This is a genomic window from Arenibacter arenosicollis (genome assembly GCF_014397245.1).
GTDB classification, from domain to species: Bacteria; Bacteroidota; Bacteroidia; order Flavobacteriales; family Flavobacteriaceae; genus Arenibacter; species Arenibacter arenosicollis.
Genome location: NZ_JACLHY010000025.1, coordinates 1 through 57,671 on the forward strand (window position 1 = coordinate 1; position 57,671 = coordinate 57,671).

Annotated in this window: 48 protein-coding genes (1 of these 48 running past the window's edge); 24 read left to right on the forward strand and 24 right to left on the reverse strand. The window is 38.6% G+C overall.

Annotated features, from left to right (window positions below; translation table 11 throughout):
* Positions 1–210: 210 nt before the first annotated feature.
* From H4O18_RS18280 to H4O18_RS18315, 8 genes are all read right to left on the reverse strand, one after another.
* Positions 211–966, reverse strand: a complete 756-nt coding sequence (locus tag H4O18_RS18280; protein WP_187587327.1) for a LytR/AlgR family response regulator transcription factor — start codon at positions 964–966, stop codon at positions 211–213.
* A gap of 33 nt (positions 967–999) precedes the next feature.
* Positions 1,000–1,908, reverse strand: coding sequence for a 1,4-dihydroxy-2-naphthoate octaprenyltransferase (gene menA / locus H4O18_RS18285; RefSeq protein WP_187587329.1), 909 nt, complete (start codon positions 1,906–1,908; stop codon positions 1,000–1,002).
* Between the two features lies 1 nt (position 1,909).
* A complete protein-coding gene (locus H4O18_RS18290; RefSeq protein ID WP_187587331.1) occupies positions 1,910–2,521 on the reverse strand; it encodes an SPOR domain-containing protein in 612 nt (203 codons plus the stop codon).
* Positions 2,522–2,704: 183 nt separating this feature from the next.
* On the reverse strand, positions 2,705–3,535 hold the full coding sequence (locus tag H4O18_RS18295) for a CvfB family protein (RefSeq protein WP_187587333.1): 831 nt from the start codon (positions 3,533–3,535) through the stop codon (positions 2,705–2,707).
* A gap of 88 nt (positions 3,536–3,623) precedes the next feature.
* Positions 3,624–3,968, reverse strand: a complete 345-nt coding sequence (locus tag H4O18_RS18300; protein ID WP_187587335.1) for a DUF2853 family protein — start codon at positions 3,966–3,968, stop codon at positions 3,624–3,626.
* 37 nt (positions 3,969–4,005) lie between these two features.
* Positions 4,006–5,760, reverse strand: coding sequence for a 2-succinyl-5-enolpyruvyl-6-hydroxy-3-cyclohexene-1-carboxylate synthase (gene menD / locus H4O18_RS18305; RefSeq protein WP_187587337.1), 1,755 nt, complete (start codon positions 5,758–5,760; stop codon positions 4,006–4,008).
* Between the two features lie 56 nt (positions 5,761–5,816).
* The gene (locus tag H4O18_RS18310; RefSeq protein WP_187587339.1) at positions 5,817–6,926 is read right to left on the reverse strand and encodes a chorismate-binding protein; all 1,110 of its coding nucleotides are present in this window, start codon (positions 6,924–6,926) and stop codon (positions 5,817–5,819) included.
* Position 6,927: 1 nt separating this feature from the next.
* Positions 6,928–7,350: a PaaI family thioesterase gene (locus H4O18_RS18315; RefSeq protein WP_187587341.1), complete on the reverse strand. Its 423-nt coding sequence runs from the start codon at positions 7,348–7,350 to the stop codon at positions 6,928–6,930.
* 70 nt (positions 7,351–7,420) lie between these two features.
* Here H4O18_RS18315 and H4O18_RS18320 point away from each other — a divergent pair, with 70 nt between their 5' ends.
* The 5 genes from H4O18_RS18320 to H4O18_RS18340 all read left to right on the forward strand — a co-directional run bounded on the left by H4O18_RS18320 (position 7,421) and on the right by H4O18_RS18340 (position 14,803).
* Positions 7,421–8,068 (forward strand): alpha/beta hydrolase, encoded by a 648-nt coding sequence (locus tag H4O18_RS18320; protein ID WP_187587343.1) that lies wholly within the window; start codon positions 7,421–7,423, stop codon positions 8,066–8,068.
* On the forward strand, positions 8,065–8,616 hold the full coding sequence (locus tag H4O18_RS18325) for a GNAT family N-acetyltransferase (RefSeq protein ID WP_187587345.1): 552 nt from the start codon (positions 8,065–8,067) through the stop codon (positions 8,614–8,616). Before H4O18_RS18320 ends, H4O18_RS18325 begins: the two co-directional genes overlap by 4 nt.
* Positions 8,617–9,129: 513 nt before the next feature.
* Positions 9,130–10,992, forward strand: coding sequence for a DNA topoisomerase IV subunit B (locus H4O18_RS18330; protein WP_187587347.1), 1,863 nt, complete (start codon positions 9,130–9,132; stop codon positions 10,990–10,992).
* Positions 10,993–11,037: 45 nt separating this feature from the next.
* Complete coding sequence (locus H4O18_RS18335; RefSeq protein ID WP_187587349.1) at positions 11,038–13,713, forward strand: DNA gyrase/topoisomerase IV subunit A; 2,676 nt, start codon at positions 11,038–11,040, stop codon at positions 13,711–13,713.
* Positions 13,714–13,846: 133 nt separating this feature from the next.
* Positions 13,847–14,803 (forward strand): sterol desaturase family protein, encoded by a 957-nt coding sequence (locus tag H4O18_RS18340; protein WP_187587351.1) that lies wholly within the window; start codon positions 13,847–13,849, stop codon positions 14,801–14,803.
* Positions 14,804–15,003: 200 nt separating this feature from the next.
* Here H4O18_RS18340 and capB read toward each other — a convergent pair whose 3' ends face one another.
* The 3 genes from capB to H4O18_RS18355 all read right to left on the reverse strand — a co-directional run bounded on the left by capB (position 15,004) and on the right by H4O18_RS18355 (position 19,570).
* The gene (gene capB / locus H4O18_RS18345) at positions 15,004–16,263 is read right to left on the reverse strand and encodes a cysteate-C-fatty acyltransferase (protein ID WP_187587353.1); all 1,260 of its coding nucleotides are present in this window, start codon (positions 16,261–16,263) and stop codon (positions 15,004–15,006) included.
* 124 nt (positions 16,264–16,387) lie between these two features.
* Positions 16,388–17,428, reverse strand: coding sequence for a cysteate synthase (capA, locus tag H4O18_RS18350; RefSeq protein ID WP_187587355.1), 1,041 nt, complete (start codon positions 17,426–17,428; stop codon positions 16,388–16,390).
* Positions 17,429–17,509: 81 nt separating this feature from the next.
* Entirely contained in the window at positions 17,510–19,570 is a 2,061-nt protein-coding gene (locus tag H4O18_RS18355) for a S9 family peptidase (protein WP_187587357.1), read from the reverse strand.
* 192 nt (positions 19,571–19,762) lie between these two features.
* On the opposite strand from H4O18_RS18355, the gene H4O18_RS18360 reads away from it, so the two are divergent.
* The 3 genes from H4O18_RS18360 (at position 19,763) to trpB (ending at position 22,046) form a co-directional block, all read left to right on the forward strand.
* Positions 19,763–20,089 (forward strand): YbaB/EbfC family nucleoid-associated protein, encoded by a 327-nt coding sequence (locus H4O18_RS18360; protein ID WP_187587359.1) that lies wholly within the window; start codon positions 19,763–19,765, stop codon positions 20,087–20,089.
* Between the two features lie 44 nt (positions 20,090–20,133).
* Positions 20,134–20,592, forward strand: a complete 459-nt coding sequence (locus H4O18_RS18365; RefSeq protein ID WP_187587361.1) for a thioredoxin family protein — start codon at positions 20,134–20,136, stop codon at positions 20,590–20,592.
* A gap of 242 nt (positions 20,593–20,834) precedes the next feature.
* Complete coding sequence (trpB, locus tag H4O18_RS18370) at positions 20,835–22,046, forward strand: tryptophan synthase subunit beta (RefSeq protein WP_187587363.1); 1,212 nt, start codon at positions 20,835–20,837, stop codon at positions 22,044–22,046.
* 217 nt (positions 22,047–22,263) lie between these two features.
* Here trpB and pdeM read toward each other — a convergent pair whose 3' ends face one another.
* Genes pdeM through H4O18_RS18390 form a run of 4 tightly spaced genes read right to left on the reverse strand, consistent with a single transcriptional unit; the run spans position 22,264 to position 28,078 of the window.
* Complete coding sequence (gene pdeM, locus H4O18_RS18375) at positions 22,264–22,890, reverse strand: ligase-associated DNA damage response endonuclease PdeM (RefSeq protein ID WP_187587365.1); 627 nt, start codon at positions 22,888–22,890, stop codon at positions 22,264–22,266.
* A 27-nt stretch (positions 22,891–22,917) separates the two neighbouring features.
* Positions 22,918–25,452, reverse strand: coding sequence for a ligase-associated DNA damage response DEXH box helicase (locus tag H4O18_RS18380; RefSeq protein WP_187587367.1), 2,535 nt, complete (start codon positions 25,450–25,452; stop codon positions 22,918–22,920).
* Entirely contained in the window at positions 25,449–27,056 is a 1,608-nt protein-coding gene (locus H4O18_RS18385; protein ID WP_187587369.1) for an ATP-dependent DNA ligase, read from the reverse strand. The genes H4O18_RS18380 and H4O18_RS18385 overlap by 4 nt, the downstream gene beginning before the upstream one ends.
* Entirely contained in the window at positions 27,053–28,078 is a 1,026-nt protein-coding gene (locus tag H4O18_RS18390) for a ligase-associated DNA damage response exonuclease (RefSeq protein WP_187587371.1), read from the reverse strand. Before H4O18_RS18390 ends, H4O18_RS18385 begins: the two co-directional genes overlap by 4 nt.
* Before the next feature lie 191 nt (positions 28,079–28,269).
* On the opposite strand from H4O18_RS18390, the gene H4O18_RS18395 reads away from it, so the two are divergent.
* Positions 28,270–28,593 (forward strand): YegP family protein, encoded by a 324-nt coding sequence (locus H4O18_RS18395; RefSeq protein ID WP_187587373.1) that lies wholly within the window; start codon positions 28,270–28,272, stop codon positions 28,591–28,593.
* On the opposite strand, the gene H4O18_RS18400 is transcribed toward H4O18_RS18395, so the two are convergent.
* The gene (locus H4O18_RS18400; protein ID WP_187587375.1) at positions 28,588–29,610 is read right to left on the reverse strand and encodes a threonine aldolase family protein; all 1,023 of its coding nucleotides are present in this window, start codon (positions 29,608–29,610) and stop codon (positions 28,588–28,590) included. The genes H4O18_RS18395 and H4O18_RS18400 overlap by 6 nt on opposite strands.
* A gap of 236 nt (positions 29,611–29,846) precedes the next feature.
* Here H4O18_RS18400 and H4O18_RS18405 point away from each other — a divergent pair, with 236 nt between their 5' ends.
* The 7 genes from H4O18_RS18405 to H4O18_RS18435 all read left to right on the forward strand — a co-directional run bounded on the left by H4O18_RS18405 (position 29,847) and on the right by H4O18_RS18435 (position 37,991).
* A complete protein-coding gene (locus tag H4O18_RS18405) occupies positions 29,847–31,313 on the forward strand; it encodes a circularly permuted type 2 ATP-grasp protein (protein ID WP_187587377.1) in 1,467 nt (488 codons plus the stop codon).
* A 9-nt stretch (positions 31,314–31,322) separates the two neighbouring features.
* Positions 31,323–32,270 carry an alpha-E domain-containing protein gene (locus tag H4O18_RS18410; protein ID WP_187587379.1) on the forward strand — a complete coding sequence of 316 codons (948 nt, stop codon included), beginning with the start codon at positions 31,323–31,325 and terminating at the stop codon, positions 32,268–32,270.
* Between the two features lie 46 nt (positions 32,271–32,316).
* Positions 32,317–33,168 (forward strand): transglutaminase-like domain-containing protein, encoded by an 852-nt coding sequence (locus tag H4O18_RS18415; protein WP_187587381.1) that lies wholly within the window; start codon positions 32,317–32,319, stop codon positions 33,166–33,168.
* A 67-nt stretch (positions 33,169–33,235) separates the two neighbouring features.
* Positions 33,236–34,334, forward strand: a protein-coding gene (gene prfB / locus H4O18_RS18420; RefSeq protein WP_187587383.1) for a peptide chain release factor 2 whose coding sequence is annotated in 2 segments (ribosomal slippage) — positions 33,236–33,298 and positions 33,300–34,334 — 1,098 coding nt in all. Because the reading frame shifts where the segments join, the coding sequence is not laid out codon by codon here.
* A 128-nt stretch (positions 34,335–34,462) separates the two neighbouring features.
* Entirely contained in the window at positions 34,463–34,807 is a 345-nt protein-coding gene (arsC, locus tag H4O18_RS18425) for an arsenate reductase (glutaredoxin) (RefSeq protein ID WP_187587385.1), read from the forward strand.
* Between the two features lie 181 nt (positions 34,808–34,988).
* Positions 34,989–35,477 carry a hypothetical protein gene (locus tag H4O18_RS18430; protein WP_187587387.1) on the forward strand — a complete coding sequence of 163 codons (489 nt, stop codon included), beginning with the start codon at positions 34,989–34,991 and terminating at the stop codon, positions 35,475–35,477.
* 3 nt (positions 35,478–35,480) lie between these two features.
* Positions 35,481–37,991, forward strand: a complete 2,511-nt coding sequence (locus H4O18_RS18435) for a TonB-dependent receptor (protein ID WP_187587389.1) — start codon at positions 35,481–35,483, stop codon at positions 37,989–37,991.
* Between the two features lie 752 nt (positions 37,992–38,743).
* Here H4O18_RS18435 and H4O18_RS18440 read toward each other — a convergent pair.
* The 4 genes from H4O18_RS18440 to aroC form a co-directional block, all read right to left on the reverse strand.
* A complete protein-coding gene (locus H4O18_RS18440; RefSeq protein ID WP_187587391.1) occupies positions 38,744–38,917 on the reverse strand; it encodes a hypothetical protein in 174 nt (57 codons plus the stop codon).
* A gap of 181 nt (positions 38,918–39,098) precedes the next feature.
* A complete protein-coding gene (locus H4O18_RS18445) occupies positions 39,099–40,271 on the reverse strand; it encodes a peptidase MATCAP family protein (protein WP_187587393.1) in 1,173 nt (390 codons plus the stop codon).
* A gap of 114 nt (positions 40,272–40,385) precedes the next feature.
* Positions 40,386–41,693, reverse strand: coding sequence for a dicarboxylate/amino acid:cation symporter (locus tag H4O18_RS18450; protein WP_187587395.1), 1,308 nt, complete (start codon positions 41,691–41,693; stop codon positions 40,386–40,388).
* A 63-nt stretch (positions 41,694–41,756) separates the two neighbouring features.
* Positions 41,757–42,821: a chorismate synthase gene (gene aroC, locus H4O18_RS18455; protein ID WP_187587397.1), complete on the reverse strand. Its 1,065-nt coding sequence runs from the start codon at positions 42,819–42,821 to the stop codon at positions 41,757–41,759.
* 328 nt (positions 42,822–43,149) lie between these two features.
* Between aroC and H4O18_RS18460 the strand changes: the two genes are divergently transcribed.
* Positions 43,150–43,998, forward strand: a complete 849-nt coding sequence (locus tag H4O18_RS18460) for a metallophosphoesterase (RefSeq protein ID WP_187587399.1) — start codon at positions 43,150–43,152, stop codon at positions 43,996–43,998.
* A 176-nt stretch (positions 43,999–44,174) separates the two neighbouring features.
* Here the strand turns inward: H4O18_RS18460 and H4O18_RS18465 are convergent, their stop codons facing one another.
* On the reverse strand, positions 44,175–47,087 hold the full coding sequence (locus H4O18_RS18465) for an FAD-binding and (Fe-S)-binding domain-containing protein (protein WP_187587401.1): 2,913 nt from the start codon (positions 47,085–47,087) through the stop codon (positions 44,175–44,177).
* Between the two features lie 91 nt (positions 47,088–47,178).
* On the opposite strand from H4O18_RS18465, the gene H4O18_RS18470 reads away from it, so the two are divergent.
* Positions 47,179–47,688 (forward strand): hypothetical protein, encoded by a 510-nt coding sequence (locus H4O18_RS18470; protein WP_187587403.1) that lies wholly within the window; start codon positions 47,179–47,181, stop codon positions 47,686–47,688.
* A gap of 108 nt (positions 47,689–47,796) precedes the next feature.
* Positions 47,797–48,927 carry a TlpA disulfide reductase family protein gene (locus H4O18_RS18475; RefSeq protein WP_187587405.1) on the forward strand — a complete coding sequence of 377 codons (1,131 nt, stop codon included), beginning with the start codon at positions 47,797–47,799 and terminating at the stop codon, positions 48,925–48,927.
* A gap of 157 nt (positions 48,928–49,084) precedes the next feature.
* Here H4O18_RS18475 and H4O18_RS18480 read toward each other — a convergent pair whose 3' ends face one another.
* Positions 49,085–49,735 carry a rhomboid family intramembrane serine protease gene (locus tag H4O18_RS18480; protein WP_187587407.1) on the reverse strand — a complete coding sequence of 217 codons (651 nt, stop codon included), beginning with the start codon at positions 49,733–49,735 and terminating at the stop codon, positions 49,085–49,087.
* Between the two features lie 58 nt (positions 49,736–49,793).
* Between H4O18_RS18480 and H4O18_RS18485 the strand changes: the two genes are divergently transcribed.
* The 5 genes from H4O18_RS18485 (at position 49,794) to H4O18_RS18505 (ending at position 56,143) form a co-directional block, all read left to right on the forward strand.
* A complete protein-coding gene (locus tag H4O18_RS18485) occupies positions 49,794–50,681 on the forward strand; it encodes a lysophospholipid acyltransferase family protein (RefSeq protein WP_187587409.1) in 888 nt (295 codons plus the stop codon).
* A 150-nt stretch (positions 50,682–50,831) separates the two neighbouring features.
* Positions 50,832–52,112 carry a T9SS type B sorting domain-containing protein gene (locus tag H4O18_RS18490; protein WP_187587411.1) on the forward strand — a complete coding sequence of 427 codons (1,281 nt, stop codon included), beginning with the start codon at positions 50,832–50,834 and terminating at the stop codon, positions 52,110–52,112.
* A gap of 25 nt (positions 52,113–52,137) precedes the next feature.
* Positions 52,138–53,067, forward strand: coding sequence for a PorP/SprF family type IX secretion system membrane protein (locus tag H4O18_RS18495; protein WP_187587413.1), 930 nt, complete (start codon positions 52,138–52,140; stop codon positions 53,065–53,067).
* Positions 53,068–53,077: 10 nt separating this feature from the next.
* Positions 53,078–55,000 (forward strand): OmpA family protein, encoded by a 1,923-nt coding sequence (locus tag H4O18_RS18500; protein WP_187587415.1) that lies wholly within the window; start codon positions 53,078–53,080, stop codon positions 54,998–55,000.
* A 147-nt stretch (positions 55,001–55,147) separates the two neighbouring features.
* Positions 55,148–56,143 carry a sterol desaturase family protein gene (locus H4O18_RS18505; RefSeq protein WP_187587417.1) on the forward strand — a complete coding sequence of 332 codons (996 nt, stop codon included), beginning with the start codon at positions 55,148–55,150 and terminating at the stop codon, positions 56,141–56,143.
* Here the strand turns inward: H4O18_RS18505 and H4O18_RS18510 are convergent.
* Both H4O18_RS18510 and glmM read right to left on the reverse strand, forming a co-directional pair.
* Complete coding sequence (locus tag H4O18_RS18510) at positions 56,133–56,921, reverse strand: endonuclease/exonuclease/phosphatase family protein (protein ID WP_246474441.1); 789 nt, start codon at positions 56,919–56,921, stop codon at positions 56,133–56,135. The genes H4O18_RS18505 and H4O18_RS18510 overlap by 11 nt on opposite strands.
* A 59-nt stretch (positions 56,922–56,980) precedes the next feature.
* A protein-coding gene (glmM, locus tag H4O18_RS18515; protein WP_187587421.1) for a phosphoglucosamine mutase crosses the window boundary here: on the reverse strand, positions 56,981–57,671 show its 3' end. It continues 698 nt past the right edge of the window; 691 of the gene's 1,389 nt are visible here — the last part of the coding sequence; the start codon falls outside the window, past its right edge; its stop codon occupies positions 56,981–56,983.

Below are 57,671 nucleotides of genomic sequence, written 5' to 3' on the forward strand. Positions count from 1 at the left end.
GGCGGAATCATTCAATGCAAAAATAAAAGCTTTTAGAGCGCAATTCAGAGGAGTCAAAAACGTAGAATTCTTCCTTTATAGATTGACCACAATATTTGCATAAACACAACAATTGTTCTTGATCCAACATTAGCTGAAATGAAACCATCATACATATAAACGAAAAAAGGTGCTCTAAAGCACCTTAATATCCCTTACGGTATGTATTCATTAAGAATTCATAGCCGAAATAATGAATTCCTTAAATTCTTTCGAAATAGGAATCAAAGTATTGTTAATCAGAATATCCTTGGAGTTAATGGCATCAATATGATCCACATTAACGATATAGGATTTATGTGCCCTATAAAATTTTTGTTGTGGTAATTTCTCTAGATAATCCTTGAGAGGAGAACGTACCAAAAACTTCTTATCTACTGTATTTACTTCCAAATAAACGTTGTCCGCCTTTATGAACTGTATATCACCAAACTGAATTCGATAATACAAATGTTGCTTTTTAACAAAAATTGAATCCTTCAATACTTTGTTGGACATTAACCTATCATCTTCCTGTTCCTGACTTTCCCCTGCCCCGTTATTTTTAACGGAAATAAAGTTAGATAGTGCAATTTCAATGGAAGTATACAAATCCTGTTGTTCAAATGGTTTAACCAAATAACCATTAGGCTTTACGGTCTTGGCATTTTCAACGGTGGCCCGATCTGAATTTGATGTTACAAAAATAAATGGGATGTTATAGTTTTCCCGGATGTGCTTGCCCAGGTCGATACCAGTTTTATCCGAGGCTAAAATTATGTCAATCAGCACTAGATCAACTTCCTTATTTTTTAAAACCTCTACTGCCTGTTCGTAAACAATAACATTGTCCACGATTTCGTATCCAATCTCCTCCAACATCGATTGCATGTCATCTGCAATAATCACGTTGTCCTCTACAATAAGAATTCTAATTGGTTGTTCCAAAGTGTATTTATTTGATTGGTTATTAACTCAAAATTACGAAAAATTATTAAAACTAAAATAAAAGAGAATTGCCAATAAAAAAGTACTTAGTGCCAACTTCTTCAATTCAGGGTCTAGTAGAACTGTATTCTTCAGCTTCCACATTTTATTCAGATGTATAAATATAGGTACAAATGCCAACAAATGAATTGTATTTTTCCAATTATGGAAATTTACGATGGTAAAGGCCAACATGCTAATAAAACTTAATAATATAAGCAGCACATGATATTTTTTTCCGTTTTGTATCCCCATTTTAACGATCAAGGTATTTTTATTGGAAAGCTTATCCGATTCATAATCCCTCAAATTATTAAGATTAAGTACCCCGGTACTTAATAATCCAATGGCTATAGCCGGAAAAACGGGCATTACATATAGTGCTTTAGTATAAAGAAACATTGACCCCAGTACCCCTAGCAATCCAAAAAACAGGAATACAAACAAATCACCCAAGCCTTTATATCCGTAGGCCGAGGATCCAATAGTATATTTTATGGCCGCCCATATACTCAGAATTCCCAAAGCGCCAAAAATTAAACTAAACAAAAGGTTTTTAGTACCAAAAGAGAGGTATAAAAGGGAAATAACCAATATTGCACAAACAGCAATCGAAAATATTATACCCTTTTTAAGTTCCGTTCGGGAAAGTTGTCCGCTTTGAAGTGCGCGCTTAGGTCCTACCCTATTTTCATTATCGGTGCCTTTAATGCCATCGCCATAGTCATTGGCAAAATTTGAAGTAATTTGAAATGCCACCGTAGTTAAAAGTGCGAATACAAAAATGTCCCAATGGAATTGGCCATACAAACTTCCCAGAGCCGAACCAACAACTATTCCGGACAAGGAAAGGGGAAGTGTCCTCAAACGGGCCGCACTAATCCAAGCTTTTATTTTAGGCAATTTAATATGGATCTTCTATTTCTACCCGCTTTCCTTCTTTGTATGAAGCAACGAAAGCATCTTCAAAGCCCATTTTCACCAATTGAAACCTAAATGATCTGGCTTCCTCCAAAGTTTCAAAATTACCTAAAGAATAGGAATAGAAAGGATTGGTTTTTGCGAAAATTGTATTGCTAAGTGACTCGGACGCAAGGGTTATATTGTTGTCTACAAAGGATTTAACCTGTACCGAATAGATCTTTTCTTTATCCAAAAACTTTTTGGCCAGATAAAACTCCTTTACTAGGCTAAGTTCTTCATTCTGTTCCTTGAGATTGTCAATTCTCGATTTAATAACATCCAAACTATCTATGGATACCAAGAGATTATTTCTGAGGTTATTTCTATTTTCAAAATTCGACGACCTAATAAATCCAGCATTGTAGGAGAAAACGGCCAGGGTACCAATTAAAAAAAGTATGGTAACACTGCCAAATAGATTGCGCTGAATCTTACTTCGTTTTAATTCCTTGTTCTTATATTTTATTTGATCCAATAGACGCTCATTTATAATTTGGGCCTTGTCTATGTCCTTATGCAATTCCAATAAATCACTTTCCTCTATGAATGGCATAGTCTTAATTGTTTAGGGGGTGAGTTCTAAAAGTAATAAAAATAAATCGACTAATTAGCTTTTTAAACTTGCTTGTTGTAAAAGTAATAGTTTTTGTTGCAAAACGACAAATAATTAAAGCCAAAAATCCTTAAAATATTGAACTTCATTTATTTAAAGTCCTTTATTTAAACTAAGCCATTTTTATATTAAGCGAATGCTATCGGGCTTAATTTCAATTTTACGCTCCTTGTACAAAGCACCAACACCCTTTTTAAATGTCTTCTTGCTCATCTGCAACATTTTCTTAATATCCTCAGGATCAGATTTGTCGTGTAAATTTAAGACCCCGCCATTGGAAACAAGTTTTTCATAAATTAGATTTGCAGCGGGCTCCAAACTTTCATATCCTATGGGCTGCAAGCTAACATCTATCTTATTATCCGGTCTAATATTTTTGATGTACCCTTTTAATTTATCGCCTATGGCTACTTTTTTAAAAACTTCGTTGGCGTAGACCAAACCTTTGTGTTTATGGTTTATAATTACCTCCCACCCCAGATCGGTGAGTCTGGTAACCACTAAATCAACCTCGTCCAATGCACTCACCGTTAAGTCATCATTGGATAAAAACCTATCCAATTTATTGGAGGCTACCAACCTATCCGTTTTTTCGTCCAAATAACAGTACACAACATACCATTGACCTTCTTGCATTTTATTCCGCTGTTCCCTAAAAGGAACCAGTAAATGCTTTTCCAATCCCCAATCCATAAAGGCTCCGTACTCATTCACTTCGGCTACCTGAAGTAATTGAAACTGATCAACGGTGACAAATGGTATTAGTGTGGTTGCCACAATTCTCTCTTCATGATCCAAATAGCAAAAAACATCTATACGGTCACCAATCTCAAATTCTTCCGGCACATATTTATTGGGCAGCAATACATCATTATCTTCATCATCACCCAAAAAGAGACCTACAGTCGTATCCCTTAATATTTCCAAATTATTATATTTCCCAAGTGCTATCATAGCGCAAAAATACGTTTAAAAAGAATCTCTAAAAAAAAAAGCCGCTCTTTTTAAAAGGACGGCTTGAAGATATAATTATGTATAGATTCTATTTCTTATAAACAGATTCTTTTTTGAAGTGTTTTGCCAACATATAATAGACAACAGCTCGGTGTTTGCTCTTAACTGAACTACCGTATTTATCCGTTACGCTCTTTATGGCATCCATTAATTGAGGACTATCCTTCAAGCCAAGTTTTTTAATCAAAAAGTTATTTTTAACTGTTTGCAATTCTTTGTCATCCGAACCGGAAACTTTTGAGGCATCCATGTTGTAAATAGATGGTCCCAATCCTATGGTGACTTTGGTCAATAAATCCATATTTGGCGTTTCACCAAACTTATCTTTGATGTCTGCGGCATATTTTTCGATTAATTCGTCTCTTTTGCTCATAATTGTGAATATTCTTAAGGATTAGGTTTATATCCTTCTAAGATATAAAATCAAAATAACTAAGCAAAATTTTGTCATTTAATAATCTAGGGGTTTTAATTTCCAATATTTGTGGTTTTTCGGACTCTTTATAAAAATCATCCAAAGCATTTTTTAAGTCCAATTTATTTGAAACAGATTCAAATCCAAACCTATACATTTCAGCAATGGACCGGATATCTATATTATGCGTTGTCTCGAAGAAGGTATTAAAATTATTGCTATCCTCTTTTCCCGGTAAGATTCTAAAAATGCCTCCTCCGTCATTATTGATGACTATTATCCTGAAATTAGGTTTAATATAATTATTCCACAATGCATTACTATCATAGAGAAAACTCAAGTCGCCCGTTACCAACAATGTGGGATCACTGTCATAAACAGAAGCCCCTACAGCAGTCGAAGTACTTCCATCTATACCACTAGTGCCACGATTACAGAAAACACTTATAGAGGGGTCCAGATCGAACAATTGTGCATACCTAACAGTAGAACTGTTGGACAATTGCAATTGATAATTCTTGGGGACGCTGTTCAGCACATTATGGAAGACCCACATATCCGAAAATGCTATTTCATTCAGGTACTCTTTTCTTTTCAACCTGTAATGAACCTTTTTACTGGCCCAGTAGGCATAATAACCACTTTCTATAGAGGGACTATTTGCTAAAAAGTATGTAAAAAAATCATTGGGACTGATCTTAAAATGTTTTTTTAGACAAAAAAATGTGTCGTTCGCCTTTTTGGCACCAACATGCCAATGCTGTAAAGGGGAATACTCCCTTAAAAAGGCTTTTATTTTTTTTGAGACAATTAGCCCCCCAAAAGTTAGAACAATTTCAGGTTGCAACATTTTAAATAATTCATCCCTGTCCCCTGATTTCTCTATAGGAGCTATAATACTATCAATATTGGGGAAAAAGTTGGGATGAAATAGATTGGATGTACTTTCGGTCAATACTATAACCGACGGGTCTTTTGCCAGAATTTCCAAATACCGCTGCTCTACCGTGTTTGGTGGATTTACGCCAACAAGAATCATTTTTCGGGAGGCGTTTTGCCAGGTTTCAAGGTAATCTTGCCATTCCTCTCCGCCACCTTGTTCCTGGACTTGCATAAAATTAACTTCCGGTAAAGGACCAGGCGAGTCAACAGTTACATATAAAGGCTCTTCAAAAGGAATGTTTATATGTACCGGCGTAGAATTGGAAAAGGCCACATCCATAGCCTTGTCCAGTTCTGCATCATTATACTTTTGTACGCTAGCTTGGGATTGATCTGAACTAATATGTGTTAATTGATCTGGATCATATTTCCGTATTTTATCGGTGGCATGACTTACATCCTGTTTAAGATTTGCGGAATAACCAATGTGGTTCTGAAAAACATTCTCCTGCCTAATGGTTTGTCCGTCCCCTATATCCACTTTATAAGGGGGTCTATCCGCAGAAATAACAATTATGGGAATATCACTATAAAAAGCTTCCGCAACAGCAGGATAATAGTTTAACAATGCGCTACCGGAGGTGCACAAAATCACTGTAGGTTCCCTGAGCTGTTGGGCAATACCCAAGGCAAAAAATGCTGCACAACGCTCGTCTACGATACTGAAGCACTTAAAAAAAGGGTCTTCCGAAAAACTTATGGTCAAGGGCGCATTTCTCGACCCCGGAGAAATAATTATATTTCTTATGCCCCTTGCCTTGCAATGATAGACAACTGACTGTGCGGAGGGAATACTGGAATATTTCATTACTGCAAAAATACAACGCAGCCAATTCTAAAACCAGCTGAATTTCTCTTTTAAGATTACTTTAAAACTATATTCAACATGGTGCTACTTTTATCCTGTGTCTCCTGCCATTCCTTTTCTGGGACAGATCCTTTGGTTATGCCACCCCCCACATACACCTTTACCATATTCCCAATAACTTGCATACATCTCAAATTCACGTATAATGAAGTTTTGTTCTTTATGGTCCTATAAGCCCTATTTTCCTGATTTTTCCTAGATAATCGCCTACTAATATCTTCCTTAAAATTTAATTCACCCAAAAATCCGGTATAATACTGTCGGTCATGATTCTCGTTTTTTAGAATAAACTCCTTGGCCACCATTTTTGGTACCCCGCAAACGGCTGGGGTTGGATGTAATACATTTATTATTTCTTTAAGACCTGATGTATTCATCTTACCCGATACAGAAGTTTTAATATGCCAAAGATTTCCTGCCCTAGCGGATATTGCTTTGGATACCAACAAGGAAGAGACCTTATCCTTCAAAGATTCACGGATGAACTGGGTTACCATTTCTTGCTCCACCAGCTCTTTATCTCCCCAATTGGGAACTTTTTCTCCACTATATAATTGAGTTCCCGCCAAGGACATAGTTTTGAATTGATCGTTGCGGGTTTCAAGAAATATTTCAGGGGTGGCCCCAAGCCACAAACCAACTTTAGGATGAAACCAGATATAGCAAAAAGCTGTTGTATATTGATGCACCAATTCCTTGAACAAAGCAAAAGGTGACTTGGAAATTTCCAAATCAATACTTCTGGAAAGAACTACTTTGTTAATTGTGCCAGATTCAATTTTATCAATCGCCTTATTAATTAATTTGAGATAAAAATCTTTATCAGAATCCTTATCTAGCGGGAAGGTTATAGTGCTGTCGGAATACCCTGGTCCCGACTCAAAGGTTTCAACAAAAGTCTCTTCGTTCTTAATTAAAACGGCAGGGCTATGCGCATTGAACGGGGCAAAAACAAAACCACTTTCTGTATAATCGTTCACATAATACAATTCTTGGTCCTTTTGAAAAATCACCTTTACATCAACCTCATTGGGTTTCCTATAAGCAACAAAAGGAAGACCATTATGGAACTGTTTACTAATTTGATCCAAAAAACTTAAAGACATACTATTTTCTAGGTAATGAAACCGTAGTTAATTTACAAATTGAAATTAGATTCCCATCCGCATCCGTTACCTTAATATCCCAAATTTGTGTGGTACGCCCCTTATGCAAAATTACGGCCTTTGCAAAAACATCACCTTCACGAATACTCTTGACATGATTGGCAGAAATTTCCAATCCACGAACGAAAAATTCCTTGGTATTCAGAAAAATAAAACAACCAGCACTTGCTACGCTTTCCGCCAATGCCACAGTTGCACCCCCGTGTAAAATACCGTCCGGTTGATGAACTTTAGGGGTAACAGGCATTTTGGCCAATAAAAAATTTTCACCCACATCTATATACTCGATCTCCAAGGTTTCCATCAAAGTTCCTTTGCTGGACTCATTACAAATTCGGAGTATTTTTTCTTTGTATTCGTTCATGAATTAATTTTTTGTAAAATTAAGCATTAGAAATTCAACTATTGTGTTACTTTATCCCTTATCCAAAATTATGGAACCCAAAGAAAAGCAAATTTCATATACGGCCACCAATACTTATAGCACCTTGAATAAGCTAAGTAAAAACACCAAAAATGTCTGGATAGTTTTTCATGGTATAGGATTTTTAAGCAGATACTTTCTTAAGTATTTTAAAGGATTGCCCAAGGAGGACAACTACATTATAGCTCCTCAGGCACCTTCAAAATACTATTTGAATAAAGATTTTAAACATGTTGGCGCCAGTTGGCTTACCAAAGAAAATAGAATAATGGAAACGGAAAATGTTCTAAGCTATATGGATAATCTGTATGCTATGGAAAAAATTCCGGACCATTGCCAACTCATTATTCTGGGATTTTCCCAAGGGGTATCCATCGCCACGCGATGGGTTGCCAAAAGTAAAATCAGTTTTGACCAGCTGATATTATATGCCGGTGGAATCCCCGAAGAACTTACTCCTGAAGATTTTGAATATCCAGTATCCAAAAATGCCAAGATAAAATTGGTGATCGGAAATAATGACGAATTTATCACCGAAGCCCGACTAAATAAGGAACAGGGAAAAGTTGACACCCTGTTTAGTGGAAGAGCCCAATTGATTACATTTGAGGGTGGACACGAAATAAAAAAGGAAGTTCTTAATAATCTGGTCAAATGAGAACCACTACCCCTACTCTGGAAAACGATTTTGTTAAACTGGCCCCCTTAACTTTAAGAAATTATCATCTGCTGTTACCCATTGCCAGTCAAGAAAAACTTGTGCAATATTCCCCTTCGGATATAGAGTCTGCCGAAGCTCTGAGAAAGTACGTGGAACAAGCCTTGGAAAAGGAACGCGATTTTTCTGCCATGCCTTTTATCATCTATGATAAAAAATGCTCAAAATACGCCGGGAGTACCCGATTCATGAACATCGACCACAAAAACAAAGTTCTTGAAATAGGGTCAACATGGATAGGCCGCGAATTTCATGGTACCGGCCTAAATGGGCAAATGAAATTACTAATGCTCAATTATGTATTTCATGAATTGCTTTTCGAAAAGGTCGAATTTAGAATTGACGAACGCAATGTTCGCTCCCGTAAGGCAGTTGAAAAATTAGGTGCAAAATTGGAAGGCATTCTACACAAAAATGTTTACCTATTGGATGGATATAAAAGAAACACCTGTTGCTATGGGATATTAAAGGAGGAATGGAATAGATAAGTAGATTTGAAATTAGGGAAATGAACCCTATTTATTTTTTTGGTCAAATCACATTGTTATAATTCCGATCGGAATATACATTTTGACTACGATCCAACATTCTATTGTTTCCTAAATTATTGCTTTATACTTGGGTTACTTTTCTTTTATCATTAAATTTAAGGGATGTTACCCAAGTATTTGCTTAAATTCTAGTAATGCCACCACCACTTTAGCAGGAATATGTTCTTGATTAAGAGAGGATAATGCGGCATAACTATCATTTCCAATGGTCTAGATCCAGGATTGAATTAATGTTATTCTTTATGAACAATAACTCCATTGTGTAGTTACAACTAACTTCACAATTAAAAATATGGTTCTATGGTCAAGGTCAAGTATATTTATTTTGATTAAAATCGTAATACTATCAACAAAACAATAGTTTCCTTTGTTAATTACTTTAATGCTTAGGGGTTTCATCTTTTTATAACACTTGCTATATTAGCAACACTTTGGAAAAAGCCCTAGATCATGTCAGATAACGCCCAATATACAGAAGATAACATTCGCTCATTAGACTGGAAAGAACATATCCGGATGCGTCCGGGGATGTACATTGGCAAATTGGGTGATGGATCCTCCGCAGATGATGGCATTTATATCCTCCTAAAAGAGGTTATAGATAACTGTATAGATGAATTTGTAATGGGAGCAGGCAAGACCATAGAAATCGCTATCAAAGATAATGTGGTGAATGTACGGGATTATGGCCGTGGAATACCTTTGGGAAAGGTAGTGGATGTCGTATCCAAAATGAACACGGGTGGTAAATACGATTCAAGAGCCTTTAAAAAATCGGTAGGTCTTAATGGGGTTGGTACAAAAGCTGTAAACGCCTTATCCAGCTTTTTTAAAGTAGAGTCCTCAAGGGATAATATGTTAAAAACCGCTGAATTCCAACAGGGAAACCTTGTTGCCGAATTGGGCCCTGAAGATACCTCAAAGCGAAAAGGAACCAAAGTATCCTTCACCCCGGACGAAATTATATTTAAAAAATACAAGTACAGAAACGAGTATGTGGAACGCATGCTCAAGAACTATGTATACCTCAATCCCGGATTGACGATTATCTTCAATGGCGAGAAATTTTTCTCTGAAAATGGACTTAAAGATTTATTAGAGGACAATAACAGTTTGGAGGATATGACTTACCCCATAATCCACCTAAAGGGCAATGATATTGAAATTGCCATTACGCATAGTAAAACACAATACAGCGAGGAATATCATTCATTCGTAAACGGACAGAATACTACACAAGGTGGAACGCATCAAACGGCATTTAGAGAGGCCATAGTAAAGACGATAAGGGATTTTTACGGCAAGAACTATGACCCATCGGATATAAGAAAGTCCATTATTTCCGCTATAGCAATAAAGGTTATGGAGCCCGTTTTTGAGAGTCAGACCAAAACCAAATTGGGGTCTACGGATATGGGAGGCGATTTACCCACGGTACGAACCTATATCAACGATTTTGTGGGTACCCAACTCAACAACTATCTTCATAAGAATCCTGACACTGCCGAAAAGCTTCAGCGCAAAATAATGCAGGCAGAGCGGGAGCGAAAAGAACTGTCCGGTATTCGAAAACTAGCGAAAGACAGGGCAAAAAAAGCCAGTCTTCACAATAAAAAATTAAGGGATTGTAGAGTGCATTTGGCAGATTCCAAAAATGACCGCTGCTTGGAAAGCACTTTGTTTATCACGGAGGGAGATTCAGCTTCGGGATCTATCACAAAATCGCGGGACGTAAACACCCAAGCCGTATTTAGTTTAAGGGGGAAGCCCTTGAACTCTTACGGCATGTCCAAAAAAATTGTTTACGAAAACGAGGAGTTCAACCTGCTGCAGGCCGCATTGAACATTGAGGAATCCATGGAGGATTTAAGATATAACAAAATTGTAATAGCAACGGATGCCGATGTTGACGGAATGCACATTAGGCTATTGCTGATTACTTTTTTTCTTCAATTTTTCCCGGAACTTATCAAAGAAAACCACCTATATATACTACAGACACCATTGTTTAGGGTCCGTAATAAAAAGGACACCTATTACTGCTACAGTCATGAGGAAAAACTACAGGCCATTGAAAAGTTATCAGGAAAGCCCGAATTGACGAGATTCAAAGGACTGGGCGAAATCTCTCCCGATGAATTTCAGCATTTTATTGGGGAAGACATAAGATTGGAACCTGTGATGTTGGACAAAGCCATGCCTATAGAAACCATGTTGGAGTTTTATATGGGAAAAAACACCCCTGACCGGCAAGAATTTATTATTAAAAATCTCAAAGTAGAGGTTGACTTAGTTGAAGAAAACCAATTATAAACCTGTCTGCCGACAAGCAGGCCAAACTAATACGAATCTTTCTTTATGGAAGAGAATGAAGAACTGAACGAAGTACCACAAGAAAATCAAGAAGAATCCAATGACGCCCTTACGAAAGTAACGGGAATGTACAAAGACTGGTTTTTAGATTATGCTTCCTATGTAATTTTAGAACGTGCAGTTCCCGCAATCGAGGACGGATTTAAACCTGTTCAGCGAAGGATCATGCATGCGCTAAAGGAGTTGGACGATGGTAGATACAACAAGGTAGCCAATGTTGTGGGCCACACCATGCAATACCACCCTCATGGTGACGCAAGTATCGCTGATGCGATGGTTCAAATAGGTCAAAAAGACCTTTTAATAGACACCCAAGGTAACTGGGGAAACATTTTAACCGGGGATAGTGCAGCAGCCTCCCGTTACATTGAAGCCAGGTTGACCAAGTTTGCCCTGGAAGTGGTCTTTAGTCCAAAAATTACTGAATGGCAGCAATCTTATGATGGCAGAAAAAAGGAGCCTGTAAATCTTCCTGTTAAATTCCCGCTCTTGTTGGCACAGGGTGCGGAGGGTATTGCTGTGGGACTCTCCACTAAAGTGCTTCCACATAATTTCATAGAGCTTATAGACGCCTCTATAAAACATCTGAAAGGGCAGCGATTTACGATTTATCCCGACTTTCCAACTTCAGGTATTATAGATGTAAGCAATTACAATGATGGATTGAGGGGTGGAAAAATAAGAGTACGGGCCAAGATACAGCAGTTGGACAAAAACACCTTGGTAATCAAAGAGATACCTTACGGCACCAATACATCTTCTTTAATAGACTCCATCCTAAAAGCAAATGAAAAGGGGAAGATAAAAATCAAGAAAATTGAGGATAACACGGCCGCGGAAGTAGAAATTTTGGTTCACCTGCCATCCGGCCTCTCGCCGGACAAGACTATAGACGCCCTATACGCCTTTACTTCCTGTGAGTCCTCCATATCCCCATTAGGTTGTATTATCGAGGACAATAAACCCCTATTTATAGGGGTTACCGAAATGCTGCAGCGCTCTACAGATTATACCGTGGAATTGCTAAAGGCGGAATTGGAAATACAACTTGGAGAACTGGAAGAGCAATGGCATTTTGCCTCCCTTGAGCGTATTTTCATTGAAAATAGAATCTATAGGGACATTGAAGAAGAAGAAACCTGGGAGGGCGTTATTGCAGCCATAGACAAGGGTCTTGCGCCATTCACCAAACACTTAAAAAGAAAAGTTACCGAAGATGATATTGTTAGGCTTACAGAAATAAGGATCAAAAGAATCTCTAAGTTCGATTTGGACAAGGCCCAACAGTTTTTGGACAGTCTGGAGGAAAAAATTGCTGAAGTAAAACATCATTTAGCCAACCTAATCGAATTTGCCATCAACTACTTTAAATCGCTAAAGGAGAAATACGGCAAGGGTCGGGAGCGTAAATCTGAAATCCGAATTTTTGACGATATTGAAGCTACCAAGGTAGTTATTAGAAATACTAAGTTATATGTAAATCGGGAGGAAGGCTTTGTTGGCACCTCTTTGAAGCGGGATGAATATGTAACCGATTGCAGCGATATAGATGATATCATTGTTTTTACCCGGGATGGCAAAATGATGATTGCCAAAGTAGATTCAAAGATATTTGTAGGTAAAAACATTATTCATGTAGCGGTCTTCAAGAAAAAGGACAAACGAACCATCTACAATATGATATATAAAGATGGTAAGGGCGGACCCAGTTACATCAAAAGGTTTAATGTTACCGGGGTTACCAGAGACAAACCTTACGACCTTACTACCGGAAAGCCACAATCCGAAGTACTATATTTTTCTGCCAATCCCAACGGAGAGGCCGAAGTTATTACCGTTCTATTAAGACAGGTAGGAAGTATTAAGAAATTAAAGTGGGATATTGATTTCGCAGATGTATTGATCAAAGGCAGAGCCTCTAAAGGCAACATTGTTACCAAATACTCTGTGAAGCGAATTGAATTAAAGGAAAAAGGAGTTTCCACCCTGAAACCTAGAAAAATATGGTTCGATGAAATTGTCCGCAGATTGAATGTAGACGGTAGAGGAGAATTGTTAGGAGAATTTAAGGGCGACGATATGTTATTGGTAGTCACTCAAAAAGGAGTGGCCAAAACATTCATCCCCAACCTATCCACCCATTTTGATGAAGATATGGTGGTTTTGGAAAAATGGAACCCAAACAAACCCCTATCGGCAATCTACTATGAAGGGGAAAAGGACCGCTACTATGTGAAGCGTTTCTTGATTGAGAACGAAAACAAAGAAGAATTGTTTATTTCAGAACATTCAAAATCGTTCCTAGAGCTCGTTTCCACAGACTGGCGGCCTGTTGTAGAGATTGAATTCACCAAACCACGAGGGAAAGATGCAAAACCGAATCAGATAGTTGATTTAGAAGAGTTTATATCCATAAAAGGAATAAAAGCTTTAGGCAATCAGCTGACTTCGGATAAGGTTAAAAATATAAACGCACTGGAACCCCTACCTTACGAGGAACCTAAGGAGAGTGAAACAAGTGAAATAGAGGTGGTGGATGAAGAAAATGTAACATCGACCAATAAACCTAAATCCGATACATCAAAGACAACTGAAGAAGAACACAAAAAACCAAAAAATTCGTCCCAAGAAGACGACGAAACACAAACAACACTATTTTAAGACGTTCCTGGGTAATTATTCGATTTGCCAACACTTTGTTTATCTTTTTATTCTCACAATTTAAAGGTTAATTGGCATAATTACTTCAGGATTCGTACAATAATACATTATATTTGCGAAAACTGATTTTTATATGGATTTTACCAACCCCCTGGTATATGGCGTGCCCTGTTTTATTGCTTTCATTCTCTTGGAACTTACCTATAGCAAGACCCATGGAGATGATCATTTGTATGATTGGAAAGATTTGGCAGCCAGTGGTTTTATGGGCGTTGGATCTGCCATTATTGCCCCACTGATCAAGGTTGTATCCGCGATTGTAATATTTGAATTCACCTATGAATTATTCAATCCGGTTACAGACGGGATTAGAACCAACATTCTTGGATATACATCATTCGGATACGCCTGGTACATCTGGCTACTGTGCCAGTTAGCGGACGATTTTACCTACTACTGGTTTCACAGGGCCAATCATGAAGTCCGAATCCTATGGGCTGCCCATATAGTACATCATTCCTCGGACAACTTTAACCTGGGTACAGCGGTGCGCAACGGATGGTTTACCATACTATATAAACCTTTATTTTACATGTGGATGCCAGCAATTGGTTTCCCCCCGGAAATGGTGGTCGTGTGCTTGGGAATCGAAGCTCTATGGCAATTTCAATTACATTCCGTTTATGTCCCTAAAATGGGATTCATAGAAAAAATATTCAACACGCACACCATGCATCAAGTACACCACGCACAAAATGTGGAATATTTGGACAAGAATCATGGTGGTTTTTTAAATATTTTTGACAAAATTTTTGGAACATGGAAAGAGTTGGATGACGATGTTGACGTTAAGTACGGTGTTATTCACGCACCTAATTCACACAATCCGGTAGTTATCCTAACGCATGAATTCAAGGATATATATCAAGATGTAAAGAAGTCGAAAAAACTTTCACACGCCCTTATGTATATTTTCGGCCCTCCTGGATGGAGTCCGGATGGCAGCACACTTACTGTGAAACAGCAACAACGATTGTTTAAGGAGCAAAAGAATGCCAATCCCGAGGTAGCATTTAGCAGACCAAATTAAGAATAGGCTGTTTACAACCTCTATCTACTTAACCACCTCTAAGGCTTTAAATTCCTGTTCTTTGGGTAATTAAACCTAGAGCATAATATTATTGGGAAACAGTCTCAAAAGACTCCTCAGCCACTTCTACCTTATGATATAAAAAGCAAAAGCCAACTTAAATTAATAAGTTGGCTTTTTCTATTATTGTTGAAAAAGTTTTATTCTCCCATTGCTGCTGCAACTGCTGCAGACAACCTTTTATAGGTACCATTCTGCAAGCGCTCACGAATTACAGAGAAGGCCTCCAAGGTTTCGGAAACGTCTTGTAGGGTATGGGTAGCCGTAGGAATCATCCTTAATAGAATCAAGCCTTTAGGGATTACAGGATATACTACAATAGAACAGAATATTCCAAAATTCTCCCTTAAATCTTTTACCAATGCCATGGCTTCCGGAATACTTCCATTAAGATAAACAGGCGTAACACAACTAGTTGTGGTTCCTATATCAAAGCCTCTTTCTTTAAGTCCATTTTGCAACGCGTCAACGTTTTCCCATAGTTTAGCTTTAAGCTCTGGTTGGGTGCGTAACATATCCAACCTCTTTAAAGCTCCTTTTACATAAATCATCGGTAATGATTTTGCAAACATTTGGGAACGCAAGTTATATTTAAGATAATCTATAATCTCTTTATCCGCTGCCAAAAAGGCACCGATACCCGCCATAGATTTTGCAAAAGTTGCAAAATAAACATCTATATCATCTTGTATTCCTTGCTCCTCACCTGCCCCGGCTCCAGTTTTACCCAAAGTTCCAAAACCATGTGCATCATCTACAAACAATCTAAAATTATATTTCTTCTTAAGGGCTACAATTTCCTTAAGCTTGCCCTGTTCTCCACGCATACCAAAAACACCTTCGGATATAACCAATATACCTCCTCCGGTCTGATCGGCCATTTTAACGGCGCGATCCAAGTTTTTCTCAAGACTTTCAATATCGTTGTGCTTAAAGGTAAAACGCTTACCCATATGCAAACGTACTCCATCTATAATACAGGCATGTGCATCAACATCGTATACAATAATATCATCTTTGGAAACCAAAGCATCAATGGCAGAAACCATTCCTTGGTAGCCAAAGTTCAATAAATAAGCAGACTCTTTTTTAACAAATTCGGCCAATTCCTGCTCCAATTGTTCGTGGAAATCCGTATGACCACTCATCATTCTAGCTCCCATAGGAAAAGCCGCACCGTACTCCAATGCCGCTTCGCCATCTACCTTTTTAACTTCCGGCAAATTGGCCAATCCCAAGTAATCATTAATACTCCAAGTAATTACTTCCTTTCCTTGAAACTTCATCCTATTGGATATAGGGCCCTCTAATTTTGGAAATACAAAATACCCCTCTGCTTGGGAAGCCCATTTCCCTAAAGGACCTTTATTTTCGATAATTCTGTCAAATAAATCTCTCATCTAGCCTACATTGATTATTACTGCAAAAGTATATATTTTTAATATGCATATGCAACTTATTTAATACATAAAAAGCAACGACTTATGAACCGCTGCTTTTAATATCATAAGTTTTACATACTCCTTACTTTAAGAATTCTATTTTTTGTGGCTCTTCAACATTCTTACTATCAAAGAAACCTTGATCGGACATCCATTGGTCACTGTATATCTTACTCATATACCTGGAACCGTGATCGGGAAAAATAACTACCACATTGCTATCTTCATTAAACTCTCCCATTTCTTCCAATTGCCTCACCGCTTGCATAACTGCACCGCTAGTATAACCAACAAAAAGTCCCTCGGTTCTGGATATCTCCCTAGCCGTATGAGCGCTTTCTTCATCGGTAACCTTAATAAACTCATCTATTACCTCGAAGTTGGTGGCAGTAGGTATCAAATTTTTACCCAAGCCTTCAATTCTATATGGATAAATCTCCTTAGTATCAAATTCTCCGGTTTCATGGTACTTTTTAAGAACGGAACCAAAAGCATCCACTCCTATGACACGAATATTCGGATTTTGCTCTTTCAGATACTTGGCCGTACCCGAAATAGTACCTCCTGTACCGCTACAGGCAACCAAATGGGTGATATGTCCATTGGTCTGTTGCCATATTTCCGGTCCAGTACTTTTGTAGTGGGCTTCGGAATTTAAAGCATTAAAATATTGATTGATATATATAGATCCCTCAGTTTCCTCGTGCAATCTTTTGGCTACTTCATAATAGGACCTGGGGTCATCGGCACTTACGTGAGCAGGACAAACATAGACTTTTGCCCCCATAGACCTTAACATGTCTATTTTATCTTTGGAAGATTTTGAACTTACTGCCAATATGCAATCGTAACCTTTAATAATACTGATCATGGCAATGCTAAAACCCGTATTCCCCGAAGTGGTTTCTATAATGGTACTCCCCTTCTTCAACAATCCCCTGCGCTCCGCCTCTTCAATAATATAAAGGGCTATACGGTCTTTGGAAGAATGTCCTGGATTAAAGCCTTCTACCTTAGCGTAAAAATTACCTTCAAGGTTGGCAGCTATTTTATTTAGTTTGATTAATGGGGTGTTTCCTACAAGTTCTAGGAGGTTGTTACAAGCGTTTATCTTTTGTTCCATAAACAATTTCTAGGTTTAGAACTTATCGACATTATTGATTTATGCCAATATTGATAGGACAAAATTAGTCTTTTTTTTGGATTAACGAATTTTATGCTCCAAATCTAACAAAAATGCATATTCCTTGGCCACCTCTTTTAGGGACTCAAAACGCCCTGAAGCACCGCCATGACCTGCATCCATGTTAATATTGAACATCAACAAATTATTGTCCGTTTTATACTCTCTAAGTTTGGCTACCCATTTTGCAGGTTCAAAGTATTGCACTTGGGAATCATGCAATCCCGTTATAACCAAAATATTGGGCTGTATTTGTCGTGATACATTGTCATAGGGCGAATAGGATTTCATATAATCATAATATTCCTTTACGTTAGGATTGCCCCATTCGTCATATTCTCCTGTGGTCAAGGGAATAGTATCGTCTAACATAGTGGTCAGTACATCAACAAAGGGAACGGCAGCAATTACGCCGTTATATATTTCTGGGCATAGGTTAACTATAGCCCCCATTAAAAGTCCCCCTGCGGAACCCCCGGAAGCGTAAAGGTGTTCGGGACTTGTATACTTCCTTTCAATTAGAAATTTGGAACAATCTATAAAATCGGTAAACGTATTTATTTTGTTTAGCAATCTCCCTTCTTCATACCAAGTGCGTCCCAGATATTCCCCGCCCCTTACATGGGCAATGGCATATATAAAACCTCGGTCCAACAGGCTTAAGCGTACAGTGGAAAAGTATGGATCTATGGTGTGACCATAAGACCCGTAGGCGTATTGCAATAATGGACTGGTACCGTCCAACTTAGTGTTTTTGTGATAGACCAAAGAGATCGGAACTTTTTTACCATCTTGGGCAGTTGCCCATATCCTTTCGGAAATATAGTTCTCCTTTTTAAATTTTCCACCCAATACCTCCTGTTCCTTTTTAACAACCTTCTCCTTTGTCCTCATATTAAAATCAATGATAGAACTAGGGGTGGTCATGGAGTTATATCCATACCTGAGAATTTCCGTATCAAAATCCGGATTGGTACCCACGTAGGCTGTATAGGTTTCATTGTCAAAGGGCAAATAATAGCTTTCTCCAGTATCCCATCGGACAATTTTCAACTGATTTAAGCCATTTTCACGCTCGGACAACACATAATAATCATTAAACATCTCAATATCCTCAAGCAACACTTCCTCCCTATGTGGAATAAAGTCTACCCAGTTATCGGATTCTGTTTTATCTTCAGGGGTTGTCATCAATTTAAAATTGGTTGCCCCGTCCATATTGGTCAGAATATAAAAATTGTCTTCGTAATGGGATAATGAATACTCCTGCCCTCTTACCCTTTTTGAAAAAACATGAAATTTTCCGTTGGGATCATCCGCCCTCAGTATTTGAAATTCCGATGTTAGTGTACTTGAAGAACCAATAACAATAAATTCCTTGGATTTTGTTTTATAGACAAAGGTGGTGAAGGTTTCGTCCTCCTCATGAAAAACCAGTTCATCCTCCTCGGGAGATGTCCCTAAAATGTGCTTATAGATATTATTGGACCTTAAGGTCTTAGGGTCCTTTTTGGTATAGAACAAAGTCTTATTGTCATTTGCCCAAACCGCACTTCCTGTTGTGTTCTCTATTGTATCCTTATATACTTCCTGGGTGCGTAAATTCTTTATCCGTAGTGTATATTGTCTTCGTGAAACCGTATCTACCCCAAATGCCGCAAGTTCGTTGTTAGGACTAATAGACAGGCCTCCCAAGTTAAAATAGTCGAACCCTTCTGCCAAAATATTGCAATTGAACATTATTTCCTCCGCAGCATCCTCTTTTTCAAACCTTCTCGCAAAAATTGGATATTCCTTTCCCACTTCATAGCGCGTGGCATACCAATACCCATTAAACTTGTAGGGTACGGAAGAATCATCTTCCTTGATCCTGGATTTCATCTCCTGGAACAAACTGTCCTTTAATTCATTGGTATGGGCCGTCAACGCCTCGTAGTATGCATTTTCCTGTTCCAAAAAAGCAATTACCTCTGGATTTTCCCTTTCGTTCAACCAATAGTAATTGTCTATCCTAACATCATCGTGCTTTATTAATTGCTTCTCAATTTTTTTTGCACTTGGTGCTTTCAATTCCCGCTGCATGAGTATAGATGTTTTTAATAAGAATGCGCAAAAATAATATTTAAATGCCACCTACCTGATTAAATATGAGCTTTATCCATAATTAAATTGCATGCCTCTAAAAACAACTATATTTATAAGGATCACCTATTATTTTTATTAATCCCAACCATTTTAGTAATTTTGGGGGAAGAACTTTTTAAATCTATAATTATGTTTGGAGATATGATGGGCATGTTGGGGAAATTGAAAGAAACCCAAGAAAAAGTAAAAGCCACTAAAGAAAGAATGAATACGGTAATACTCGATGAGCAATCTCCGGACGATTTGCTAAAAGTAAGTATTACTGCCAATAGAACCATTAAATCGATTACCATAGATGATAGCCTTTTAGGTGACAAGGAACAATTGGAGGATTATCTGATCCTTACCCTGAACAAGGCAATTGAAAAAGCCACTACTATAAATGAAAACGAATTGGCTGCTGTTGCCAAGGAGGGTATGCCGAATATTCCGGGAATGGATTCGTTTTTGAAATAAATTTAAGTAAGTTTAGCACAGCCATTTAATCAAAACTCTTATTAATGAAGAATTTTTTCATATTACTCTTGTTTCCATTTCTTGTTAATGCACAAAACAACAGTGTAGATACCCAAGAAACCGATTGGTTAACCGATTATAACAGTGCTCAAATAATGGCCAAAAAAACCAATTCCAACATCCTGATGTATTTTACCGGAAGTGATTGGTGCTCTCCATGTAAAGCTTTAAAAAAAGATTTGTTCGAGACCGATCAATTTAAGGAAGTGGCCAAGGACTATGTACTCCTATATGTAGATCTGCCCCGAAAAAAAGACCGCCTTACTCCTGATGAAATGAAACAAAACAAGGAATTGTTATCACAATGGAACAAAAGGGGCATTTTTCCGCTCATAAGTTTGGTAAGTACCGAAGAAAAAGAAGTGGCCACACTTTCGGGATATGGCACTAAAGGGGATGTGGAAAAGTACATGGACTTTCTTAGACGGAATAGAAAAATGTGATTTAGACCCCAACCAATTCTTTTTTTTATTATTACTTCAGATCGTATTTTTACAAAAATTAAATCCTTTTCTATTTAGCCGGCCTTATTTAATTAACGCTTACTACAGGCTAAAAAGAAGCTGGCACAAGCCTTTATTCCCTTCAGGAAAAGTCTATATTTATTTTAGAATTCATTATAATTGTAAGGGCATTTGTTTTTTGCCTTCTAACTTATTTATACATTACAAACTTCACATTTATTATGACGGAAAATTATTTTAAAACCTATCCAGATAAAAATGGTTTTTTTAAAGAGTACGGTGGTGCTTTTATTCCTCCCGTTCTTGAAGCGGAAATGAAAAAAATTACAGACGCCTATTATTCCATCAGCAAATCGCATAATTTTATTTCGGAACTGCGTAGCATTCGCAAGCACTATCAAGGTCGCCCAACGCCTGTTTATAATTGCAATAGGCTGTCCGAAAAATACGGAGGAAGAATATATCTTAAACGAGAAGATCTTAATCATACCGGTGCCCATAAACTAAACCATTGTATGGGAGAGGCCCTTTTGGCAAAACACTTGGGTAAAAAGAAACTAATTGCGGAAACGGGAGCCGGTCAGCACGGTGTTGCCTTGGCCACCGCAGCGGCCTATTTTGGATTGGAATGCGAAATCCATATGGGAGAAGTGGATATTGCCAAAGAACATCCCAATGTGGTTAGGATGAAAATCCTTGGCGCAAAAGTAGTCCCGGTTTCCCATGGCCTAAAAACCTTGAAAGAGGCTGTAGATTCAGCATTTGAAGCCTATTTAAAAGACCCCGTTACAACAATTTATTGCATAGGCTCTGTGGTAGGTCCACATCCATTTCCCATGATGGTCCGCGATTTTCAGCGTGTCGTGGGTATTGAAGCTAAGGAACAATTTTTTGAAATGACCGGAGAATTACCTGACAAGGTGGTAGCCTGTGTTGGAGGCGGCAGTAATGCCATGGGAATATTCTCCTCCTTTCTCGATGAACCTGAATGTACCTTGTACGGAGTGGAACCCGGTGGCCGATCCATGGAATACGGCGAACATGCCGCCACTATGACTCTGGGCACACCAGGAGTAATACATGGGTTTAAATGTTATATGCTAAAAGATGATAAGGGTGAACCGGGAGCCGTACATTCTGTAGCCAGCGGTCTGGATTACCCAGGTGTGGGTCCGGAACACAGTATGTTGAAAGATCTTAAAAAAGTAAACTATGAAGTAGTTTCTGACCAGGAAACTATAGATGCCTTTTACGAATTAAGTCGCTTGGAAGGTATTATCCCTGCCTTGGAAAGCGCACACGCTGTGGCCTACGCCATAAAATTGGCGCAACAAAATCCGCAGTCCTCCATTTTGGTCAACCTAAGTGGTAGGGGCGATAAGGATATTGATTATGTTGTAGATACTTTCGGTCTACCTGAAATTGAAAAATAATATCCAAAAAACTAAAAGAAAGGGAGTCTAAATGCTATAATCTGTAGCTTTAAGACTCCTTTTTTTACCCACAACCCAGCTTTTACATAGGTATTCGAGGAATTGAATTAATTTTAATAATAGTTCTGTCGATAGTTATGATTCACGGTATATTTATAGTTGATGTATTATTTCAATGTTGAAGTAGGAAGTTTTACTATTACCCCAGAACCTAATATTAAATCATTATTACCTCGTCTTTGGTTGTTGCATATATTTTATCTCCACTTCTCGGCTTTACAAGAAATTTTCCTGTAAACGCACCAAACGCAGGAAGAATGATTTGATCGACTTGCCTATGAAAACATGGCACTTTTAAGGATTGACGTCCGGAACCCCGTATATTAATACCAGGATGAATATGGCCTGATATATTAAATAATCCACTTCGATTTTCTGGATGGTGGGTAAGAAGAAATTTATCCATAATCAATTCCTCTACCAATTCAATGTCCAAGTCTAGAAATTTTGTAGGTGAAATAATATCATGATTACCTTTAATGAGTATAATCTTCGCAGTTTGAGATTTGACCCATGATTCAAAATAATTCCATTCTTTGTTTAATGAACTATGAAAAAGGTCTCCTAAAAAACCAATTTTTGCGGGATTAAAACATGAAAGCACCTCATTTAACCTTTCAAAATTTGCATTGATTGCCGATTGGGGAATTGCGCTACCATATTTTCTAAAATGGGTTACTTTACCCAAATGGACATCGGCGATCATGACCATATTTTGATTTTGCCAATAAATGGCCCCGCTGGGATGAAGCGTGAATAGCTGATTACAAATGCTAATTTCCATTGTTGAGGATGGATTAATCATATTAAATTACTTTTTTTCCAAATTTTCCAGCATACGCTTTATTCTATCCGCCAATTTTTCGGAAGAAAGCTTTTCGCGAAGCCTATCGGTAATTATTGGAAATGAAAATGGGGTTGGCTTGATACAGGCTTTCCAGACAATGGTTTGATTGGAAATACGTTCCAATGCCAGTTGTAATCGACCTTCCTCCAATTGATGTTCAAAAGTTTCAGTATAGGCTTGTTGCAATAATAAATTATCCGGTTCATAATCTTTAAAAACGCTAAAAAGCAATTGGGAACTCGACTGCAAATGTTTGCTCTTTATCAACTTGTTAGGATATCCTGTAAAAACCAATCCTGCTATGACCGCAATATCCCTAAATTTACGTCTGGCCATTTCTGTGGCATTTAGACTTTTTTCCAGGTCGCTCTTTAAAAAATTGGTTGATAGCAAATCGTTGTCCAATACTTGTTGCATATCCAGTTCTTGGTCCGATAGGAGCTCAAACCCATAATCATTAAAAGCGATTGAAAAAGTAATGGGAACCAAAAGACTGATACGGTAAGCCAATAAGCTTCCCATTGCTTCATGCACAGACCTCCCTTCAAAGGGGTAAAAAATATTGTGATACCCTTCCCTAGTCTTAAATGTTTCAATTAAAAGTTGTTTCGCATCTGGTACTATACTTTCTTTTACCTGTCTTTTAAAAATTGGCATTAGGGCCCTAAGCTCCCTTGAAACCTTTATTTTAATATCCACTTCCTTTATAACATTCTCCCCTTTCGCTTCCATGGACAATGGTTTGTCATTTGAATTTAGCATTGCTCCAACCCCATATAATTCTTGCCTGAGCAACTGGCTCATCTCAGAAGAAAGGCTCATTCTGCCTCCCATCCAACTGGGAACAATAGAGGAACGTTGATTAGATTTCTTTACGAGTACCTGCATGTTCCTAATTCGGAACAGCTCTAGGTTTCGCCCAGCAAAAGTAAAAACATCTCCCTGTTTAAGCTTTGATATAAACCCTTCTTCTACAGTGCCAATAAAACCTCCTTTTAAATATTTTACGGCCAATACCGCATCACTTACAATGGTTCCAATTTGAAGGCGATGTCTCATAGCGGTGGCCCTATTATTTATTTTAAACCTACCATCTGCTTCAATTTCCACTTTTTGATACTCATCATAGGCCTGCAAACTTTGACTCCCTAATGTAAGGAAATTCAAAATCCATCCAAATTGGTCCAGACTCAGGGCTTGATAACAAAATGTTCCCACAACCTCTTGATAAATTTCATCTGGATAAAATCCGTCAGATACTGCCAATGTGGTCAAATATTGAACCAAGACATCATAACTGTTAAGATAAGGCATCCTATCCTCAACCTTCTGCAATTTAACGGCTTTTTGTAAAGCAGAGGCCTCAATCAACTCCATAGCGTGGGTAGGTAAAAAATAAATGACACTTTCCTTCCCCGGTTGATGTCCGCTACGTCCAGCCCGCTGAAGAAATCTTGCTACCCCTTTGGGGCCCCCAATTTGAACTATGGTCTCTACAGGCGCAAAATCAACACCCAGGTCTAGACTAGAGGTACAGACCACAGCTTTTAAAGTGGCATTTCGAATAGCGTTTTCCACCCACAATCTGGTTTCTTTATTTATGCTTCCATGGTGCATGGCCATATCACCGGCTAGTTCGGGATGTTTATCCAATATTTTCTGAAACCATATTTCACATTGTGAACGCGTATTTGTGAATATTAAAGTAGTCTTACTGTTTTTTATAATGGGAATCACATCCTCTAATAAATGTAGTCCCAAATGACCTCGCCATGGAAAGATTTCCATTTTTTTTGGGATAATGGATTTTACAGTAATTTTCTTATTTATATTGGCCTTGATTAATACGGAATTTTTATGGGCTTCGGAATCTGGTCCCAATAAAACCTCCCTTGCCTGTTCCAAATTTCCAATGGTGGCCGAAATACCCCAAATTCGCAGATTGGGGGCCAGGGTTTTGATCCGTGTTAATGCCAGTTCCATTTGAACCCCCCGTTTACTTCCCAAAAGTTCATGCCATTCATCCGTGACCATTGCTGCCAAAGAATGTAGTTTTTTATCGTATCCCTTGGAAGCTAACAGGAGTTGAAGGCTCTCCGGTGTAGTTATTAATAAATTGGGCAGGGATTTTTTTTGGGAGGCACGTTCCTTTTGAGAGGTATCTCCCGTTCTAATACCAATGGTCAACGGAACCCCAAGTTCTTCCACAAAGCGCTCTGCGGCGTACTTAATTTCTACTGACAAGGCCTTCAGTGGTGTTACCCATATGGCAAGAACACCCTTTTTCGGCTTAGTCTTATAGTCTGGATTATTTCTAATATAGTCCAAAACGATAGGTATCCAAAGTGCATATGTCTTCCCACTGCCGGTAGGTGCATTTAATAAGCCATTCCTTCCTTGCAAAAAGGAATTCCAGACCTGTTTTTGAAATGGAAAAGGTTTCCATGATTGCTGGTGAAACCAGGCATCTGCAATATGAAACAAATCTTTCTTATTCATACCGAGTCAAGAAATGGGATCATCATTTTTAAATCTTCCAATGAATTAGCCTCTTCAATTTTCTTGTCCTGACGCCATTTTAGTATCCTTGGAAACCGTGTGGCGATCCCACTTTTGTGTCGTTTGGAAAGGGCTACTCCTTCAAATGCTATTTCAAAAACCAACTTAGGGGTAACACTGCGTACCGGTCCAAATCGTTCCAATGTATTTTTTTTTATCCAAGAATCGACTTTTCGGAATTCCGCATCTGTAAGTCCCGAATAGGCTTTGGCAAAGGTGACCAACTCGCTTCTATCTTTATCCCAAAGGGCAAAGGTATAATCCGTAAATAAATTTGTTCTCCTGCCGTGACCCCTCATGGCATATGTTAATACGGCATCTATACTCAATGGGTCTACTTTCCATTTCCACCAATCCCCCTTTTTACGACCTACTCTATATGGAGAATCCTTCCTCTTTAACATAAGCCCCTCGCTTCTATGTTCACGTGACTTTGACCGTTCCTTGGCCACCTCCTCCCAACTATTTAATAATTTATTTTCAGATAGATAGAGAGGTAATTTCCCGACGTTTGGATTCTTTAACAAAAGCTCCAATTGTTCCCGACGTTTCAACAGCGATAAGTTCCGTATATCTATTCCCTCCCATTCCAATAAATCATATACCTTTAATATTACTGGAGATTTCTTTAATAAATTTTTTGAAATATTTTTTCTTCCGATACGTGTCTGCAAATCATTGAACGATCCAATAACCCCATTTGGAAATGCCAAAATTTCACCGTCCAATACGGTACCATCAGGAATATTACCTGGCATCCCATGAAATTCAGGATATTTGTCGGTAACCAATTCCTCTCCCCTGCTCCAAATAAAAACTTCCTGATTCCTAACAATTATTTGGGCACGGATTCCATCCCACTTATGTTCTATATTCCAGTCCGTTACATTGCCTAGTTCGTCTATCTTACCTTCCAAGCCATAGGCTAGATAAAAGGGGTAAGGTTTGGAAACATAATCAGATTTTCTCTGTTCAATTATAAGGTTGTGAAAAGTAGTGGTGCCTGGATCCCAATTCCCCATTAATCTATAGGCAAGGACATCCTCCTCTAAGCCAGTAGAAATAGACAGGGATCGAGTCATTAATTTTTGACTTATTCCGATCCGTAAACTCCCCGTTATCAATTTATTAAAAACAAAACTTTCGTAATACGCCAGTGCCTTCCAATTCTTAACCAAATAGGTTTTTTTTTCCTTATCATCCAACGATTTAAGTTCAATGATTTCCTTAATAAAATGTGATAAACTTTTATCGCAACTATTTTGGGAGGAGGGAACGACCAATGCTATGGTTTCAGCCAAGTCGCCAACAATATGATAAGACTCTTCAAATAACCATAAGGGTATATTCGCTGATTCCGCCGCCCAACTTCTAACAATGGTTGTATTTACAGGTCTAGGAGGACGCCTGTGGGATAGTATGGCAATAGCCCAGACTTTGTCCGCATCCGGGGCCTTATTAAAATAATCAACCAAGGCAGCTACCTTGGCCGTCGTTTTATTGGTGCTGTCCAAATCCCGTATTAAATTTGCAAATAATTTCATGGCGCTGGCTTCTCCTCAGGTTCGGTATTCAATTCATTCATCTCACCTTCAAACTGTGTCTGTTCCGTTCTTGCGTCATAACCTTGATCTCTTAAATATCGTGAGAAAATCTCCGTATAACCATGCGTGGCGATAATTTTTTCAGCTCCCGTACTTTCTATCGCCTTCAACAATCCTTCCCAATCACAATGATCGGAGAGCACAAACCCTTTATCTATGGCTCTTCTACGACGAGCCCCCCTAAATGCCATCCAGCCACTTGCCGAAGCAGTTACAAAAGGAACCATTTTCCGGATCCAGGTACTTCCATGTGCGCTAGGGGGCGCCAGCACTATATTACCTATTAATTCTTTCTTTTTTGTGTCACGGGTAATTAAGGTCGTAGGAGGAAAAAGTACCTGTGGCCTCAAGACCTCCGTCATATTTTCAATTGCCCCATGGGTATATATCTTACCAATGGAGGTATCCAAATATTTGAGCAGACGCTGGGCCTTCCCCAAGGAATAACCAAACAAAACTGAAGTTTTACCTTCTTCCCTATTATTGGCCCACCACTGGTTAATATTTTTAAAAACCTGCTCTTGAGGCACCCATTTAAATGGAGGTATACCAAAGGTGCATTCAGTGATAAAAGTATGGCATTTCACCGGTTCATAAGGCGTTGCAACCCCATCATTCTCAATTTTATAATCCCCCGTAAAAACCCAGACTTCCCCCTTGTGTTCTACCCTAACTTGTGAACTGCCAATAATATGACCGGCAGGGTGCAGTGAAAAGGTAACATTGTTCACTACAAATTTTTCATTGTATTCCTTACCATGAACTACTATTTCCCCCAAACGGTGCTTGATAATGGGGACATTGGTAGTATGGGTTATATATTCTTTGTTGCCCCAACGACTGTGATCGGCATGCCCGTGTGTAATTATAGCACGATCTACAGGATGCCAAGGATCTAAATATACATTGGCTTCTTTACAATAAATACCATTTTCATTGAATATCAATAAGGGAGTTTCCATATGTCATTTCCTATCCTTAAAGGTACCTGAAATACCACTAATAGTGCTTTCTATCCATAAAATGATTAACCCAAATCACCTCAAACAACATAGTTTAATTGAAATTAAACATCAGGACAACACCATAGATAATAATTTTACGAATTATTGATTGAAATTTTTGTGTAACTTTAAAAAAAGTTGCCTAGGCTATGCTAGAAATAAAAAAGGAATCGGATACCACATATACCTTTAGTCTGCAATCGGAAAGTGGACAAGCGCTTCTTACCAGCGTCCCATTTAACAGTAGGGCAGAAATTGATGATACCATTGCTAAACTTAAGATTCTTGTTGGTCAATCTTCTGTATTTGAACGTAAGACGGACTACAACGGGAAATTTCTTTTCATTATGAAAAACACTGAAGGCAAAATAATTGGAAAGTCCATGCTTTATAGTTCTGAGGCCGGAATGGAAAATGGCATCAAAAATCTTAAAACCAGTATTTCCTTATTGCCGGATGCCATTGGACTATAACTTCGGCAGTATATTCAATAAAAACCCGTGCATTTCATCGGTATAGTCCATATGCGTAACCATACGCAACTTACCTTGACCCATTCCAATGATTTGAATATTCTTTTTTTTCAGCTTTTCTAGAAAACTATCAGTAGTAATCTGCCTTTCGTCTATTTCGAAAATAATAATATTCGTTTCCGTAGGTTCTACTTTTTTAATATAGGGCAAGCCCGTAAGTACCCTACTAATTTCTGCAGCCTTTTTGTGGTCTTCCACCAATCTTTCCAAGTGATTGTCCAGGGCATATATTCCGGCTGCGGCAAGATATCCTGCCTGTCTCATTCCTCCTCCAAGCACCTTCCTCACCCTTAGCGCTTTGTCTATATTTTCCTTGTCCCCTATCAAAACAGAACCCACAGGACATCCTAGCCCTTTACTTAAACAAACACTGATGGTATGGAACAACTTCCCATATTCCAAGGGTGATTCATTTTTGGCAATTAGAGCATTCCAAAGACGGGCCCCATCCAAATGATATTTTAAATGATGCTTGTCGCACACCTTTCTAATAGCTTTTAACTCTTCCAAATCCCAACAAGCTCCCCCTCCCTTATTGGTCGTGTTTTCTATGCAAACAAGAGAAGTTAATGGACTGTGATAAAAGTCCGGAGGATTTATGGCTTCCTCTACCTGACTAGCTGTCATCATTCCCCTATGGCCATCCACCAATCTGCAGGAGACTCCACTATTAAAACTCACCCCTCCCCCTTCGTAATTATAAACATGGGCGTATTTATCGCAAATTAATTGCTCCCCTGGTTGAGTGTGCAATTTTATGGCCGTTTGGTTGGCCATGGTACCACTGGGGAAAAATAAAGCCGCTTCCATGCCAAACAATTTGGCCATCTTCTCTTCAAGTCTATTGACCGAAGGATCATTTTTAAAAACATCATCCCCCACCTCTGCGGTCATCATGGCCTGCAACATACCAGGGGTAGGTTTTGTGACGGTATCACTGATAAGATTTATAAACATAAAGGTTGAAAATTATATAGAACAAATGAATCAAGATGAACATACTTATTGAACGTGGGTTCCTAAATTTATGTAAACGTATTAAACATTTTTCAAGTAGCTATTTTTTTCCTCTCATTTAATGTGATTTGACAATAATACCATTCCATTTTTTAAGTTTGGATAATTCTCTGGCTAAAAAAACATAAATCGCATGTAAGTAACTAAAATAAAGTAACTTGAAGAAAAATATGCCTATGAACCCGGACGTAAAAAAACCCATATTTTCTTCGTACATCAACAATACGTCTCTTTTTGATGAAGTTTTCAACACCAATGGAGCTGCTAAAAATGTTTATCAAAAATTGTTCGAGCTGTACGGGAATCACTCCATTCAAGACTATGTGCAGTTGAACAATAAGGCTAAATCCTCATTTTTTAACCAAGGAATCACTTTTCAGGTATACGACAATAAAGAAACGCAGGAAAAAATATTTCCATTTGATCTTTTTCCAGGGATCATAGCTGAAGATGAATGGGAAATCATTGAAAGGGGTGCTATACAGCGAAGTAAGGCATTGAACCTTTTTTTATGGGATATTTATCATGATAAAAAAATCATCAAAGATGGTATAGTTCCGCTGGACTTGATCAGCTCCTCCGCAAACTATTTCCATCAAATGATAGGAGTTGACCCTCCTGGGGGCATTTACAATCATATATCTGGCACTGATATCATTAAACACTCCGATGGCAACTATTATGTACTTGAGGACAACATTAGATGTCCTTCCGGGGTAAGTTATGTTATTTGTAATCGTACTGCCTTAAAAAGAGCGCTCTTCGGGGTTTTCAATCATTATAAAACGCATTCCGTAACCAACTACGCCGAAAACTTATTGGATATACTGGAAAGTGTAAAACCAAAAGGGGTCGATGTCCCAAATTGTGTGGTTATTACACCAGGTATGTACAATTCTGCCTTTTACGAACATTCATATCTGGCAAAAGCTATGGGTGTGGAATTGGTGGAAGGTAGAGATCTATTTGTTGAGAATGATTTTGTCTACATGAAAACCATTCGTGGCCCCATTAAAGTTGATGTGATTTACCGAAGAGTGGATGACCAATTTATAGATCCCCTGGAATTTAGGGCCGATTCGTCATTAGGGGTACCAGGTCTTTTCGCTGCCTATATAAAAGGCAATGTTTGTTTGGCAAATGCTCCGGGAACAGGAGTAGCAGATGATAAAGCCATCTACACCTACATGCCGAAAATCATTAAATATTATTTGGATGAGACTCCCATTCTCAACAACGTACACACCTACCATTGTAGCAGGCCCAATGAACTTAAATATGTATTGGAACACATACATGAACTAGTGGTGAAGCCTGTGGATGAAGCAGGTGGTTATGGTATATCAATTGGCAACAGACTCTCTAAGTCTGAAATTAAGGTAGTTCAAGAAGAAATAAAACAAAATCCTAGAAAATACATTGCCCAGCCTATTATGTCCTTATCGGTACACCCAACCTATATAGATGACAGTGAATCTTTTGAACAACGTCATGTAGACCTTAGGACATTTACCCTATTGGGCAATAAAAAGGAATTTGTACTCAAAGGTGGATTGTCTCGAGTGGCACTAAAAAAAGGAAACTTAATTGTCAATTCCTCTCAAGGAGGTGGTTCCAAAGATACCTGGGTATTAAAAAAATAAAAAAATCATATGTTAGCTAGAGTTGCCAATAACCTTTTTTGGATGGGGCGTTATATTGAACGTTCCGAACATGTTGCCAGATACTTAAATGTAAATTATTTCTCATCATTGGACGCACCGAACGAGCTGTCACAATCCAGACAATTTGTTCTTCAATCCATGATGTTCTTGGTAGGGGAGCCATTGGATGATGATTCCATAATTCTTAAAGAAGAAGATATTTTATTTAACATAGGACTAAATGCCAATTTACCTTATTCCATTATCAACAATGTAAAATATGCCCGAGAGAATGCCAATAGTGCCAGAGACCTTATTTCTACGGAACTGTACGAATCCATCAATAAATTTTATCATTTTGTAATCAGGTATTCGATAGAGGATTTCACAAAAAAGGGGCTATACGATTTTACCGTCAACATCACTGAAATGACCGCCATTTTAAGAGGAAAAATAAGAGGTACGCTTTTGCATGATGAGGTATATGCAATTATTATGCTTGGTATAAATCTGGAGAGGGCCACGCAGGTAATCAGAATCATTAATGCTAAATACAATGATGCCGTAAAGGCAAAAGGGAGTTATGGCGACAAAATTAGCCATAGCTTTGAGTGGACCACACTTCTTAAATGTGTGGAATCTTATGATATGATGCGCAGATATTATAAAAAGACCCCTACCAGTATTTCCACTTTGGAATTCTTAATATTAAATCCAGATTGTCCAAGATCTGTCATCAACAGTATAAATCAAGTATATAAGCATATTAAGGTTTTGGATGAATCCAAAATTCCCGATAAAAATTCCACCGCTTTTTTAATAAGTAAGGTTAAGGGAGAGTATGAATTTAAATTTGCCGAAGAAATTGAAGAAGACATTCAGGGCTTTATTGAAAAAATACTCAATAGTCTGGTGCAGATTAGTCTTAAAATGGAAAATGAATTTTTTAACTATTGATTTATAATCCATTGGATTACCTTTGCCTTAACAACTACTTATAATAATGTCATTTGAATATTCAGTTACTTATTGTGCCGAGAATAACTACGAAAATCCGGTAGAAAATGCATCTTGGCAATTTTTGATTGTGCCTGAGAATAACGATACCCAAGAATTGATCAGCGTGGAAATAAAAAATTCATTGGAAGCCAAAAGTGGTTTTTCCCAAAATGGTTTTGGATTTCAGACCATTAGGATAAATACCTCGGAACGATTCCAGAAAATTAACTTCAGTGCCACTTTTAAACTTAAAAAAATAAGCTTCAACCCTTTTGGACAAATTCCAATCTTTGATATACCAAGCAACTATGAACTTGTTAAAAGTTTGAATTTCAAGGTAGATCAAGAGCCTTATCTGCGTGAGACCAAATATACTGCCTTGCCAGCCAGTTCAGAAAACTTGTTTGTTTTTGATACCTCCATAAGTATTTTCGAGAATCTTCAAAAACTAAATAAATGGATTTATCTTTTTATTCATTTCAATACTGGCGTTACCCATGTGAATACCTTATTGGAAGAAATCATAAATAATCCTGAGGGGGTATGCCAGGATTTCACACATTTATTCTGTGCTTTGTCAAAAGCAAATAATATTCCCACCCGCTATGTCTCGGGTTACCTGCACCAGGGTAATGGTTACTTTGGCGACTCGCAAATGCATGCTTGGGCAGAAGCATTTATCCCCCAAGTTGGCTGGATAGGCTTTGACCCTACCAACAATTTATTGGTCAATGACAACCATATTAAAGTAGCCCACGGCAAAGACTATAATGATTGCTCCCCTTTAAAAGGCGTAGTATATTCCCAAGGCGCTAATAAAACCTCCCATTCCGTGGAAGTACAGGCCGAACAATAAATATCATTTCATATTTGGTACATAATCAGAAAAAAGAATCCTATTTTTGGCTGAAAATAATTAGTATATGATAACTACGGACCATTATAAGAGTCTCATTGATCGCCTTGGTGCGTTAAGGAGGTATCTTTGACATTGATGCCAAGCTTGTAGAAATAGAAAACGAAGAGGAAAAAACTCTGGCTCCAGACTTTTGGAACCATCCCCAGGAAGCCCAGGAGCAGATGAAATTAATTCAATCCAAGAAACAATGGGTTGATGATTTTAATAGTGCTCAAAGTTTAGCGGCAGATTTGGAGATTTTCTTGGAATTTCAGAAAGAAGGTGAAATGTCAGAGGCCGATGTAGAAAGCCATTACGACAAGACCATTGAAGCCCTGGAGAAATTGGAATTCAAAAATATGCTCTCTGCCGAGGGAGATGAACTTACGGCCATAATTCAAATTACTGCAGGTGCCGGAGGCACGGAAAGTTGTGATTGGGCATCCATGTTGATGCGGATGTATATGATGTGGAGTGAAAAGAATGGGTATAAGATAAAGGAACTCAATTATCAGGAAGGTGATGTGGCCGGAATAAAAACGGTGACCTTGGAAATTGAGGGCGACTTTAGTTTTGGCTGGTTAAAGGGCGAGAACGGAGTACACAGGCTGGTACGCATATCACCTTTCGACAGTAATGCAAAGCGCCATACTTCTTTTGCTTCCGTTTATGTTTATCCTTTGGTGGACGACAGTATAGAAATAGATATAAATCCGGCCGACGTAGAGATTACCACGGCTAGATCGAGTGGTGCCGGAGGACAGAATGTAAATAAGGTGGAAACCAAAGTACAGCTGACACACAAACCTTCCGGAATACAGATTTCTTGTTCAGATTCCAGATCGCAACACGACAATAGGGCTACGGCTTTAAAAATGCTTAAGTCCCAATTGTACGAGATTGAATTGCGTAAGAAAATGGAAGCCCGACAGGAAATTGAGTCGTCCAAAATGAAAATAGAATGGGGTTCACAGATCAGGAATTATGTAATGCACCCATACAAATTGGTGAAGGACGTGCGTACGGGTGAAGAAACAGGAAACGTTGACGCGGTAATGGACGGCAATATTTATCAATTCTTAAAAGCCTACCTAATGATGATGGGGCAAAAGGAAGAAATCTAATTGAAGGATACTGTTTGAAACATTATGAGAATGTTATTGGACTATTCAGGTATCTTGTTCAAAATGTTGTGTTTGGAATAAAACCGAGACCCTGTAACTTTTAACGACAATACTTAATACCAAAAATTATGATTAAAATATATCACAATCCCAGATGTGGAAAGTCTAGGGAAGGTTTGGCCATTTTGGAAAATTCTGGAAAGGAATTTGAAATTATAAAATATTTGGAAAACGTACCTACCAAAAAGGAACTTGAATCCATATTAAAAATATTAGGCATATCGCCTATGGATTTGGTTCGTACCAACGAAGCCGTTTGGAAGGAAAAATACAAAGGTAAATCATTGACGGATGATGAGATAGTGGTTGCCATGATAGAAAACCCTAAATTAATTGAACGTCCCATTGTAATCCAAAACACGCAAGGAGTAATTGGACGACCGCCCGAAAAAATAAAAGATCTTTTGAATTAGGATCTAAGTTAAAATCATTTGGAAAAGGAACATTTATCATTATATTAAGTACTTCCCAAAGAATCAAAGCAATTGTAGCCCCATAACGGCACAATTCTTGAAATATTCAATTTAACAAACATTTAACCCTTCACGGTTAAACCATCTATTAATTTTGGAATCCCACTAAGCAGTTGACATTATGAAAACGAACAAGAAATTATTTTTAAGTGTTTTATTGATCGTATTATCATTTCCATTTTTAAGTGCCCAATATGGGTACGGAAATGGGTATGGAAATGGATATGGATACGGAGGATATGGTAGACAGCGCAATAGTATTCCGCAAGCACAGGAAACACCTAAGGAGCCGGAAAAATTAACAGCTGCTCAAATTGTGGATCAGGAAATGCCAAGTATTACGGAGAAATTAGGCTTAAACCCCTTTGAAGAAGCTGTTTTGAGCACCACTTTAAAAAAATACCTGCAGGAACGTATAGAATTGCAGATACTGGAGCTACCTGCCGATAAAATGAGGGAAAGTTATGAAAAAATCACCCTTAAGCAAGATGAAGAACTTAAGGCAGGATTACCAGCAGATAAGTATGAAGCATTTGTAGAACTTCAGAAAAACGGCTTTAAAAAAGTTAAAGAAAAAAAGAAGAAGAGAAAGAATAAATCCAAAACATAGCAAATGAAAAAACTACTCCCAGTTACATTATTATTATTCACATTAGTAAGTTACGCTCAAGGAGGCCAGGGCCCTCAAGAACCAATAAAAATAACTGGGACCGTTTTGGAACAAGGGACAGATGAGCCTTTGGAATACTCCACTCTGGTACTACAAAGTGTAAGAAATCCAGAAAAAGTAACTGGGGGTATCACGGATGCCAGTGGAAAATTTGAGGTTGAGGCTGCACCTGGCAACTACAACATCAGTGTTGAGTATATCTCCTATAAATCGTATAAATTAAACAATCAAAGCTTAAGAACTGCCACCGATCTTGGGGTTATACGTCTTGCACTGGACGTTTCCCAGTTGGCCGAAGTTGAAGTAGTGGGCGAGCGGACTACGGTAGAATTAAGACTGGACAAAAAAGTATATAATGTAGGTTCCGACCTTACCGTAAAAGGGGGCTCCGTAACCGATGTCCTTAGCAACGTTCCTTCTGTTTCTGTAGATGTGGAAGGAAATATAAGCCTAAGGGGAAATGAAAGTGTTAGGATCCTGATCAATGGCAAGCCATCTGCCCTGTCCGGCTTGAGTCCAGAGGCGCTTCAACAATTGCCTGCAGATGCCATAGAGAAGGTAGAGGTAATCACCAACCCATCTGCAAGATATGATGCAGAAGGAACGGCAGGTATCTTAAATATTATATTAAAGCAAAGTAAGACTGCAGGGCTTAATGGTTCGGTCACTGTTTATACGGGACATCCCGAGACTTATGGTGGTTCGGTAAGTCTAAATCTAAGACGCGATAACTTTAATATTTTTACCAATACCACCTATCGTTACCGCAGTGGACCAGGGAACGCCTTGTTCGATCAAGAAAATTTTGACAGTAATGGCAATACCTTAAGTTTTCAGAACGAAATAAGGGAGTACCAAAGAAAGGACAAAAGCTTTAACACCAATGTTGGTTTTGAACTGTTTTTGGATGAGAGCAGCAGCATTACCAATTCCCTTGTTTTTAGTAAATCCAACGGGGACAACTCGGTTAATGTAGATTTTTCCAATTTTGACGAGAATAGAACTCCCACTATCCAAAGAAACCGATTTACTCTTGAGGACGAGTTTGAGGAGGAGGTACAATACTCTTTAAACTATCAGAAGAAATTTGAAAAAGAAGGACATATACTTACCTTCGACTATCAATATTCTAAAGGAATAGATGACGAAAATTCTATTATAAAAGAGGTTATCCTAGGTGATAATATTGATCTGGATACAGAACGGACAATCGATGACCAAACACAAAGATCGCAATTGGTGCAAATGGATTATGTACTTCCCTTTGGAAAGGATAATCAGTCACAATTTGAAATTGGCTATCGCGGAACTTTCAATAATAACAACACGGATTTTGATTTTGGTATAGAACAACAAGATGGGAGCTTTAACAGCGACCCAAATTTTAGCAATGAATTAAACTATAAGGAATACGTAAATGCAGCATATACCCAGTTGGGATCTAAATTTAATAAATTCAGTATTCTTGGGGGTTTGAGAATGGAGGCTTCCGATATTGGTATTGAACTGTTAAACTCCAATGAACTTACCAACAAGGATTATGTAAATTGGTTTCCATCGGTATTTTTGGGATATGAATTTTCCGAAAAAGAACAAGTTACTTTAAGCTATAGCAAAAGACTTAGAAGACCGCGATCTAGATTTATCAACCCATTTCCTTCCAGGTCCAGTAACACCAATCTTTTTCAAGGAAACGCGGATTTGGACCCCACTTTTACAGATGCCTATGACTTGGGATATTTAAAAAGATGGGATAAATTCACTTTTACCACATCCGGATACTTTAATAGGTCTACTGGAGTGTTTCAATTTGTTTCCAGGGAGACCGGTGATTTTGTTACCATTGAAAATCCTGACGACCCACAAAACCCCATTGTTGTACCTGTACAGGTACGTAGCCCTATAAATTTGGCTACCGAAGATCGGTATGGAATGGAGTTTACTACCACCTATACCCCAAAAAGAAATTGGAGATTAACTTGGAATGTCAATGCTTTTCAAAGGGATCTTCAAGGAGATTTCACCTATATCAACAGTCAAAATGAAGAAATAGTCCAAAATTTTGATGCCAACAACTTCTCATGGTTTACGCGCTTTAGTGCAAAAATACCTGTGCCAGGAAAAATCGATTTTCAGACCAACTTCTTTTATATGGGTCCTTCAGAAGATGCCCAAAATACCAGCAAGGGTATGTTGAGTTCTGATCTTGGCTTAAGTAAGGATATTCTAAAGGATAAAGGCTCCCTGACATTGAACGTAGGGGACATATTCAATACCAGAAAACGTAGAAGCGATACCAGAACAGAGAATGTAGCTACCTATAGTGAATTTCAATGGAGGGAAAGACAAATAACTCTAACCTTTCAATACAGATTCAACCAACCGCAGAATCAAAAAGGAAGAAATGGCGGAGGTCGTAATGGCGGTGGAGAAGACATGGATTTTGAAGGATAAAAGGAATCTAGACCAATTTTTGTGCTTATGCATAAGTTATAGGTAATCTATAAAGGAAGAACTCTACATTATTGACTACTTTAAACTGGGACATTATAGCCTTTATGCGGATTATGGCTAAATGTTATGGATGGTTTAATAAATAAAAGCTAATCGGATTATAATCAATAGTGGTATTTAATGTTTCATAAATTCAGTGGGATGCAAAATGTGCAATAGACAGGTTCAAGAAACAACATACCCTATCATTTAAGCACTCTTTCATTTTCTTTGCTTGCCCAAAGAAAACGAAACAAAAGAAAAGACACCTTATCCAAGGAATTTTTTAGATCTAATCTAAAAACCCGTTTCAAAACTCCGCGCTTTTTAAAGAAAAAAGCTGGATCTCGGAGCTTTTCAAACCTATTCTGCGGATAAGGGGAACCATCGACAAACTTTCTTCTTGGGTTTTCAATTTAATTTCAAATCAAGTGGTTTAGACTTTGGGCGGCAGGGCTATATAGCAAGGTGGCCATTACAACGGCTTGCTCCTCGATCATTTTTTATTCATCCTCCGGTACATTGCTTTTTAAAGGTATTCATGATTGCTGAACATTTGGACGCTGCTAAAATGAACAAAACACGAACTGCAAAATAGTATATTCTAACTTTTTCAGGCTGACCCACATCTTTTGAAATTGACCCGACAAAAGCTAAAAGCCCATAAAAAAAGGGAACCGATGGGTTCCCTTTTTGTCTTATATATCGTAATCCTATTCGTTGCGCTTTGCTTTTTTAGCAGCGCGTTTCTCCTTAAAGATTTCAAGTAGAGCACCACCTATCCAATAGGGTATAACAAATGTCAACAGAAAAATCATCAACCAAAAACCGATGGTTAAGATGGTCAAAAATGCTAAAAACCCTAGATATTGGTCAAAATCGAACATGATTGGTATGTTTTTTTTAATTGTGGTACAAAGATATCAAAATCTATGTTATTATTCCAAGGGCTATTAAAAATAATTTGTACAATTAAGGCATAAATTTTTCCCTGCTTATCCTCACTATAGACCATATCTTAGAAACCGAACAAATCCCAAACCAAAGAATCAATACCAATGTGTCTTTTTATTTTAAGTTGTCCAGTATAAAATCCAGGGTCCTATTCTTATTGCAATTTTCTCTAAAGGCCAGATTGGTATGGGTCAAATCATTTGCTAGGCCCAAGTCTTTTAAACGATTTATGGTAGCTTCGGATTCCATGGTTACCTTACCTGTCAACAGAGTATCCATAGATAATCCATTCTTGTGCCGTTTGTAGATCTTTTTCAATCCACTTAAATACAAGCGGTCTTTGGTAAATCCACCGCCTCTATGGACTCGCATAGTAATGGTAAAAGCTTTATTTCTATCCAACTTGTACTGCCCATGGAGCATGTCGAAGGTATCAGAAAAACTATATCCTTTTATTAAACTATCGGAGGCCAAGACCCTGTAGGCTAACTCCTTTAATCTTTTCAAGGTAAGGGCGCCACTCATATACTCGCTAAAAACAGCCAAACCTTCTTGGGTTTCAACATTTTTGGGAAATCCATTCGAAAAAACCTTAAGAGGCTGCAATGTGCCGTTATAAGTAGTCACCAAATGGACACCTATCTCATGATTGGCCAGAGTAAGTAATTGGTTCCTGCTAAAAGTGGCATTTTTTTTAATTAAAAGGGATTGGGTATTGTTGCTCACCATGGCATCTGCTGCAATACTATTGGAGAATGCAATATTCAAGGGAAATTTATATTGCTGTGCAAACTCCTCAAAATAAGACTTTGCATCCTCAGGAGTATATGTTTTTTCCATATCCCTTGTATCGGGTTCATCGCCGGCATGAAGAATAAATCTGGCATTCTGTACATCCTTTTCAGTGGGAGAGCCATAAACCCTGAGAGAATTATAATAGAACTTTTTACCATGACCAATGGTCTCTATGCACTGTATCATATTGGCATAGTAATATACCACCTCCTGATAAAATTTCCTTATCTGTTCATCCTTGATGCGCTCCAATCGTTGTGAGAAGAACAGTCTGTGTAATTTATAAGGGTCAAATTGAAGTTTTTTATACTTAAATACAGGCTCCTCTACATACTTGGAAGAAAAAAACCGATGTTTTTCCTTTTCAATATTTAGCGGGTTTAAATAGGTAAGTAATTCAATTTTCTTCACCAGTCGGTCTAGGTTGGCATCTATTTCGAATACATTCGGAAACTGCCGTACTACCTCCTGTGGCACATTTTCTTTAATCATATAACCATATCTACGAATTACAAGAACCTAGAAACTCTCTATCTAAAATATAAAGCACTATAAATCATTAAATCCATTCAGCTACTAGTACACCAAGAATTAATAGACAGTAGATTATTTGGGCTGTTTATAATGATCGCTCCATTCTTTCACTTTAGGCTCTCCTAATTTATCAACAGACTTTGCAACCATCATGGACACCGCAGCATCTCCCGTAACATTAACTACCGTTCTACACATATCCAAAGGCCTATCTACCGCAAAGATCAATGCCAGTCCAGCCTCAGGTATTCCTGCCTGGGCCAAAACAATGACCAGCATAACCATACCGGCACCTGGTACGGCCGCACTACCTATAGAAGCCAAGGTGGCCGTAACAATAATCCCCAGTTGGGCGCCAAAGCTTAGATCCATTCCAAATGCTTGGGCTATAAATACCGCTGCCACAGCCTGATAAAGACTGGTGCCATCCATATTAATGGTGGCGCCAATGGGCAATACAAAACTGGTAACTTCCTCCTCTACCCCCAAATGTTCCTCTACACGCTCCATGGTCACTGGTAATGTAGCGGCACTGGAGCTGGTAGAAAATGCCAACAATTGAGCTGGGGAAATTCCGTTGATAAAAAACGACGGACTGCGTTTGGTAAAGATCCATACCAACGAAATGTAAACGCCGATCATTAATATTAACCCTAATAGTACGCTAACCGAGTACCATCCCAAAGCTTTAAAAAGGTCTAAACTAGGAGATTCAACCACCAAAGCGGCCAACAAGGCAAAAACTCCATAGGGAGCCGCCAACATAATCAAATCTATCAACTTTAGAATTACCTCATTAAATCCGTCAAAAAATTTCTTAACCGGGGCAGCTTGCTCTTCTGGAATCAAAATAAGTCCTATCCCGAAGAAAATTGCAAAAAAGATGACCTGTAACATATTTCCGTTATCACTGGCCGCTGCAAAAATATTACTGGGCACCAAGTCTTCCAAGGCTCGTAGAGGTCCGGATTCCCTTTGTTCATTGGCCTGGGCTATTTTAGAATCGGCATCACCTTTGTAATTGTCCACCAACTCGTTCCGTGTCTCTTCGCTAATTGAAGATCCCGGCTTTATTACATTCACTATAGTAAGACCAATGGAAACGGCAATTACAGTAGTTACAATATAAATTCCAATAGTCCTCCCTCCCATTTTGGAAAGTTTGGAAATATCTTTTAGGTCAGAAACCCCCTTGATCAAGGAAGCTAAAATTAATGGAACTGCTATGAGTTTTAAGGAATTAATAAAAATATTCCCGAACGGTTTGATCCAATCGGAAACTATTTTGGGACCCCAATCAAACTGAACCATGGCCAAGGCAAAAAGAACTCCGCCCACCATTCCTAATATAATTTGCCAGTGCAATTCCAACTTCCTCATAAAAACAATGATTTAGATTGGAAAGATAGTATTTTGTGGTACAAAGCACCAAAAAATATAGGGCTATAATTTAATGGTCCTATTAAGCAATGTAAAATCTGCCATTACCAAAGCTGCCATAGCCTCTACTATTGGTACCGCTCTGGGAACTACGCATGGGTCGTGCCGGCCCTTACCCTGAGTGGTTACTTTATTGCCTTCCCTGTCTATAGTGTCATAGGCCTGAATTACTGTGGCTACGGGCTTAAAGGCTATATTGAAGTAAATATCCATTCCGTTGCTTATACCTCCTTGAATACCTCCACTATGATTGGTTTTTGTGGTACCATCCGTATTAAATTGGTCGTTATGGGCACTACCTTTCATCTTCACCCCTTCAAATCCACTACCGTACTCAAAGCCTTTTACGGCATTGATGGAAAGCATAGCTTTACCCAATTCGGCATGCAGCTTGTCAAAAACAGGTTCCCCTAAGCCTATCGGAACATTTTGGATAACACAGGTTATAATCCCACCAATGGTATCGCCTTCTTTTTTTATTTTTTTGATGTAGTCTTCCATTTTCGCTGCCATGGCGGTATCCGGACATCGTACTGGATTGGATTCTATAAGTGAAAAATCAAGTTCTTGGTAGCTTTTGTTCAATGATAGCTCCCCTACTTGGGAAACGTATGCATTTATTTTCATATCACCCAAAAATTGCTTGGCAATGGCACCGGCAACTACCCTACTGGCGGTTTCCCTTGCTGAACTTCTACCTCCCCCGCGATAATCCCTGAAACCATATTTTTGATCATAGACGTAATCAGCATGGGATGGCCTGTAAGAGTCCTTTATATGTGAGTAATCATGGGATTTCTGATTGGTGTTATGTATAGCAAAACCAATTGGTGTTCCAGTGGTCTTCCCTTCAAAAAGTCCGGAATAAAATTCAACTGTATCAGGCTCCTTGCGTTGTGTAACAATGGCTGACTGACCTGGTTTACGTCTGTCCAAATCCTCCTGAATGGCTTCCAGATTCAATTCTATGCCCGCTGGACAACCATCCAATACACCCCCAATAGCTACACCATGAGATTCACCAAAGGTGGATAATTTAAAAAGGGTTCCAAAAGTATTTCCTGCCATAATCGTAGTTAAAGGTTGTGGTTATGAAATGGTTTTAAAGGTGATACCAACTTAAAGATCCAAAGGTAAATCTTAAAACAGAGATACGAAAATTGAACCCTTGGTTATTGCAAAATAAATGGTATTTAATAAGAAACCACACCAAAAAGGTGGGGTTCGTTCCATAATCCTATTTCAATAAGCCTGTATCTTTTAAAATACGGGTCTTACGAATAAAAATAGAATTGGCCCAACTTAATAAAAACTTAACTATTTCCTTATTCTAATTTGATTTTACCTTCACCTTAAGTTTAAACTCAAAGCTTTAATTTGATGAAATTCATCTTCCGTGAAAAAGCGACAAATAGATTTAGTAGTTATTTCCGATGTACATTTAGGAACGTTCGCTTGCCATGCCGATGAACTACTTGCCTATTTAAACAGTATAAATCCCAAAAGGCTTATTTTAAATGGAGATATGGTGGACACCTGGCAATTTACCAAAAAATATTTTCCTCCTACCCACCTAAAAGTATTGAGAAAAATAATGGGCATGGCCACCAAAGGGACGGAAGTGCATTATATTATTGGAAACCATGATGAAAGGCTGCGTAAATTCAGTGGTACCTCTTTGGGAAATATTCATTTTGTAGATAAATTAATTCTTGAATTGGATGGTAAACGAGCATGGTTCTTTCACGGTGATGTTTTTGACATTTCCATTCAGAATGCCAAATGGGTGGCCAAACTAGGGAGATATGGGTATGATCTTCTAGTTCTTCTAAACAGAACCATTAATTGGATATTGATCAAATTAGGCCGGGAGAAATATTCCTTATCAAAAAAAATAAAGAGCAATGTCAAAGGTGCCGTTAGGTTTATCCAGAATTTTGAACATTCGGTCAAGGAACTGGCTATTAACAAAGGTTATGACTATGTTATCTGTGGACACATTCATCAACCCAAAAAAGAGATTCACGAAAATGAACACGGCAAATGCACCTATTTAAATTCGGGGGATTGGGTAGAAAATCTTACCGCCCTCGAATACACTTTTAAACGTTGGAAATTATATAGATACAGTTCGGATAAGCTTTCCCCCTTTTTTGCTGATGAAGAAATTAAGGGTATGGATATTCACGAATTATTGGCTGCCACAACCATAAATACAAAGTCACCAAAAAAAACTAAAACCTAAGAGTACCATTGGATGTGGTTTAATTGCAACAAATCTTTTTCCCTTAGCTGGCAGCTAACAAATAAGTTATAAGAAAAAGCCCCGTCCAATATTACTTAACTAATATAGGACTGGGCTAAAATTTCTTTATTCTAAAGTGAAAATGCATAAGCGCTTACCAATAAGCAGCCCCCTTGTTAGGCAATAAGAGCCTCCTTTAAAACGGTAATCGGATGTAATGCCTTTCTTTTGGTGCCGTCATAAATCTGATGCCTGCAACTGGTACCATTGGCAGCAATGATTACTTCATCGGCAGCCTTTCTCACCGCCGGAAACAACTTTAACTCCCCTACCTGCATACTTACCTCATAATGTTCCTTTTCATAACCAAAGGACCCTGCCATTCCGCAACATCCAGAGCTAATGATCGAAACACTGTAGTTTTGTGGAAGGTTCAATACATCAAAGGTTACCTTTTGGTTGGAAATCGACTTTTGATGGCAATGCGTATGGATCTTAACAGTCTTGGCTTCCTTGGTAAAGAGATCCGATGTCAAAACCCCGGCCTGAATTTCCTTGGCTAAAAACTCTTCAATTAAATAAGAATTGGACCCAATGGCCTCAATCTTTTTCTTATCGAACCCGAAACGCTTGTATTCATCCCTAAACGTTAATATAGCGGAAGGTTCCAAACCTAAAATGGGAAGTCTCTTATCTGTTATTTCAGAAAGTTTATCAAGATTTTTAATGGCCAATTTTTTAGCTTGTTTTAAAAATCCTTTGGAAATATAGGTACGCCCACTCTCAGCGTAAAAAAGTTCCACTGCATAACCCAGTCGCGTCAACACTTCAATGGCATCTTTTCCAAGTTCAACATCCAAGTAGTTGGTGAATTCATCTATATACAATACTACGGTAGACTTAGTGGTCTTGGATTTACCTTTAGCATTTATAAGTTCCTTATCAAAGTCTATATTGTACACTTTTGGTAAACTTCGTTGCTCTGCAACTCCGACCGACTTTTTAAGCAATCCTCCAAATATTTTGGAATCGAACATGGCATTGGTAATACCTGCCATTTTACTTCCTAATTTATTCAGTTTGGTATTATAGGCGAAAAGCTTAGCTCTGAGCGGGTAACCATTCTCCTCTTGGTATTGATAAAGAAATTCTGCTTTTAAAGTAGCCACATCCACGTTACTGGGACATTCACTGGAGCATGCCTTACAACTCAAACACAGGTCAAAAACTTCTTTTAACTCCTTGTTATCGAACTTATTGGTCTTTTCAGAGGACGTTAAAAATTCCCTTAGAGTGTTGGCACGACCGCGAGTTGTATCCTTTTCGTTTCTGGTTGCATGGTAACTGGGGCACATGGCTCCAGAAACCAAATGGGTTTTTCTACAATCCCCACTCCCGTTACATTTTTCTGCCGCTTTTAAAATACCTTCACTATCGGAGAAATCCATCAATGTATTGATCTGTGGCTCTTCCCTATCAATTTCATAGCGCAGGGATTCATCCATAGGGTAGGCATCCACAATTTTCCCTGGATTGAAAATATTATAGGGATCAAAATAGCTTTTTATGCGCTTAAGTAGCTCATAGTTCTTTTCTCCTATCATCAACGGAATAAATTCCGCCCTTACTATTCCATCTCCATGTTCCCCACTAAAAGACCCGTTGTACTTTTTGGTAAGTTTGGCAACGTCTGTAGTAATGGCCCTGAACAAAGCCACATCTGTAGATTTCTTTAAATTCAGTATTGGCCTTAAATGCAATTCTCCTGCACCAGCATGTGCATAATAAACGGCATCTTGTTTATAATCCTTCATTATTTGGGAGAACTCGCCTATAAAATCCTTTAAGTCTTCCAAAGCCACGGCTGTATCCTCTATACAGGCAACCGCTTTACGGTCACCAACAATGTTACCCAACAGTCCCAGTCCTGCCTTTCTAAGTTCAATGGCCTTATTTACATCCCCAAGTTTGAGAATAGGGTTGGCATAGCTCAATCCAGACTTCTTAACGGTCTCCAATAATTTTTGAATTTGAAGATCTAAATCCTCTTCGGTAAAGGCCTTAACCTCCAACATCAGTAATGCTGCAGGATCCCCTTCAACAAAAAATCTATTCTCCAATTGGGTACGGTTATTTTTGGTACAATCCAAAATTACCTTATCCATCATTTCACAAAGATGCAAATTGTGTCCCATCACAGGAGCAACATCCATTAAACAGTCCTCCAGTGTTTTGTAATGGGTAACCACCATTGCTGAAAGTTTGGGAGGCATCTCTGTTAATTGAAGCACTATTTCTGTGGTAAAGGCCAAAGTTCCCTCACTCCCACTCAACAATTTACAAAGGTTTATTCCCTCGTCCCCGTCACCAAAAATATTATTATGCAATAACTCGTCCACAGCATAGCCTGTATTACGTCTGTGGATCTGGGGTTTTGGAAATTCCTTTATAATTTCTGCCTGTATCTCCTTATTGCTTAGCTCTTTATGAATGTTGTTGTAAATTTCTCCTTCAAAACTGTCCAAGGACATTTTCCCCAGAAATTCGTTCATGGACAAAGTTCTAAATTCCACCTTATTACCATCGGATAAAAATGTCTTTAGGGACACCACCTGATCACGGGTAACCCCGTATTGTATAGAAGTAGTACCTGAAGAATTATTACCGACCATCCCCCCGATCATACAGCGGTTGGAGGTGGAAGTGTTTGGACCAAAAAATAGCCCATAGGACTGCAAGTAAAGGTTCAACTCGTCCCGAATTACCCCTGGCTGCACTGTGACCTGTTTTTTGTCGACATCAACAGAAAGTATCTTGGTAAAGTTTTTAGATACATCCACAACAATTCCATCACCAACACACTGACCGGCAAGGGAGGTACCGGCGGTTCTAGGAATTAGGCCAATTTTGTGTTCTCCTGCAAAAAGAATTAGTTTTTTAATATCCTCCTCAGATTTCGGGTAGGCCACTGCCATTGGCATTTTTCTATATACGGAAGCATCCGTGGCATATAGGGTCGTCATTAGTTTGTCTACAAACAAATCTCCCTCTAAATCGTCCTTTAATTTATTTAGTATATTTTTATCCAACTCGAAACAATTTTGGGCACAAAATTAAGTTTTATTGTTTCAGATTAATAATGAATTAATAATTTTTACATTAATTAACTTTAGAACACTTATGAAAATTTTAAAATTGTTTACTCTATTTATGTTCTGCTCCTGGTACTCTATGAGCGCCCAGGACATATCCGACAATACCATTGGGCTTCGCTTGGGAGACAGTGATGGCTTTGGTGCAGAAATTTCCTATCAAAAATCCTTGGATCGCGATAACAGGTTGGAAGCCAACCTCGGATGGCGGGACAGTAGGTATTTTGATGCTTTTAAATTAACGGCTCTTTACCAATGGGTTAGGCCCTTGGATGGGAACTTTAATTGGTATTACGGTGTAGGTGGTGGACTTGGAAGTGTAGATTTCGCTTCCCGACCCAATAATCAAAATGAATACTACACCCCTGATGGCGGCTTATTTGTTTTGGCTGCCGGTGATATAGGAGTAGAATATAACTTTGATATTCCTTTATTGCTTTCACTTGATTTTAGACCGGAAATTGGCATTGTAGGCTATAAAAATTTTTCGGATAATTTTGATTTTGATATCGCCCTGGGGATACGCTATCAGTTTTAACATAAACAGCTTATTACTATTTTATTAGGCCATGAATGCTCTTGTAGCATTTATGGCTTTTTTTATTACCTATATATAAGTACATTTGCGGCAATAAAAAGAAAAAAAATGAAGAAAATAGTATTGTCCCTTACTGTGATTTTAGGAGTATTAGCTTGTAACAGCAAACCGGAGGGTTACGTTTTAAACGGAACTTTAACGGGTGATGTTGAAAACGGTACTCAAATATTTATTAGAAAGATCAATGAAAGCAATCAGCCCTATGATATTGATACCACTACGGTTGAAAATGGAAAGTTTACTATAAGTGGCCCTGCCGATTCTCCGGAATTAATCTATGTTTTTATTGACAAAATACAAGGTTACACACCGGTTGTTGCAGAAAAAGGTGAAATAGAACTTACCGCCCAAAAAGACAGTTTAAATTTTGCAAAGGTCAAAGGAACCGTGCAGAACGATATATTTTTCAAGTACCTGAAAGAATCCAGGACTTTATCCGATCAGGCAGTTTCTATCCAAAGGGATATGCAAAATGCCAATGCAAGCGGCAACGAGGCCACGGTAAATTCTTTGCGTGATGAATTTACCGAACTTCAGGAAGAATATAAGAATTTTGAATTGGATTTCATTAAGAACAATCCAAATGGTCTTATTTCGGCTTTATTGATAGAAAAGGGACTTAATTCAAGGATGGTAGAGAGCGAAGAGGCTCAGAAAATGTATGATGCCCTAACTCCAGAAATAAAGGAAACACTACCGGCCAAGAACGTCCTTAAAAGTTTGGATGCAGCTAGGGAAAGGGAAGAAAAAGGCAAGAGTACTACTATAGGCGCTAAGGCTCCCGATTTTTCAGGACCTACACCAGAGGGAAAGGAATTGTCCTTAAAAGAGGCTATGGGAAAAGTGACTATAATCGATTTTTGGGCCGCATGGTGCAAGCCATGTAGAGTTGAAAACCCTAACGTAGTAAACGTTTACAATAAGTATCATTCCAAAGGTCTTAATATTATTGGCGTTTCCTTGGATCGTAAGGAAGAAGATTGGAAAAAAGCTATTGCGGACGACAACCTTACCTGGAACCATATTTCCAGTTTGGACTACTTTAATGATGCTGTTGCAAAGCTTTATAACGTAGAAGCAATTCCAGCTACTTTTATTCTTGACAAAGATGGAGTTATTGTTGCAAAAAATCTTAGAGGCCCAGAATTGGAGGCAAAAATCTCAGAACTTTTACAGTAAAATACACTGCATAAAATAATAAAGGCCCGTATATTTTACGGGCCTTTATTATTTTATGCACGTCCCGTCCCTACATTAATTTTGATCAGTGTTCAATTTTGAACAATCCGCGACCCAGCAGCACAATGGTACCCACATTAACGTTATTGATACCGAACTAAATCTTACCCATTTTACCGAGAATAAAAAGAAGTAAAATGGGCAATGCCAACAACAGCACCATTAAGGTATCCGTATAAAGTAGATCTGGTTTAAAAAACAGGGTAACAACATATCCACCAATAGCGCCGCCAAAGTGGGCGGTATGACCAATGTTCCCCAATCTTGTTTTCATACCATAAATGGAATAAAATAAATATAGAATTCCCAAAACGTAGGCAGGCAACGGAATGGGGATGAACATAATACCCAAGCGCATTCCAGGTTCCAATAGGATCGCCGAATACAGTATGCCGGTAACGGCACCACTGGCACCCACGGCGCTGTAATAAGGTTCGCTTTTATGAAAATACAATGCCAATAGGCTACCGGCAACGAGACTTATAAAATAAAGGATAACAAATTTACCAGGACCAAACCAATCAATGACCACATCGGCAAAAAAGTAAAGCGTAAACATATTAAAAAAAAGATGGGAGAGGTCTACATGTAAAAATCCGGATGTAAGCATCCTATCCTTTTGCCCTGCCTGTATGGCACTAACACCAAACTTATAACGTTCAAAGAATGTATTATCGTTAAAACCTTTTAAAGAAGCCAAGACGTTGGCGGCCATAATGGCAATGGTTGCAATATGAATGTTATTCATGAAGAAAACTATTATTTTTGGGTTCAAATATAGCTATATTTGCCCTAATTATATTTGCATGCAGTTTCTGGTCTATATTCTTGTTTACCCCTTACTATGGCTTATTTCCATACTACCATTTAGACTTTTTTACTTTTTTTCAGATTTTGTTTTTATAATTCTTTTCCATGTTGTTGGTTACCGCAAAAAAGTGGTGAAAGAAAATCTTACGCGCGCTTTTCCCAATAAAACCAAGGAAGAAATACTAAAAATTAGAAAAGATTTCTACCACCATATGTGCGATATGTTCCTGGAAATGGTCAAGACCTTGAACCTGTCCAAAGAGGAACTCAAGGAACGTTATAAGGTTGTCAACATTGAAGTGCTGCAAGAAATCGTAAAAGATAAAAGTGTACTCATTGTATGCTCTCATTATGCCAATTGGGAGTGGAACGTGAGCATCAATAATTATGTGAATGCCAAAGGATATGCCGTTTACCAAAAGATTGGGAATTCCTATTTCGACAATCTTATAAAAAAAATAAGGGCTAAATGGAATACCACCCTAATCACCCAGCAAGAAACCGTTAAAACCGTATACAGGAATGCCCAAGACGGGATAATTTCCGCTTACGGCATGGTAAGCGATCAATCCCCACAGGTAAAGAGGGCTCAATATTGGAGCGAATTTATGGGGGTCAAGGTGCCAATTTTTAACGGCCCCGAAAGTATGGCCAGAAAATTAGATCTTGCAGTGGTTTTCTTAAAGGTATCAAAAGTAAAAAGGGGATATTATCAGGCAGAATTCATTCCAATTACAACAGCTGGTAAGCAAACCAAAAAGAACGAGATTACGGACCGGTTCCTAAGGTTAACGGAACAGCAGATTTTGGAACGACCGGAGTATTATCTCTGGACCCATAAGCGTTGGAAACATAGGAATAAAGTTCCCAGCCAATTTCAGTAACCCTTTTTTCAGCCTCACATTTCCTGCATTTGTTCGCCATCCAAATCCTGCTAAAGCCACTCGATCAGGCTTGTGCCATGGGCGATTATACCATAAAAACTAAATATTTTATTTTTTTCTGCGTTATAGAATCAAATTTATTTGGAATAAATGGGATTTTGTCTTTGGAAAAACAACAAAGTGAGTAGGTTTATTTTACTTTTTTGCCTTCTATTTTACGTAGGGGGACAAAGTAATTGCTACGCTACTCCCAAGGCCATTTCCGAGCTGGGCATGGTGGATAATCTATTTTTTTATGACCACCCAGGCATAATGGAAGTATCACCTCCAACTACCAAAAACAACCATCAGGAGTTTTGCGCAGGGGACCTACCTACCTTAGCCTCCGTTCAAATAAACGAAGCCAATATTATTTGGTACGATAAAGCGTCCAATGGCACGCCCTTGGCACCAAATAGCCCCATAGAAAACAATGCAACGTATTATGCGGCTCAATTAATTGGAAACGAGGAAAGCACCCAGCGTTTGGCAGTATTCATTTCCTTGATCTCACCTTCCACTCCAACTACGAAAAACACAGTCCAGGTTTTTTCATCAACCGATAATGCTACTGTTGCAGAATTGGAAGTTGAGGAAACATACATTGTCTGGTACGATGCCCCACAGGCAGGCAATCTACTTGATTTGGATACGCCATTACAAAATGGAAAGAGCTATTACGCCGCCCAAGTCACCTCCATTTGCGAAAGTACTACTAGACTAATGGTGAAGGTTGAAGTCAACGAACCATCGGACATAAAGGTCAGCAAAACGGTCAACAACAAACACCCTATGATAGGTGAAAAAGTAGTTTTGACCATCACGGTAGAAAACGATGGTATTTCCAACTTTAACAATATTGTGGTCACAGAGCATCTAGATAGAGGCTACAAGTACGTAAATGCAAAAACTTTGAATGGTAGCTACGATCCTTCCAACCAGGTTTGGACACTTAACTCCTTACCGGCCAAAGCGACCGCAGTATTGAACCTCGAAGTTGAAACAACGGCGGACGGAAGTTACAGCAGTATTTCAGCCCTTAAGGCGTCTATGCCCCAAGATAATAATTCACAGAACAACAGTGCGGAAATTACTTTGGAACCCTCTTGCATAAAGATCTACAATGAATTTACTCCTAATGACGATGGGGACAACGACTATTTCAGAATAGATTGCATTGAGACCTTTCCGGAGTCGGACCTACAAGTATTCAACAGATATGGTGCCTTGGTCTATCAGAAAAAAGCTTATCAAAATGAGTGGCGAGGTTTAGCCAATGTTAATGGTGTTGGCAAAGGAGAAATATTGCCAACAGGAACCTACTTCTATATCCTAAAAACAGATGCTTTGAGCGAAAACAAAACCGGCTGGTTATTTTTAAGAAAAGAATAATGAGCCCTACCTTTTAAACCAATAGATGAAAACCCCCTTAAAATATTGTTTAAAGCTAATTTTACTATGTCTCCTGTTAAGTGGAGGCAGACTGGTGGCGCAGCAATTGCCACAGTATACCCAGTATATGTACAATACTTCTACAATAAATCCCGCATACGTCAATGATAACAACCGTATGGATGCCACATTGAGCTACCGGGCGCAATGGATAGGAATCGATGGTGCCCCCGAAACAAAAGCACTGACCGTTTCCGGAATCATCAATAACAGAATTGGTTTGGGCATTAATATATTTAAGGATAACATTGGACCTTCGACCGAGTTTAATTCCAACGCGGTTTTCTCCTACTATCTAAACCTAAGCAAGAAAATAAAAATGTCCTTGGGCCTAAATGCGGGTATCGATTTTTTCGAGGTAGATTATTCAAAAGGCAGCTATTACGATCAGGATGATATTCTTTTCAATTATGACAATTATTACAATGCACTCCCAGCAGTAGGAGCTGGAATTTATATTTTTAGTGACAACTGGTATGTTGGATTTTCAGTTCCCAACATGCTCATTAACCAATCCAACGTAGAAAGTGATAAAAATTTGATCCATCGGGATAACCATTTTTATTTTATTGGTGGGTATGTTATGGACCTTTCTGCCTCTCTAAAGTTAAAACCGTCTATTTTGGTCAAGACCATAGATAATGCGCCTCCAACAATAGATGCCTCCCTTAATGTACTTTTCCTTCAAAAATTTACCTTGGGGGCGTCACATAGACTTAAGGACAGTTATAGTGCCTTGGCGGGATTCCAGATTTCCAAGAACTTTTTCCTGGGCTATTCCTATGACTACAGTATATCCGATCTTGGCAATTACAATCAGGGGTCGCACGAAATAATTCTCAAGTATTTAATGCCAAGATGGGGGCCAAATGCCCGTTCACCCAGATTTTTCTAAGCAAAGACCTATGAAAATTATCCTATCCATATTCGCATTATTAATATGTAATATCCATCTGGCACAAAATTCCAGAGCGGATGCGAACGAGTATTTTCAAAATTTAAATTTTACCGAGGCCATAAATCTTTACCAGCAACTGGAAGCGAAAAAGAAAAAATCCAAACCTCTGTTCGTAGAGCGCTTGGCGGAAAGCTATTTCAGTATTAATGATTATACCAATGCTAAAATTTGGTACGAAAAATATTATACCCTTAAGGAGAAAAGAGTAGATGAAGTAACCTTTATCAGATACATACAAAGCCTAAAAGCCTGTGAGGAATATTCAGTGGCCAACAGTCTAATAAAGGAATATTACAACTATGATAAGCAAAAACTAGGTACCATCCTTGAGCAAGAAAAATATTTGGATAGCCTAATGGCCGAAGAACCCAAATACAACATTGCCAATTCAGAAATAAACTCGCCCCTTTCGGACTTCGCCCCCATGTACTACAAAGATGCCATTGTATTTTCCTCCAGTCGTGCTCCGGAGTTTTCCGAAGATGCCGAGTATTCTTGGAACAACCAACCGTATCTTTCCATTTTAGTGGCCGATAGGAACAAAACAACCGGGGAGCTTAGCGATGTACAAAAATTCCATCAGAATATTCAATCTTCCTTTCACGAAGGGACCTTGACCTATTCTTCGGATTATAAAACCGTTTATTTCACCCAAAATTATTTAAAGGGCAACGACTTACAGGTAAATCCAAAAGGGTTCTCCAATATGCAGATCTTACGGGGTGAGGTGGAAGGAGATTCCATTGTTAATGCAGTTTCCTTGAAATTCAACAATCCCAAATACTCTTTCGGGCATCCGTTTTTAACCGAAGATGGGAAGCGACTATTCTTTGTTGCAAACATGTACGGAGGTTTTGGAGAAACAGATATCTACTATGTGGATATTGATGAAGACGGAGACTTGGGCCCTGCCACCAACCTTGGACCTACCGTTAATACTTCGGGAAGGGAAATGTTTCCCTATGTTGCAGGAGAATACTTGTATTTTGCTTCGGACAGTCATTTTGGCCTGGGCGGATTGGATATTTTTAAATCTGAAATGGAATCGACCAATGCATATGGAATCCCAAAAAACATGGGAATGCCCATCAATAGCAATATGGATGATTTTGCCTTTATCATAAATGATTCGGAAAACACCGGCTACTTTTCATCCAACAGGGCCAATGGCAAAGGGGACGACGATATTTATTCTTTTAGTAAATCGGCCGAAATGATGATATATAAGGGCAATATATTGGATGATTTGTCCAAAGCTCCCATTCCGGGGGTGACTGTAAAAGTATACGACGAAAACAAACAGCTGGTTACAGAAGCCAGCACTGATGAGCAAGGTAATTTTGAAGTGGAGCTGTCCCCTAGCACCAATCACATATTCGCCTTTTTAAAGCTGGAATACAAACAAGAAATAAAGACGGTGGACAATGCAGATTCCCCAGACCTTTTTAAAGACCTTAACAACACTACCTTAATTCCATTTTCAAGTTTCGTGGTCAACGAAGGTGGAGTAGAAAAAGTTAGGGTAAACCCTATATTTTTTAATCTGAACCGATTTAATATTACCTATAAAGCGGCGGCAGAGTTGGATAAGATAGTGAGCTTTATGAACGACTTTCCATCGGTAAAAATTAAGATAGAGGCGCATACAGATTCTAGGGCCTCGGATGAATTTAATTTGCAACTTTCCGATAATAGGGCAAAATCTACCCTGGATTATCTTGTTTATATGGGCATAGACCCCTCACGAATTGAAAGTGCCATTGGCTATGGTGAGTCCCGCTTGATCAATAATTGTGCTAACGGAGTTCCCTGTAGCAATGAAGATCATTTGGCCAATAGACGTTGCGATTTTATAATTATTGGTAAATAACAGACAAAAAGTGTTAGTGTATTAGTGTTACCCATTGTCCTTATTGTAACCAAACTCCTGTCCAACAAGGGCGTTGGTCTAAATTAGTGGTAAAATTGACCATTTATTTTTATATTAATACCTTATTGATATAAAGTCAGCTTTACTATGGACATTATAGGTACCCTATATGATGAGGTCGTTGGATTTTTAGGCATAAATCAGGCATTGGAATTATTGCAAGCTGGTGATTACAACGTTTTCTCCACTTATGACGGCGTGGTTTCTTTAATATACCCTTTAATTCCCCTGTTGTTAATACTGGAATTTATTCTTGGGCTTGTATATAAAAAACCTAATACCAAAGTATATAAGGTAAATTTCCTTATCTATATCTTCAATAGGTTTATTGGCAGATTTATTGCCATAGCCATGGTTACTTTTATCATTGGATGGCTACAGCCCCATGCCCTATTCCAGACCAAAATGACCTGGTATTGGTTTATTTACGGGTACATCGTTTGGGAATTTGGGCATTTTTTATACCACTATTGGGGTCATAAGGTCCGACTTTTTTGGTGTTTACACTCTACCCACCATGCTCCCGAACAAATGAACCTATCCGTAACCCATGCCCATTTTTTTCTAGAGGCCCCTTATGCGGATGCCATTAGAACCACGGTCTGTATTTTACTGGGTGTGGAACCTGTATTGTTATTTTTAATCATGTTTATAGACGGTACCTACGGTGCCTTTATTCATGTGGGTGAAAATATGATGAAAGATGGCAGAATGGGCTTTTTGAATAAAATTATTTTAACACCATCGCACCATAGGGTCCATCATGCCAGAAATCCGTTATATATGGATACCAATTTCTGTAATTTGCTGAATATTTGGGACAAGGTCTTTGGAACCTACCAGGATGAACAACAAGATATTGAAATAGAATATGGTATAACCCGTAAAATGGATAGCGGCAACTTTCTGGATGTTTATTTCGGCGAATTTGTGGCCTTGTTCAAAGATGTCGCCAAAGCGCCCGGTATAAAAAATAAACTCTTTTATATTATAATGCCTCCGGGTTGGAGCCATACCGGCGAACACCTGACCTCAAGATTGGTACGTGGAGCCTACCTAAAGGAACAGCTGGCTAAGGAGTAAATACCAGGGTGGCAATTACGATACAATGATCGCTGGCGTAATTTTCACAAAACACTTCATAATCCAATACCTGCCATTTTTCAGTTTGATTGAACATAATATGATCAATGCAGATATTAGGTCCGGTTGCAGGGAAAGTGCCTTTCCAAGCATTGCTATGCTTGGGCTTCATAAATTTTTCGGAAAGAATAGCCATAGTCTTACTATTGGGGACAGCGTTCAGATCGCCCACCAATAGAGTGGGATATTCGGTATCACCCAAGCTTTTAACGATAGCCTTGGCCTGCATTACTTTATCGGTCTCATCCTTCAAGTGATCCAAATGAGTACCAACAAACTGAATGGTATTACCGTTTTTGGTTTTGACACGGGTTACCAAAGCTGCCCTAGGTTCCGAATTCGGCAAATGGGGCAAAGCCAAGTTCTCACTGGCAATAAAAGAGTATTTGGATAGTACCGCCTCTCCATACTCCCCTCCATCATAATACATGGCGCGGGCAAATAGCGAAGCCATTTTTGTCCGAATCCCCAATTCCGTGGGCAGATCGTAGTTTTTTGCCCTTTTCGTCTTAAAATCGACCTCCTGCAAGGCCACCAGATCGGGTTGGTAATGATTTATAACTCCTGCCAGGGTATCCAGATTGAAATCGTTCTTGGTAGTAGCCCCATGGAGAATGTTAAAACTCATCACTCTCAGGGTATCGGCCTGCGCAAGACTAGAAAAAGAAGTACCTGCCAACAGGGCAAACAGAAATAATTTTAAGGTCATTGATTTCATATATCCAATAAAAAATTAGGGCCGGATTTAAGTACCCCGACCCTTATTCAACTATGATCTTAGATTCCGGCTACCGCCTTTATCTCGCCAATAATTCGATCCGCCAAACCATCCGCTTCGTCCTGACTTTTGGCCTCTGTATAAATTCTGATGATAGGTTCCGTATTGGATTTACGTAAGTGCACCCAATTCTCCGGAAAATCGATCTTTACACCATCAATGGTAGATATTTCCTCATTTTTATATTTCTCTGCCATAGTTACCAGAATACCGTCCACATCCAAACCGGGTGTAAGTTCTATCTTCTTTTTACTCATAAAATAACTAGGGTAACTGGCTCTCAACTCACTTACGGTTCCTCCCCTTTCTGCCATCAACATTAAAAACAAGGCCGTTCCCACCAAGGAATCCCTGCCATAATGGCTTTCAGGGTAAATAATACCTCCATTGCCCTCGCCACCAATAATGGCCTTATTAGCCTTCATTTTGGTCACTACATTTACCTCACCTACGGCTGAAGCTTCATAGGTACCCCCATGTTTTTCAGAAATATCCCTTAAGGCTCTGGATGATGATAGGTTGGAAACAGTGTTTCCCTTTGTTTTTCCCAACACATAATCGGCACAGGCCACCAATGTATATTCCTCCCCGAACATTTCACCTTCATTGGTAATAAATGCCAAACGATCTACATCCGGATCTACTACAATTCCGAAGTCCGCCTTTTCCTTTACAACCAACTCACAGATA

Coding starts and splice junctions, on each gene's coding strand:
- H4O18_RS18450 (WP_187587395.1), bottom strand. CDS start 41,693: ATGAGGAAGTTGGAATTGCACTGGCAAATTATATTAGGAATGGTGGGC.
- H4O18_RS18385 (WP_187587369.1), bottom strand. CDS start 27,056: ATGAAATTATTTGCAAATTTAATACGGGATTTGGACAGCACCAATAAA.
- H4O18_RS18365 (WP_187587361.1), top strand. CDS start 20,134: ATGAAGAATTTTTTCATATTACTCTTGTTTCCATTTCTTGTTAATGCA.
- H4O18_RS18435 (WP_187587389.1), top strand. CDS start 35,481: ATGAAAAAACTACTCCCAGTTACATTATTATTATTCACATTAGTAAGT.
- H4O18_RS18290 (WP_187587331.1), bottom strand. CDS start 2,521: ATGCCATTCATAGAGGAAAGTGATTTATTGGAATTGCATAAGGACATA.
- H4O18_RS18440 (WP_187587391.1), bottom strand. CDS start 38,917: ATGTTCGATTTTGACCAATATCTAGGGTTTTTAGCATTTTTGACCATC.
- aroC (WP_187587397.1), bottom strand. CDS start 42,821: ATGGCAGGAAATACTTTTGGAACCCTTTTTAAATTATCCACCTTTGGT.
- H4O18_RS18295 (WP_187587333.1), bottom strand. CDS start 3,535: ATGATAGCACTTGGGAAATATAATAATTTGGAAATATTAAGGGATACG.
- capB (WP_187587353.1), bottom strand. CDS start 16,263: ATGAGAGATTTATTTGACAGAATTATCGAAAATAAAGGTCCTTTAGGG.
- H4O18_RS18505 (WP_187587417.1), top strand. CDS start 55,148: ATGGACATTATAGGTACCCTATATGATGAGGTCGTTGGATTTTTAGGC.
- menD (WP_187587337.1), bottom strand. CDS start 5,760: ATGAAATATTCCAGTATTCCCTCCGCACAGTCAGTTGTCTATCATTGC.
- H4O18_RS18490 (WP_187587411.1), top strand. CDS start 50,832: ATGGGATTTTGTCTTTGGAAAAACAACAAAGTGAGTAGGTTTATTTTA.
- H4O18_RS18400 (WP_187587375.1), bottom strand. CDS start 29,610: ATGTTTATAAATCTTATCAGTGATACCGTCACAAAACCTACCCCTGGT.
- H4O18_RS18500 (WP_187587415.1), top strand. CDS start 53,078: ATGAAAATTATCCTATCCATATTCGCATTATTAATATGTAATATCCAT.
- H4O18_RS18335 (WP_187587349.1), top strand. CDS start 11,038: ATGGAAGAGAATGAAGAACTGAACGAAGTACCACAAGAAAATCAAGAA.
- H4O18_RS18485 (WP_187587409.1), top strand. CDS start 49,794: ATGCAGTTTCTGGTCTATATTCTTGTTTACCCCTTACTATGGCTTATT.
- H4O18_RS18495 (WP_187587413.1), top strand. CDS start 52,138: ATGAAAACCCCCTTAAAATATTGTTTAAAGCTAATTTTACTATGTCTC.
- H4O18_RS18340 (WP_187587351.1), top strand. CDS start 13,847: ATGGATTTTACCAACCCCCTGGTATATGGCGTGCCCTGTTTTATTGCT.
- H4O18_RS18395 (WP_187587373.1), top strand. CDS start 28,270: ATGCTAGAAATAAAAAAGGAATCGGATACCACATATACCTTTAGTCTG.
- H4O18_RS18410 (WP_187587379.1), top strand. CDS start 31,323: ATGTTAGCTAGAGTTGCCAATAACCTTTTTTGGATGGGGCGTTATATT.
- H4O18_RS18430 (WP_187587387.1), top strand. CDS start 34,989: ATGAAAACGAACAAGAAATTATTTTTAAGTGTTTTATTGATCGTATTA.
- H4O18_RS18390 (WP_187587371.1), bottom strand. CDS start 28,078: ATGGAAACTCCCTTATTGATATTCAATGAAAATGGTATTTATTGTAAA.
- capA (WP_187587355.1), bottom strand. CDS start 17,428: ATGGAACAAAAGATAAACGCTTGTAACAACCTCCTAGAACTTGTAGGA.
- H4O18_RS18360 (WP_187587359.1), top strand. CDS start 19,763: ATGTTTGGAGATATGATGGGCATGTTGGGGAAATTGAAAGAAACCCAA.
- arsC (WP_187587385.1), top strand. CDS start 34,463: ATGATTAAAATATATCACAATCCCAGATGTGGAAAGTCTAGGGAAGGT.
- H4O18_RS18480 (WP_187587407.1), bottom strand. CDS start 49,735: ATGAATAACATTCATATTGCAACCATTGCCATTATGGCCGCCAACGTC.
- H4O18_RS18475 (WP_187587405.1), top strand. CDS start 47,797: ATGAAGAAAATAGTATTGTCCCTTACTGTGATTTTAGGAGTATTAGCT.
- H4O18_RS18320 (WP_187587343.1), top strand. CDS start 7,421: ATGGAACCCAAAGAAAAGCAAATTTCATATACGGCCACCAATACTTAT.
- H4O18_RS18445 (WP_187587393.1), bottom strand. CDS start 40,271: ATGATTAAAGAAAATGTGCCACAGGAGGTAGTACGGCAGTTTCCGAAT.
- trpB (WP_187587363.1), top strand. CDS start 20,835: ATGACGGAAAATTATTTTAAAACCTATCCAGATAAAAATGGTTTTTTT.
- H4O18_RS18310 (WP_187587339.1), bottom strand. CDS start 6,926: ATGTCTTTAAGTTTTTTGGATCAAATTAGTAAACAGTTCCATAATGGT.
- H4O18_RS18315 (WP_187587341.1), bottom strand. CDS start 7,350: ATGAACGAATACAAAGAAAAAATACTCCGAATTTGTAATGAGTCCAGC.
- H4O18_RS18330 (WP_187587347.1), top strand. CDS start 9,130: ATGTCAGATAACGCCCAATATACAGAAGATAACATTCGCTCATTAGAC.
- H4O18_RS18415 (WP_187587381.1), top strand. CDS start 32,317: ATGTCATTTGAATATTCAGTTACTTATTGTGCCGAGAATAACTACGAA.
- H4O18_RS18300 (WP_187587335.1), bottom strand. CDS start 3,968: ATGAGCAAAAGAGACGAATTAATCGAAAAATATGCCGCAGACATCAAA.
- pdeM (WP_187587365.1), bottom strand. CDS start 22,890: ATGGAAATTAGCATTTGTAATCAGCTATTCACGCTTCATCCCAGCGGG.
- H4O18_RS18470 (WP_187587403.1), top strand. CDS start 47,179: ATGAAAATTTTAAAATTGTTTACTCTATTTATGTTCTGCTCCTGGTAC.
- H4O18_RS18380 (WP_187587367.1), bottom strand. CDS start 25,452: ATGAATAAGAAAGATTTGTTTCATATTGCAGATGCCTGGTTTCACCAG.
- H4O18_RS18355 (WP_187587357.1), bottom strand. CDS start 19,570: ATGCAGCGGGAATTGAAAGCACCAAGTGCAAAAAAAATTGAGAAGCAA.
- H4O18_RS18405 (WP_187587377.1), top strand. CDS start 29,847: ATGAACCCGGACGTAAAAAAACCCATATTTTCTTCGTACATCAACAAT.
- H4O18_RS18325 (WP_187587345.1), top strand. CDS start 8,065: ATGAGAACCACTACCCCTACTCTGGAAAACGATTTTGTTAAACTGGCC.
- H4O18_RS18510 (WP_246474441.1), bottom strand. CDS start 56,921: ATGAAATCAATGACCTTAAAATTATTTCTGTTTGCCCTGTTGGCAGGT.